At 43.2% G+C, this 48005-nt stretch carries 44 protein-coding genes and 5 pseudogenes; 28 read left to right on the forward strand and 21 right to left on the reverse strand.

Annotated elements, in window-relative coordinates:
- Positions 1-1476 (reverse strand): caspase family protein (locus tag ACYTXL_RS30570; protein ID WP_461927901.1); only part of this gene is annotated, 1476 nt, incomplete at its 3' end.
- A 283-nt stretch (positions 1477-1759) separates the two neighbouring features.
- Here ACYTXL_RS30570 and purN point away from each other — a divergent pair.
- Positions 1760-2419, forward strand: coding sequence for a phosphoribosylglycinamide formyltransferase (gene purN, locus ACYTXL_RS30575; protein WP_461927902.1), 660 nt, complete (start codon positions 1760-1762; stop codon positions 2417-2419).
- A gap of 130 nt (positions 2420-2549) precedes the next feature.
- Here the strand turns inward: purN and ACYTXL_RS30580 are convergent, their stop codons facing one another.
- The 4 genes from ACYTXL_RS30580 to ACYTXL_RS30595 all read right to left on the reverse strand — a co-directional run bounded on the left by ACYTXL_RS30580 (position 2550) and on the right by ACYTXL_RS30595 (position 5711).
- On the reverse strand, positions 2550-3146 hold the full coding sequence (locus tag ACYTXL_RS30580) for a CPBP family intramembrane glutamic endopeptidase (RefSeq protein WP_461927903.1): 597 nt from the start codon (positions 3144-3146) through the stop codon (positions 2550-2552).
- 292 nt (positions 3147-3438) lie between these two features.
- Positions 3439-4524: a DUF3326 domain-containing protein gene (locus tag ACYTXL_RS30585; protein ID WP_461927904.1), complete on the reverse strand. Its 1086-nt coding sequence runs from the start codon at positions 4522-4524 to the stop codon at positions 3439-3441.
- A 434-nt stretch (positions 4525-4958) separates the two neighbouring features.
- Entirely contained in the window at positions 4959-5138 is a 180-nt protein-coding gene (locus tag ACYTXL_RS30590; protein ID WP_461927905.1) for a hypothetical protein, read from the reverse strand.
- A 255-nt stretch (positions 5139-5393) separates the two neighbouring features.
- Positions 5394-5711 carry a 2Fe-2S iron-sulfur cluster-binding protein gene (locus ACYTXL_RS30595; RefSeq protein WP_461927906.1) on the reverse strand — a complete coding sequence of 106 codons (318 nt, stop codon included), beginning with the start codon at positions 5709-5711 and terminating at the stop codon, positions 5394-5396.
- A 274-nt stretch (positions 5712-5985) separates the two neighbouring features.
- Between ACYTXL_RS30595 and ACYTXL_RS30600 the strand changes: the two are divergent.
- A pseudogene (locus ACYTXL_RS30600) lies at positions 5986-6165 on the forward strand (hypothetical protein); the annotation flags it as partial.
- A gap of 32 nt (positions 6166-6197) precedes the next feature.
- On the opposite strand, the gene ACYTXL_RS30605 reads toward ACYTXL_RS30600, so the two are convergent.
- From ACYTXL_RS30605 to ACYTXL_RS30615, 3 genes are all read right to left on the reverse strand, one after another.
- Positions 6198-6542, reverse strand: coding sequence for a DUF5615 family PIN-like protein (locus ACYTXL_RS30605; protein ID WP_461927907.1), 345 nt, complete (start codon positions 6540-6542; stop codon positions 6198-6200).
- Positions 6539-6832, reverse strand: a complete 294-nt coding sequence (locus ACYTXL_RS30610) for a DUF433 domain-containing protein (RefSeq protein ID WP_461927908.1) — start codon at positions 6830-6832, stop codon at positions 6539-6541. Before ACYTXL_RS30610 ends, ACYTXL_RS30605 begins: the two co-directional genes overlap by 4 nt.
- 89 nt (positions 6833-6921) lie before the next feature.
- Positions 6922-7215: a helix-turn-helix domain-containing transcriptional regulator gene (locus tag ACYTXL_RS30615; RefSeq protein ID WP_461927937.1), complete on the reverse strand. Its 294-nt coding sequence runs from the start codon at positions 7213-7215 to the stop codon at positions 6922-6924.
- Between the two features lie 527 nt (positions 7216-7742).
- Between ACYTXL_RS30615 and ACYTXL_RS30620 the strand changes: the two are divergent.
- Positions 7743-8141 (forward strand): annotated as a pseudogene (locus ACYTXL_RS30620) (DUF4351 domain-containing protein); the annotation flags it as partial.
- A 409-nt stretch (positions 8142-8550) separates the two neighbouring features.
- The gene (gene acnB / locus ACYTXL_RS30625; RefSeq protein ID WP_461927938.1) at positions 8551-11181 is read left to right on the forward strand and encodes a bifunctional aconitate hydratase 2/2-methylisocitrate dehydratase; all 2631 of its coding nucleotides are present in this window, start codon (positions 8551-8553) and stop codon (positions 11179-11181) included.
- 39 nt (positions 11182-11220) lie between these two features.
- Here acnB and ACYTXL_RS30630 read toward each other — a convergent pair.
- Both ACYTXL_RS30630 and aat read right to left on the reverse strand, forming a co-directional pair.
- Positions 11221-11346, reverse strand: a pseudogene (locus ACYTXL_RS30630) (IS701 family transposase); the annotation flags it as partial.
- Positions 11347-11547: 201 nt separating this feature from the next.
- Entirely contained in the window at positions 11548-12123 is a 576-nt protein-coding gene (aat, locus tag ACYTXL_RS30635) for a leucyl/phenylalanyl-tRNA--protein transferase (protein WP_461927909.1), read from the reverse strand.
- Positions 12124-12226: 103 nt separating this feature from the next.
- Between aat and ACYTXL_RS30640 the strand changes: the two genes are divergently transcribed.
- Positions 12227-12556 (forward strand): hypothetical protein, encoded by a 330-nt coding sequence (locus ACYTXL_RS30640; protein WP_461927910.1) that lies wholly within the window; start codon positions 12227-12229, stop codon positions 12554-12556.
- 76 nt (positions 12557-12632) lie between these two features.
- Here ACYTXL_RS30640 and rpsN read toward each other — a convergent pair whose 3' ends face one another.
- From rpsN to ACYTXL_RS30670, 6 genes and pseudogenes are all read right to left on the reverse strand, one after another.
- A complete protein-coding gene (gene rpsN / locus ACYTXL_RS30645) occupies positions 12633-12935 on the reverse strand; it encodes a 30S ribosomal protein S14 (protein WP_334867077.1) in 303 nt (100 codons plus the stop codon).
- 76 nt (positions 12936-13011) lie between these two features.
- The gene (gene nth, locus ACYTXL_RS30650; protein ID WP_461927911.1) at positions 13012-13683 is read right to left on the reverse strand and encodes an endonuclease III; all 672 of its coding nucleotides are present in this window, start codon (positions 13681-13683) and stop codon (positions 13012-13014) included.
- A 46-nt stretch (positions 13684-13729) separates the two neighbouring features.
- Positions 13730-14830, reverse strand: coding sequence for an RIP metalloprotease RseP (gene rseP, locus ACYTXL_RS30655; RefSeq protein ID WP_461927912.1), 1101 nt, complete (start codon positions 14828-14830; stop codon positions 13730-13732).
- Between the two features lie 42 nt (positions 14831-14872).
- The gene (locus ACYTXL_RS30660; protein ID WP_461927913.1) at positions 14873-15070 is read right to left on the reverse strand and encodes a hypothetical protein; all 198 of its coding nucleotides are present in this window, start codon (positions 15068-15070) and stop codon (positions 14873-14875) included.
- 343 nt (positions 15071-15413) lie between these two features.
- Positions 15414-16673, reverse strand: a pseudogene (serS, locus tag ACYTXL_RS30665) (serine--tRNA ligase); the annotation flags it as partial.
- Positions 16674-16961: 288 nt separating this feature from the next.
- Positions 16962-17540, reverse strand: a complete 579-nt coding sequence (locus tag ACYTXL_RS30670) for a DUF3611 family protein (protein ID WP_461927914.1) — start codon at positions 17538-17540, stop codon at positions 16962-16964.
- A gap of 620 nt (positions 17541-18160) precedes the next feature.
- Here ACYTXL_RS30670 and ACYTXL_RS30675 point away from each other — a divergent pair.
- Together ACYTXL_RS30675 and ACYTXL_RS30680 are read left to right on the forward strand one after the other, a co-directional pair.
- A complete protein-coding gene (locus tag ACYTXL_RS30675) occupies positions 18161-18505 on the forward strand; it encodes a PadR family transcriptional regulator (protein WP_461927915.1) in 345 nt (114 codons plus the stop codon).
- 281 nt (positions 18506-18786) lie between these two features.
- A complete protein-coding gene (locus ACYTXL_RS30680) occupies positions 18787-19317 on the forward strand; it encodes a cofactor assembly of complex C subunit B (RefSeq protein WP_461927916.1) in 531 nt (176 codons plus the stop codon).
- A gap of 450 nt (positions 19318-19767) precedes the next feature.
- On the opposite strand, the gene ACYTXL_RS30685 is transcribed toward ACYTXL_RS30680, so the two are convergent.
- Positions 19768-20085 carry a DUF3155 domain-containing protein gene (locus tag ACYTXL_RS30685; protein WP_292803289.1) on the reverse strand — a complete coding sequence of 106 codons (318 nt, stop codon included), beginning with the start codon at positions 20083-20085 and terminating at the stop codon, positions 19768-19770.
- A 284-nt stretch (positions 20086-20369) separates the two neighbouring features.
- Between ACYTXL_RS30685 and ACYTXL_RS30690 the strand changes: the two genes are divergently transcribed.
- The 4 genes from ACYTXL_RS30690 to ACYTXL_RS30705 all read left to right on the forward strand — a co-directional run bounded on the left by ACYTXL_RS30690 (position 20370) and on the right by ACYTXL_RS30705 (position 24097).
- Positions 20370-21725: a sensor histidine kinase gene (locus tag ACYTXL_RS30690; RefSeq protein ID WP_461927917.1), complete on the forward strand. Its 1356-nt coding sequence runs from the start codon at positions 20370-20372 to the stop codon at positions 21723-21725.
- A gap of 30 nt (positions 21726-21755) precedes the next feature.
- The gene (locus ACYTXL_RS30695; RefSeq protein WP_461927918.1) at positions 21756-21905 is read left to right on the forward strand and encodes a hypothetical protein; all 150 of its coding nucleotides are present in this window, start codon (positions 21756-21758) and stop codon (positions 21903-21905) included.
- A 292-nt stretch (positions 21906-22197) separates the two neighbouring features.
- A complete protein-coding gene (locus tag ACYTXL_RS30700) occupies positions 22198-23445 on the forward strand; it encodes an urease accessory protein UreH domain-containing protein (protein WP_461927919.1) in 1248 nt (415 codons plus the stop codon).
- On the forward strand, positions 23420-24097 hold the full coding sequence (locus ACYTXL_RS30705) for a hypothetical protein (protein WP_461927920.1): 678 nt from the start codon (positions 23420-23422) through the stop codon (positions 24095-24097). The genes ACYTXL_RS30700 and ACYTXL_RS30705 overlap by 26 nt, the downstream gene beginning before the upstream one ends.
- Positions 24098-24241: 144 nt before the next feature.
- Here the strand turns inward: ACYTXL_RS30705 and galE are convergent, their stop codons facing one another.
- Complete coding sequence (galE, locus tag ACYTXL_RS30710) at positions 24242-25240, reverse strand: UDP-glucose 4-epimerase GalE (protein WP_461927921.1); 999 nt, start codon at positions 25238-25240, stop codon at positions 24242-24244.
- 425 nt (positions 25241-25665) lie between these two features.
- Between galE and fraI the strand changes: the two genes are divergently transcribed.
- Positions 25666-26319, forward strand: a complete 654-nt coding sequence (gene fraI, locus ACYTXL_RS30715) for a septal nanopore formation protein FraI (protein WP_461927922.1) — start codon at positions 25666-25668, stop codon at positions 26317-26319.
- 92 nt (positions 26320-26411) lie between these two features.
- Here the strand turns inward: fraI and ACYTXL_RS30720 are convergent, their stop codons facing one another.
- Positions 26412-26618 carry a hypothetical protein gene (locus tag ACYTXL_RS30720; protein ID WP_461927923.1) on the reverse strand — a complete coding sequence of 69 codons (207 nt, stop codon included), beginning with the start codon at positions 26616-26618 and terminating at the stop codon, positions 26412-26414.
- Here ACYTXL_RS30720 and ACYTXL_RS30725 point away from each other — a divergent pair.
- The 13 genes and pseudogenes from ACYTXL_RS30725 to ACYTXL_RS30785 all read left to right on the forward strand — a co-directional run bounded on the left by ACYTXL_RS30725 (position 26587) and on the right by ACYTXL_RS30785 (position 41359).
- Positions 26587-28338 (forward strand): ABC transporter ATP-binding protein, encoded by a 1752-nt coding sequence (locus tag ACYTXL_RS30725; RefSeq protein ID WP_461927924.1) that lies wholly within the window; start codon positions 26587-26589, stop codon positions 28336-28338. The genes ACYTXL_RS30720 and ACYTXL_RS30725 overlap by 32 nt on opposite strands.
- A 668-nt stretch (positions 28339-29006) precedes the next feature.
- Positions 29007-29684 (forward strand): HupE/UreJ family protein, encoded by a 678-nt coding sequence (locus ACYTXL_RS30730; protein ID WP_461927925.1) that lies wholly within the window; start codon positions 29007-29009, stop codon positions 29682-29684.
- Positions 29685-30176: 492 nt separating this feature from the next.
- Positions 30177-30563, forward strand: coding sequence for a DUF2358 domain-containing protein (locus tag ACYTXL_RS30735; RefSeq protein WP_461927939.1), 387 nt, complete (start codon positions 30177-30179; stop codon positions 30561-30563).
- A gap of 751 nt (positions 30564-31314) precedes the next feature.
- Positions 31315-31635: pseudogene (locus tag ACYTXL_RS30740) on the forward strand (hypothetical protein).
- A 252-nt stretch (positions 31636-31887) separates the two neighbouring features.
- Positions 31888-32640 carry a hypothetical protein gene (locus ACYTXL_RS30745; RefSeq protein WP_461927926.1) on the forward strand — a complete coding sequence of 251 codons (753 nt, stop codon included), beginning with the start codon at positions 31888-31890 and terminating at the stop codon, positions 32638-32640.
- 389 nt (positions 32641-33029) lie between these two features.
- Positions 33030-33326 carry a hypothetical protein gene (locus tag ACYTXL_RS30750; protein WP_461927927.1) on the forward strand — a complete coding sequence of 99 codons (297 nt, stop codon included), beginning with the start codon at positions 33030-33032 and terminating at the stop codon, positions 33324-33326.
- 139 nt (positions 33327-33465) lie between these two features.
- Complete coding sequence (hpsJ-B, locus tag ACYTXL_RS30755) at positions 33466-34308, forward strand: hormogonium polysaccharide biosynthesis protein HpsJ (protein WP_461927928.1); 843 nt, start codon at positions 33466-33468, stop codon at positions 34306-34308.
- Positions 34309-34427: 119 nt separating this feature from the next.
- Entirely contained in the window at positions 34428-35336 is a 909-nt protein-coding gene (locus ACYTXL_RS30760) for a glycosyltransferase family 2 protein (protein WP_461927929.1), read from the forward strand.
- A gap of 250 nt (positions 35337-35586) precedes the next feature.
- Positions 35587-36351: a DUF502 domain-containing protein gene (locus ACYTXL_RS30765; RefSeq protein WP_461927940.1), complete on the forward strand. Its 765-nt coding sequence runs from the start codon at positions 35587-35589 to the stop codon at positions 36349-36351.
- A 125-nt stretch (positions 36352-36476) separates the two neighbouring features.
- Complete coding sequence (nusB, locus tag ACYTXL_RS30770; protein WP_461927930.1) at positions 36477-37118, forward strand: transcription antitermination factor NusB; 642 nt, start codon at positions 36477-36479, stop codon at positions 37116-37118.
- Positions 37119-37328: 210 nt separating this feature from the next.
- Positions 37329-38960 (forward strand): signal recognition particle-docking protein FtsY, encoded by a 1632-nt coding sequence (gene ftsY / locus ACYTXL_RS30775; protein WP_461927931.1) that lies wholly within the window; start codon positions 37329-37331, stop codon positions 38958-38960.
- 400 nt (positions 38961-39360) lie between these two features.
- Positions 39361-39600: a hypothetical protein gene (locus ACYTXL_RS30780; protein WP_461927932.1), complete on the forward strand. Its 240-nt coding sequence runs from the start codon at positions 39361-39363 to the stop codon at positions 39598-39600.
- Positions 39601-39967: 367 nt separating this feature from the next.
- Positions 39968-41359: a PP2C family protein-serine/threonine phosphatase gene (locus ACYTXL_RS30785; RefSeq protein WP_461927933.1), complete on the forward strand. Its 1392-nt coding sequence runs from the start codon at positions 39968-39970 to the stop codon at positions 41357-41359.
- 189 nt (positions 41360-41548) lie between these two features.
- Here ACYTXL_RS30785 and ACYTXL_RS30790 read toward each other — a convergent pair whose 3' ends face one another.
- Entirely contained in the window at positions 41549-42835 is a 1287-nt protein-coding gene (locus ACYTXL_RS30790) for a homoserine dehydrogenase (RefSeq protein WP_461927941.1), read from the reverse strand.
- 45 nt (positions 42836-42880) lie between these two features.
- On the opposite strand from ACYTXL_RS30790, the gene ACYTXL_RS30795 reads away from it, so the two are divergent.
- Positions 42881-43042, forward strand: coding sequence for a hypothetical protein (locus ACYTXL_RS30795; protein WP_461927934.1), 162 nt, complete (start codon positions 42881-42883; stop codon positions 43040-43042).
- Positions 43043-43064: 22 nt separating this feature from the next.
- On the opposite strand, the gene petH is transcribed toward ACYTXL_RS30795, so the two are convergent.
- The gene (petH, locus tag ACYTXL_RS30800) at positions 43065-44399 is read right to left on the reverse strand and encodes a ferredoxin--NADP reductase (RefSeq protein WP_461927935.1); all 1335 of its coding nucleotides are present in this window, start codon (positions 44397-44399) and stop codon (positions 43065-43067) included.
- 870 nt (positions 44400-45269) lie between these two features.
- Between petH and ACYTXL_RS30805 the strand changes: the two genes are divergently transcribed.
- Together ACYTXL_RS30805 and metK are read left to right on the forward strand one after the other, a co-directional pair.
- Positions 45270-46274 carry a phosphoribulokinase gene (locus ACYTXL_RS30805; protein ID WP_292790158.1) on the forward strand — a complete coding sequence of 335 codons (1005 nt, stop codon included), beginning with the start codon at positions 45270-45272 and terminating at the stop codon, positions 46272-46274.
- A gap of 244 nt (positions 46275-46518) precedes the next feature.
- Positions 46519-47793 carry a methionine adenosyltransferase gene (gene metK, locus ACYTXL_RS30810; protein WP_461927936.1) on the forward strand — a complete coding sequence of 425 codons (1275 nt, stop codon included), beginning with the start codon at positions 46519-46521 and terminating at the stop codon, positions 47791-47793.
- The last annotated feature ends 212 nt before the right edge of the window (positions 47794-48005 follow it).

The raw sequence follows: 48005 nt of genomic DNA on the forward strand, positions 1-48005 counted from the left end.
CTGCGTCGCCTTCACAAACGCCTGTTCGTACTGCTGGAGTTTTTGATGATAGCTTTCAATCTGTGTTGTGATTTGCGCTTCCATTGGTGCAACATCTACATCCGTCAGTCCCAAGCGCTGCTGCTGTTGGCGTAAATCATTCCGGGTTGCCTCACTCAGGGGATATTCCTGCTGCGTCGCAGTCAAAAACAGCCGTTGGTAGTCCTGGAGTTTTTGGTGATATGCCTCTACCTCAGCCGTAATCTGAGATTCTATCGCGGCAATATCTGCATTCACAAGCTCTAATTGCTGCTGGGTTTGCCGTAAGCGATCGCGGCTTGCTGCACTCAAGGGAAACTCCTGTCGCAGTGCTGTTGTAAACGCTTGCTGATATGTTTGCAAGTTTTGCTGATGTGTCTTAAACCGTGCAGTCAGTAGTGCCTCAATCGGCATCGTGTCCTCATTCCGCAGTCCCAAAATTTGCTGGAGATTTTGCAGATCGTGGCGATCGCTATCGGTAATCGTCTCGTCTCGTTCCAGTAACTCGGTAAACACCTGCTGATACTGCTGGAGTTTTTCGCGGAACTGGTTGCGGTACGGTTCCAACACCTGATCTTCGATCGCCTTCGCCTCAGTTGTCTCCAATCCTAAGCGAGTCCTCTGATAATCCAATGTGCGACGACCAACAAGGGAAATTTCACCTCGATGAATAAATCGCGCTACCTCTTTACGGTATTGCTGTCTGGGATCACCCGGAGCCACCTTTGTCAGTCGGATTTTAAAGCCTTCTCGAATTGCATAGATTTCCGGCTTCATCGCAGGTTGAAGTTCTCGCACCTTCTGACTGGCATATTCATGGAGTTCATCGACGGAGATAAACTCATCCTGATCGCGATCGGCTTCTCCCGACTTGATACCTTCAAGCAAAAAACGAGTGTAAATCGATAAATCTTCCCCTTCCTCCTCAAAGGAATATTGAGTCGAACTAGAAGAAGTTAATACGGCTCGTCCTTCACTGCCTAACTGCTGCCGGATGTCAACTGTGCCGTCATCTTTGGCATACATCCCCTCAGCAAAGGCGCCACTAAAGCAGCTATCCAGGATTACCACCTGCCGCCGGGAGCGGCTTTCGCTCATGCGATCCTGGATAAAATTGGCAGACACCGACGTTGAGCGAATCAATTCACCCTGCGGCGTTTTACTGGTGTTGCGAGTCGCCAGATACAGCCTACCGCGATCGTCTTTAATGCCGTGTCCCGAAAAGTACAGTAGCAGCAAATCATCCTTGTGCCGACCGGAGAACAGCATTTCGATCGCCATTTCCACAGCTTGTCGTTCAGGATTTTTTAGCAGGAGAATATCTGAGGCAGCAAACTCGCCCATCTCTGGATGCAGCAGCACCTCACACACTGCTTCCACATCTCTAACTGCACTGGGCAACGGATTCAGCCCTGGCTCATACTCGCTGACCCCAATCAGCAATGCGACCTTTGCCATTTAACTCACCTATGCTGCAATCAAATCCAATGCGGCTTTAATCTCTATCTTGTCCCCTTTATACCAAGTTTTAGAATATCACGTATATCAATTGGATGAGTTTTGTTTAAATTTTTACAGCAAAACTTAATCAGGGGTAAGCGTAGCCCATCGTAGACATCGCAAAATGGAAGGATGAAACTTTACCTATTTATGTGAGAAAAATCCAGGAAGTTAGTATATCATTATCCAACCACGACTTACTATATATTTTTCGCATCGATAATTTTCCCTCTTAGCTGTTATGACTCTTTGCCCTGATTCTACCCTTAGCTTGGTTTCTCCCAGCATTAGCAATTGCCGACAAGTCGCCCCTTTAAAATTGGGAATTATGGCTTCTGGGAATGGCAGCAATTTTGATGTAGTTGCCCAAGCTATCCAAGATGGACAGCTAAATGCCCAAATTAAAGTTTTAATTTATAATAACCCCTCGGCGAAAGCAGCCGTCAAAGCAGCCAATAGGGGCGTAGAATCTGTTTTATTGAATCACCGCAACTATAAAAGCCGAGAAGAGTTTGATGAGAAAATTGTGCAGACATTGCGGCACTACGATGTAGATTGGGTGATTATGGCAGGCTGGATGCGACTGGTAACATCAGTTTTAATTGATGCCTTTCCTGAGACGATTATTAATATCCATCCTAGTTTGTTACCTAGTTTCAAAGGAATCCATGCTGTAGAACAAGCCTTGGCATCTGGGGTAAAAATCACTGGTTGTACAGCCCATATCGCTTGTTTAGAAATGGACAGTGGCCCAATATTGATCCAAGCCGCAGTACCAGTACTGCCGGATGATACAGCAGAAACACTCCACGCCCGGATTCAAATTCAGGAACATCGAATTTTACCACTAGCGATCGCTCTAGCAGCTTGTCGTTGTGAAGTACCCCAACTTGCTACTTAAACCAAAACTCTTTTAAAACCTCGTTTCTAGCCTGTGGTTGGAAATGCACCTCATTACGGCTCTGCCGCGAGTCAGGGAGGCGGCAGCCCTCCTATAGGCATTAAGAGTCAGAGACTCTTAACCAGACAATTTATTTTTTAATTGCCGACAATTGGGACATTTTCCAGAAATAGCTAGAAATCCAATTGGTAATAATGTGAGCGACAATCGGCACTAATAAGTTGCCCGTGATCAGGGCACTATATGCGAATATCATGCCGACAATTGTTGCCCAAATCACATAAGGCCATTGTTGGGAACCGCTAAAATGCAAGATGCCAAAGCAAAGACTGGATACAATTACAGCTGTATAATCAGAGCCTAAAGCTGGCAGCATCACACCTCTAAATAATAATTCTTCACTCAACCCCGGTAGCAACCCTAGCCAAATTAAATCTGGTAAAGCTAAAGGTTTCACTACCACTTCTAGGTAATAATCTGCACTTTTTCGATAGCCAGTCCAAAGGCGATAAGTTAAACCACTTAAGGTAGTGATGACAAATCCCAACCCTATACCCAACAGCAACTCTCTTTGGTTCAAGTTCCAAGAAAATAGGGAAAAGTTGCCAAAGTGCAATGACACTTTGGCGACTATCAACAAAATGATTGCAGTTACTCCCATCGCCCCAAGTACTTGGATGCGCGTCATTGATGGAATTTCTGGCTCTTGCTTGTATTGTTCAACCACGGGTTTTTAAGGGGAGTGGGGAGTGGGGAGTGGGGGAGAATGATGTTTAGCTGTAATTCAGGGAATTATAGCGGTACTAGTTTGTATGCAATAGACTCTGAGGCTTTGAATCTTACTCTACTCCCCAACGCTAGTAGGGAAGGGGCTGTTCTTGTTAGGTCTGTATTGGACTCAACACAAAAGCACTATAATATGAATTCTAACTTTTAACTCCTGCCTCCTAACTCCAAAATCCAAACTCCTGTACAGACGCGATTAATCGCATCTCTCCAAACTCTTGTACAGACGCGATTCATCGCGTCTCTCCAAACTCCAAACTTCTAACTACTGACTGCAAAGGTAATAATTTGGAACCCAGAGCTCCGGGATTAATGCCTGCTTTGTGTGCTACTAATACACCCACTGCTTCTAAATATGAGTTTACCTGTATAGCTTTCATCCCTAACGGTTGGGGAGGAACTTTTATCAGAGTTTTATTTTCTTCTACTGTAATTATTTGGCATCGTCTTTGGCTTAAACTTAGTAAGGCGCTGCTACCACAAGCAGTTGCAGGTGCGATCGCAGCATCTACTTGATCTGCCCAAATATCTTGTTGCTCTGATGCAATCAGTCTTTTCTCTACTATAAATTGTGGAGCATAACTTAATCCGACAAGGACGCACGGCAAAAAGGTATAGCCCAATTCTTCGGCGGCGGAACGCGGAGATAAATCAGGTTGTGGAGGTTCGCTCAAAAGGGCAGGAGAATGGGCGCAAGGAATTTGAAAGTTTCGCACTAGCAAATGACTAATTACGGCTTCAGCACCCGCTAAAGGATCAACGCCTTCACCGTGGCGATATTTTTGTATTGCTTCTTCATCTATATCATCTGGGAAACGGGCAACAACTGCGATCGCTTCAGCCCCCGCTTTTTTAATTAATATCTCAGCTGCCCTTAACAAACTATCGGGATTACCAATTGTTCCCCAACTAGCTCCCGATGCTGTAGTCCGCAATTCTACATTTAATGGTGCATCTGTAATTATATAATCTGTTAGAGTCAATCCCAGCGTTGCTCTGACTGCATCTGCGGCTTGTATATGTCGTAGTCGCAACTCTGGCTCAATCGCCTGATCTAAAAGCAAACCTACTTTATTCGTGCGAACTGGACGTAAACCCCAGCATCCAGAGGCGAATTTGTCAAGCCCGTAACCTTCAACATAGAAAGCATTTGGGAGATTCCAATATAAAGAAGCGCCATTAAGGACATTGGGGTGAGTAATTAGGCGATCGCAAACCTGTGCTATAACTTTGGCAACAGGTAAAGCATCACCTGCATAACCCCCAATGGCAGCCCCAACGCCAGTTGGTACAATTAAAATAGCAGTGTATGGACGCATATTAAGTGCTGAGTTAGGAGTTAGGAGTTAGGAGTTATGAGTTATAAATCAGAAGCCATCAAATACTAACTCATCCTGTGTGCAACTTTATTTCTCTCGAACCTAACCCCCAACCCCTTCCCTACAAGGGAACGGGAGTAAAATCAAAACCTCTCTCCCCGTGGCCTACGGTGTAGACACAAGTCATCGAATTACCCAAAACAAAAACCTCAAAGAGTCCTGACAGCCATCCCTCCCCTCCCTCTCCTTACTAAGGAGAGGGACAGGTTTTGCGTAGCAGAACCAGGGTGAGGTTTCTTTGGGCTATTCGATAAACCGTAAATTGCGTCAAAAGAGACTTGTGTGTACACGGTAGCCCTGTGGGGGAGAGGTTTAGAAGCGGGGTGACAATAAGTCGCACATCGCCTTAACTCCCAACTCCCAACTCCCGACTCCTAACTCTTAGCTGTAGTTACCACAGCTTCAACTGTAGCTTTTTGTTGGTCAACGTCCACAGAAGTAATTGCCCAACGAAGGGGTTCCCCTTGTTTGTTCAACTCTGTTTCAATTGCTTTTAGTAATTCTGCGGGAGTTTCTTGTAAATCAATTTCTGCGGTAATAAAATGAGTCGTCATCTCTGTAAATCCTGTTGACTTGTAGTTTCTAGAATAACTGATATCAGTTGCTAGGAAATACTAATATTATTTATCAGGTTTGGAACTTTTCACCGAACAGTTATTCAGTTATGAATAATCATCCGATATACTGATATAGCGTTTCCTAATCATATTAGATACATCATAGTCCCCTCCTCGCTTGCGGGGAGGGGGTTGGGGGTGGGGTTCTTGTAGCTCACTCAACCGATAACCGCTATAACTGTTCGCTGATTATTAGTCTTTACCAAATTGTAGCTGATAAACTATGTCTTCCTTTTCTGTCTTAATTTTCAAATCAGAAAGGGGTTTAGCAATACAAAGCAATACGTAACCTTGCTTTTGCAAATCAGGACTAACGCCCATACCATCAGTTTGATCCACAGTTCCCTCGCTTATTTGACCGGCGCAAGTTGTGCAAACACCTGCATTACAAGAACTCGGCAGTTCCAAACCAGCAGCATCGGCAACTGATAAGATCGTTTCATCTTCAGGAACTTGCAAGGTATGAGTTTTGCCTTGGTGATCAATTTCTACGGTGTAAATTTTGGGCATATACAAAACAAGCGTGATGCAACGGACAAACTTATTAGTTTATCTGAATTAGTTAAAAATATCCAGATGTTACTATAAAATTTTAGGTTAAAGAGCGGTAACTATAGCAACTAATTCTGAATAAGTTATAAATTAGTAACATTGTTTACTATACAATGCACAACTAAATTAGTTAAATTTGCTTACTATAAATATGCGCGTAGGCGTAGCCCGCCGTAGGCATCGCGTTTCTTTAGAGACTGTATCTGTAAGTCTGCCTTTTGGCATTGGTTCGATGGCTTGGAAAGTTGACACCACACAAAAGAAGGCGGCTTGGTCGCTTTATGTGGAATTGGTGACGCGCATTGCTGTACAACCATTGGAAGTTGACCAGGGTTTGGTACGAGAAGCGATGAACTCTCTTTATAGTTTATTTGGTACAACCCGCGAAGTTCTCAAAGCCGCCAGGCCTGAGTACGAGACATGAAAACCTATAGCATTATTGCACTAAATATACAATAATTGATTAGCAATTTCGTCTGCGGTTAAAGTATCAATAAGAATAGCAACCCTTTCGGCAATTTCATAAGAACTTCTGCGTTTAGCAATCAAAATACCTGCATGAGGTTGACTATTAACTAGATAGTTTGTGTGTAATTCCTCAAAATCAAGTCGGTTATGGGTTAAAATACAATGCCCAATGGATACAGCAAAAGCTAGTTGTGTTTGATCTGCTTCTCCTAACATTTGCTGTTCTCGTACTGTCGTTGCATCAAAACCTCTTGCTAAGAGTAAAGTAGCTACAAGAACATCCACGTCTTCATCAATATAAACTTGAGCAAAAATCGTCATTTTTGATTTAATCTAGCTTTAATAGCTGGATGGACTAATTCATCAGAGACATGATTCCGCTCGATATATTCATTAATTTCTGCTTGATTATCTAAGTAAAAACTCAAAGCATCAAAGACTTGCGCTAAGGTTAAATGAGGTAAGTGTAGCGGGATTTCTTCTGGTCTAATACCTAAACGCCAATTTTCAACAATTGCTCTCACAGGGGTTCTAGTTCCCTTAATAATCGGTTCACCTGATAAAATATCAGGCTGTCGGTTAACATAGCGAGAGTTTGTAGTAGTTGTCATACTATTGATATTTTTGGCAGTATCTCTGTTAATGTATCACAGACTGGATTGAATGCGATCGCTATTATTCAATAATAAAAAAACTTGAATTATGGCTTTACTATTACTGCCAAATGTAACCCTAAAGTATCCAACAAAGAATTTAGACTATAAAACTCAATTTCGCCTTTATCTGATAACACCTGATCAAGTTTATTGTAGAGTTCCTTGACTTGTGCAGAAAGCCGATCAATTCCATCATGCGCTTCTATGACATTTTTCAGCGCCTTGCTCAACATTTTCGGATCGCCTTCTTCTAAAACAACTTCAATGTAAGCAGCTGCTTCTAGTGGATTTTTTAAGTCTTTAATCAGTTTTTCATGATAACTTGTATTTTTAGGCATCATCTCTACTCTTGTAGTCTTTCCAATCTTCTTTTGCTTTAGGAATATGCTTTTACTCGGTCAAGCCTAGCTCTAATTTTAGCTTTTGCTCTAATATCGCGCAAAGAGTCAAACCACTCAGAGAAAGGATTTACACCATTAACGCTTAAATAACTTCTGATCTCCTTTGGTGAAACTTCCATATTGCAATCTTTTCAAACCCTGCGATCGCCAACATATATCAGGATGTTGGGTTACGCAAAGCCTCCACCCAACTTACAATTTTTTTGCAACTTCTATATTGCAATCTTTTCCAACTCTGCGATCGCTGTAAATCAACAATATACACTATGTAGCGATGATTGCACTCACCAACAAACTTTGGTCATTAATGTTACAATATTGACTCTTAAGTAAGTGGGTCAAATTAAATATAAAACCTTACTCTGCCTCCGGCTTCCCTCTCCGAACTCACGGAGAGGGATTGAGGGTGAGGTTTTATCTTATATTTAATTGTGCCTTCCTACTTAAGGTTACAACATTAAGCCTTAATAGGAAGGGGAAATGTGCAGTCACAAGCGATTATCGAGTTGCAAGCGTTACCATTAGATTATCCATACCAGAAAGCAACTCTCGAATTAGTTTACAACTTGCGCGAAAACTTGAGAGTAAACCAAGAATTAGAAGCAGATGATAGGGAGTTAATTATGCGATTAGAACCACTTTATCAAAGAGACAGAGAACAAGCCAAAGAAGAGGGAAGGCAAGAAGGAAGGCAAGACTTAATAGTACGTCTACTCAATCGCCGTATTGGTGATACTGACGCATCATTAATTGAGCAAGTTCAAGTTTTATCAATTGAACAATTAGAGAATTTAGGAGAAGCATTGCTAGACTTTTCTAGCGTTGCTGATTTAGAAACTTGGTTAAACCAACAATCAATATAATTCATTATTACTAGACCTAGCGACTAGAAGTCGCGGCTATACAGACTTGTGTTGAGCATCTCGACTTACTTCGACTACGCTCAGTACAAGTCGCTCGATGGAGCCGGAGTCGAAATACAAAACCCACCTTTCCTGCGGAACGCTAAGGGCAAAGGTGGGTTAAGAATCCTTGATTTCCTCTTAGTCCAGGTCGGTGGACTTTGTATTTCGACTCCGCTCAACACAAGTTTGTGTAATAGCGAATTCTATTCGCCTCATACTTTTCAAACTTTCAGTATAAAAAAAACTTGCTAATAACCGATTACCAGTAAGGCTTTCAGTAATAAAAGTAAGTTAAACTTTTATAGCCAAGTATTGCCTAAAAATATTTCATAATTAAAGGGAGAAAATCCCAATGGAGAACATAAAAATGCTGGAATCATATCGTAAACACGTTGCCCAAAGAGCAGCACTCGGTATTCCCCCTTTACCATTGGATGCGAAGCAAACCTCAGAATTATGTGAATTACTGAAACATCCGCCAAAGGGTCAAGAAGAGATATTATTACATCTATTGAGCGATCGCGTTTCTCCTGGTGTTGATCCAGCAGCTTATGTCAAAGCTGGATTTCTCACTGCCATTGCTAAAAAGGAAATCATCAGTCCCTTGGTTTCGCGCATAGAAGCGGTGCAATTGTTAGGGACGATGATAGGCGGTTACAACGTACAATCTTTAATCGATTTGCTGCAATGGCCTACGGTATCCCTCTCAGACTCATCGGAAACACCTCTAGTAATGGGCGGACAAGGAAAGGAACCTATCGCCGCCTACGCCGCCAACGCCTTAAGCAAAATCCTCTTGGTATACGACGCTTTCCACGATGTTTTAGAGTTGTCTAAAACCAATCCTTTCGCCAAGCGGGTGATTGACTCTTGGGCGGAAGCTGAATGGTTTACCCTTCGTCCCACAGTAAGAGAAGCGATTACTGTCACCGTTTTTAAAGTTCCTGGCGAAACCAATACCGACGATTTATCCCCCGCCCAAAGCGCCACAACTCGCCCAGATATTCCCTTACACGCCTTAGTGATGTTAGAGTCACGGCAACCGGAAAGCTTGGCAACCATTGCCGAACTGAAGAAAAAAGGGCATCCTGTAGCTTACGTGGGGGATGTAGTTGGTACAGGTTCCTCGCGTAAATCTGCCATAAACTCAGTATTGTGGCATACAGGAAATAATATACCTTTTGTGCCAAACAAACGCGCTGGGGGTTATGTTTTAGGTGGTGCGATCGCGCCTATCTTCTTTAACACAGCAGAAGATGCCGGTGCTTTGCCTATCCAGTGCGATGTCAGCAAACTCGAAACTGGTATGGTAATTACCATCCATCCCTACAAAGGCGAAATCACAAACGAAGCAGGCGAAGTCATTTCCACCTTTGCCCTCAAACCTGACACCATCTTCGATGAAGTTCGCGCCGGTGGACGCATCTCCCTACTTATCGGACGTACCCTCACCGACAAAACTCGTCTTGCACTAGGTTTAGAACCCAGCACAGTTTTTACCCGTCCCCAGCAAGCCTTTGATACAGGCAAAGGCTACACCCTGGCACAGAAAATGGTAGGTAAAGCTTGCGGATTACCTGGTGTGCGTCCCAACACATCCTGCGAACCCATCATCACAACCGTTGGTTCCCAGGATACCACAGGCCCCATGACCCGCGACGAATTGAAAGAACTCGCCTGTCTTGGTTTCAGTGCAGACTTAGTGATACAAAGTTTCTGCCACACAGCAGCTTATCCCAAACCAGTTGACATCAAAACCCATCACGATCTCCCCGACTTCTTTGCTTCTCGTGGCGGTGTCGCCCTCCGTCCCGGTGATGGTATCATCCACTCTTGGTTAAACCGGATGCTGTTACCCGACACCGTGGGAACTGGCGGCGACTCTCACACCCGCTTCCCCTTAGGTATTTCCTTCCCCGCTGGTTCGGGATTAGTGGCATTTGCAGCCGCTTTGGGTGTCATGCCTTTAGATATGCCAGAGTCAGTATTAGTAAGATTTAAAGGTGAATTGCAACCAGGTATTACGCTGCGGGATGTCGTGAATGCCATTCCCTACGTGGCAATTCAAAAAGGTTTGCTGACAGCAGAGAAGCAGAACAAGAAAAATGTCTTCTCCGGGCGAATTCTGGAAATAGAAGGTTTACCAGATTTAAAAGTGGAACAAGCCTTTGAACTCACCGATGCTAGCGCGGAACGTTCTTGTGCTGGATGCACAATTAAGCTGAGTGTAGAGACAATTTCCGAATATCTGCGTTCTAACGTCGCGCTGCTGAAAAATATGATAGCACGAGGCTATCATGATCCGCGTACCATGTTGCGCCGTGTGGGAAAGATGGAAGAATGGTTAGCAAATCCCGTGTTATTAGAAGGCGATGCTGATGCAGAGTATGCCGAAATAATTGAAATTGATTTGAACGAAATCAAAGAACCAATTGTTGCTGCTCCCAACGACCCAGATAATGTTAAATTATTATCGCAAGTTGCTAATGATCCAGTGCAAGAAGTATTCGTCGGTTCTTGTATGACAAATATCGGTCATTATCGGGCAACAGCGAAAGTTTTGGAAGGCGCGGGTGAAGTGAAAACTCGCCTGTGGATTTCACCACCAACCCGGATGGATGAACACCAACTTAAAGAAGAAGGTGTATACAGTATTTTTGGGGCTGCGGGTGCTAGAACAGAAATACCAGGATGTAGTTTGTGCATGGGTAATCAGGCGCGAGTTGCTGATGGCACAACAGTGTTTTCTACCTCTACCCGCAACTTCAATAATCGCATGGGTAAAGATGCGCGAGTGTATCTTGGTTCAGCAGAATTAGCCGCAGTTTGTGCGCTGCTGGGACGGCTTCCCACAGTTCAGGAATATTTGGATATTGTGGCGAGTAGAATTCATCCTTTTGCAGAAGATTTGTATCAGTATTTGAACTTTGATCAAATCCTCGGTTTTGAGGATGAAGGGCGCATGATTTCTAAGGAGGAGCAAGCTTTGTTAGTATAGTTTAATTAGGTGGGTGTTATGCCCACCTAATATTTAGCGTTTTTTTAAATAATAATTAATTTTATCATGACTAACATTTTCTAAGTCCTCTGCTAGATTAGTCATTGTATAGTTAATTTGACTGCTAAGTAAATATTGACAATAATTAAGTTTAGTAAATCTCATTGCTAACTGATTTTTTCATGCACACATGACTTATTGTCTCATAAAATTAATATCCTGAATTTACACAATTTCTTACTGTTAATAATAGAGTAGGAGCTAATGAAAGATATCTTCTGCGAAACAATACATGTGTATGACAATGAGTGCGATCGCCCTGTGCTAGTTGCGTAAGTCCTGAATTTAACGAAATTATAGCACCCTTTATACTAAGTTACAGCGACGTTGCAACGCTTGCTTGAGTAAAACTTGATATTCTTTGTCCCCAACCCGATAAGCACCAAATCTTTCCAAATGGGGATTCATCATTTGGCCATCAAAAAACACAAATTCCCTCTGGCGCAATCTTTCCACCAACTTTACCATCGCCACCTTCGAGCCTTCAGGGATGCGGTAAAACATTGACTCGCCAATAAAAGCGCCACCAATGACAATCCCTAAAATTCCCCCAGCTAATTCGTCACCCTGCCAAGTTTCAAAACTATAGGCATAACCCTTCTGATAAAGTAGCGAATAAATCTCTCGTAATTCCGGTGAAATCCAGGTTGTCTCTCTGTTAGCACACCCAGCCACCACAGCTTGAAAGTCCCGATTAATCGCCACAGTAAACCGCTCTTGATTGATAACACGCTGCAAAGACCTGGGGTAGTGAAACCGTTCATCCAAAGGAATGAAAGTCCGATCGCGACTTCCGTACCAACTCAGGCGATCGCGCTCATCAGCCATGAGAAAATAGCCTTGTGCATAGCCCTCAACAATAGCGGCGATATTATATTGCATAAATAAATATAAAAAAACAACTAGAGAAACGCAATTTGATGCTATCAATCATTCTCTGCGTTCCTCTACGCTTCCCTCGGTGTCCCTCTGCGTTTAAAAAAAAATGACTCAACCAATTCCACCCATCACCCTACCACCCCCTGAAAATCCGCAACTCGAAGGTGAATGGTTACGAGAACGTTTACAACATTGGCTAGATACCGAATTTATCCCCGAAGCAGTCAATCAAAATATTGCCCAACGAGCCGCACAGATTTTTGTGCGTCAACGCATGGAAGGAGAAAACGACCTTGGCTGTCTGGTAATTGCGATTGTCACAGAGATGCAGTCGTATGATTTTTCCAATAGCTTCTATGGAGAGTTTGCGATCGCCAACGCCGTCAGCGATCTACTCTTAGAAAGTCTGGGAATTGATCAGTGTTGTGGTCAATAATTTTTGTCATTTGTCATTTGTCCTTTGTCATTTGTTCTTTACCAATGACTAATGACTAATGACTAATGACTCTTGTTTACCAACTAGACTTAACAACTCCAGGCAAAAGACCTTCATGCGCCCATTCTCGTAGCACGTTCCGAGACAGTCCAAAATCGCGGTAAACACCTCTAGAACGACCAGTCAACCAGCAACGGTTGCGGTGGCGGGTGGGCGCACTATTCCGGGGTAGCTGTTGAATCTTCCGGTGGATTTCCAGCTTATCCAGAGGAGATGGTGCACTTCTGAACTCTTCTAAGAGAGCTTCCCGCTTGTCAGCATACTTTTCTATCAATCTGGTGCGCTTTTTCTCGCGCTCAATCAAGCTCTTTTTTGCCATACATTTTTTAACTTATTTAAAGACAGCATTCTCTATTCTACAGCCTCCCCACCAATTCTAGGGTTACTCGTGTCGCTTACCCTACAACCACTGGCTGATTCGCCGCCGGGCATAAATCAGCAAGCTCACAAGCGATACACACCGGAGAGCGGGCTCTACAAATAGCACGACCGTGATAAATCAGCCGAATTGACCAATTTTCCCAATCAGGCTGCGGCAATAAACCCATTAAATCTTGCTCAATCCGAACGGGGTCTTTTGCTTCAGTTAAACCCAAACGTAGGCACAGGCGCTTGACGTGAGTATCTACCGTCACTCCCACATGAATGCCATAAGCATGAGCCAGGACTACATTTGCTGTTTTCCGCGCCACACCTGGAAGTTTTAACAACTGTTCCATTTCGTTGGGGACAACAGAGTTAAACTCAGTGACAATCATCCTACAGGCGGCTTGAATGTTCTTGGCTTTGTTGCGATAAAACCCAGTTGAATGTACCAAGTTTTCTAATTCTACCAAGTCAGCGATCGCTAAACTCGCAGCATCAGGAAACCTACCAAATAATTCTGGTGTCACCTTATTTACCCGCTCATCAGTACACTGAGCCGAGAGAATAGTTGCCACCAACAATTGTACTGGTGTTGAGTAATTCAAAGAGCAAGTAGCATCTGGATAAAGACGCTTCAGACGAGCTAAAATTTCTAGCGATCGCTTCTTTAAAGGTAAAACTTTCTTTTCCCGACTCCCCATTCCTTAGTACAGACGCGATTAATCGCGTCTCTCCCACTCCCTATCTTCACTGAAACAATCTTTGCACCCATTCCAATTGGCTAGTTAATTGGGTGGTTTCTTTGACTATCAGAAAAATTCCTAACCCTAAGAGTAACACCAAACCGGTTTGCATTACACCTTCTTGAATACGGGCAGGCACAGGCTTACCGCGCAAACCTTCAATCAGCAGAAAAGCGAGTTGTCCGCCATCCAAAGCCGGTAAAGGCAAAATGTTGATAATCGCCAAGTTAATGCTGATAATTGCGGCAAAAGACAACAGGTTTACGATATTATCAGCAGCTAATTTTGCCCCGATTTTGACAATATTAACTGGCCCAGAAACTTGTCCAACAGTTTGTTGAAAATTGGTAATCAACTGCCCAAAACCAGCGAGTGTCCCAACAAATAATTGTTGAAACCTATTAGCAGCAATGCCGAAAATTTCCAAAGGACTATTAGGACGGCGATAAACTGCTATCGCATTTGGACTGAGTGCCACACCAACTACACCTTTGCCATCGGCTCCCAGCTTTGGTGTTAATTTCAGGGTTTTTTGTTGGTTTTCACGCTGAATTTTCACTTCGATTTGCTGATTAGGATGAGTTTGAATCTCTTTTGTCAGCAAAGGAGTTGACTTATCAGAAGCCGGGAGTTCCTGACCGTTCACAGCCAGAATAATATCTCCTTCCCGAATTCCGGCTTGGTAGGCGACAGATTCTTGATTAACAGGCTGTACAACGACACCAGCTTGATAGTTTAATTCCTTGGGAATGCCGACAATACCCAATTGCAGAGCCAACACCAAGTAAGCAAATATTAAATTTGCGAGCACTCCGGCACTGATGACGATCGCCCGGTCTAAAATTGGACGGTTACGTAGCAGATTCGGGTCATTGGGTGGAATATCGCTATCGGGGTCATCATCGGGAAAGCCCACGAAGCCGCCCAAGGGAAAAGCGCGGACAGCATATTCGGTTTGTGAACCTTGGTACTTAAAAAGAACTGGGCCAAAACCCAAAGAAAAACGGTTAACCAGAATGCCTTGAGAACGGGCTGCAACAAAATGTCCCAACTCGTGTACCAAAATCAAAACAGCCAAGACTGCGATCGCTGCTAAAACTGACATAGAGTAAATTAGTGAAGATATTAAGCTATAGTTATCTCCATTCTAATTGGGCATGGGGCATTGGGCATTGGGCATGGGGCATTGGGCATAGTTCGATTTTTCGTATCTGGTTCTAACATCTAAAGCTAGTAGTGGCGTGACAAGGCTAAATTGTTGCAAAAAAATTGTAGGTTGGGTGGAGGCTTTGCGTAACCCAACATCCTGATATGTATGTGTTGGGTTGCGCTCCGCTCCACCCAACCTACCTACTACCTATATCTATCTAATGCACTATTAGCTTGCCAGGCCAGTAGAGTGCGTTAGCGACAGCGTAACGCACCATTTTGTCCACATACTCCAAATGTAAGTTTTGGTCAGATTGGTTTTTCTGCTAAAACAACAATGATAGTATTACCCACACAACATAAGAGGCGATTGGGAGCCAAAACAGCAAATCAACAATATAACGGTATTGGAATTGTATCGTTGGCTTTAAAATACGTTCTGGTAAGACTGGTTGCGAAATTTGCGGTACAACTGGTGACTTTTGAACTCTTTGTAAATTTTGCAGCGATGAAAAACCTAACGTTTCTCCCTGTTCAAAATAAGGTTGCAGCGCTTCTGGTATCCTCACCGTCCCATCAGGTTGTTGATAATTCTCCAAAATTGCTGCCATTGTCCGTCCCACCGCCAAACCCGAACCATTTAGAGTATGTACAAACTGGGTACCTTTCTTCCCCGCCTCTTTGAAGCGAATATCAGCCCGTCGCGCCTGGAAATCTATAGTATTAGAACAGCTAGAAATTTCGCGGTATTTGCCAGAAGAGGGCAACCAAACCTCTAAATCATAAGTTTTGGTAGAAGCAAATCCCAAATCTCCACTACTTAAATTTACGACTCGGTAAGGCAACTGCAACGCCTGTAAAATTGCTTCTGCATTCCCCACCAATTTTTCCAGTTCATCAAAAGACGTACTGGGTTCGACAAACTTCACCATTTCCACCTTGTTAAATTGATGCAGGCGAATTAATCCCCGCATATCGCGCCCATAGCTACCAGCTTCGCGGCGAAAACAGGGAGTAAAAGCACAGTGGTAAATAGGCAAATCTTCTGCAGCGAGAATTTCACCCCGGTAGAGATTTGTAACTGGAACTTCCGCCGTAGGAATCAGCCACAAGTCATCATCAGCGCATTTAAAGCTTTCTTCAGCAAACTTGGGTAACTGACCGGTCGCCGTCAAAGACTCGGTATTAACTAACAACGGCGGACTAATTTCCACATACCCAGCTTGAGTATGGAGAGCCAGCATAAATTGAATTAATGCCCTCTCCAGTGCTGCACCAGCGCCTATCAATGCCACAAAGCGACTTTGGGCAACTTTTACAGCTCGCTCAACATTCAAAATACCTAGCTTTTCGCCAATTTCCCAGTGAGGGAGGATATTCTGATTTTGGGGAATATACTCATCACCCCAACGCCGCACTTCTACATTATCTTCCTCATTCTTACCAAGGGGTGTAGAGTCGCTTGGTAAATTGGGAAGTGCCAACACAAGTTGGGCAATTTCAGCTTTCAGGTCTTTTTCCTGCGGTTCCAGTTGGCTTAACGTCGCTTTGAGAGAATTACCTTCATCCCGCAAAGCTTGAATTTCCGAGTCTTGAGGATTTATCCCAGATTTAATCTTTTGCCCGACAATTTTACCGATTTCGTTGCTACGAGCTTGGAGTTGACTACGCCTCCCCTCAAGTTCCCGTTGTTGCCGATCTAACTGTAATATCGGTTCGATGTCGTATTTACCACTACGACTGTCCAAGCGTTGTTGAACTAATTGCGGATTTTCCCGTATTTGCTTGATATCCAGCACAGATTTTTCTCAGTTTTTAGCCTACTATCTTCTTGTTAATACAGTTACTACACAAGCATCCAGCATATAGTAATTTTGGTTTGCTGTGACTGGAAAAACAAAGTTTTTTAGAAAAATCAGTCTTAACCTGTGATCAGAATCTTACCCTAGCATCACTGCCAGGGCTAGGAAAGCAGATAATGGGTATAAATAATTCGGGGTTGGTTGGGGAGCCACTGCGTTGGGCGGCTCTGCGGACTTAAAGCAAGTGGCGTTTGAGGGACGTAGCTTTCCTCCCGCAGGGTAACGTTAAGCTCGGTTAATGCGATTGAGTAGCCAAAGTGACGCCACAAGCCCGGCAAAGTGGGCTGAAACAGTGTTGGTGTTTGCCTGTACCACAAGCATATCTAGACCGCTAATAATCCGGGTTGGGTCAAACAATTGGGTCGTTATAGCTTGGGGAGATATGGATCTTGCTACCAGTGTCCCAACGATCGCTTGCGCCCCCAAAAGAGTCACCAGCGTTCCTCCTAAATTCACCCACAGCCCTAAGCGTAATACTTGCACACTCTCGCTTTTCCGAGGGCGATTGCTGGGATTCGAGGATTCCAGTTGCTTGCCAATTCTAGTGTAACGGTAAGCTAAATAAATCCCCCCACCCAAAATGACCAGTCCACAAATTGCTAAAAATACGCCAAAACCAGTCCCAGGATTATTACTAGGACTGCCAGTTCTTTGATTAAAGACGGCGAACAGCAGCACAATTATGCTAGAAACAACGCCTAGTACTAGCTGAATCCAGAAGCTAATCCAACCTGTAAGGCGAAAAGTTTGGGCAATCGCCCTAAGAGTTGAGGAAGATGGTCGGGCATCGGGAGTTTTTGACATACTGTGAACCAATGTGCTGGGCGCTTGATTAAGGGACGCGAGGACACGGAGACACGGAGAGTTGTTTCCCCTCGTCCCAGCGTCTTCTTTGATAAATTTACTATCACACTTGCCAAATCGGACAAGAGATTCTCAAGTCGAAAAAATCAGAAATGATTACTGCTTAGATGTGTCCACAGGCGTAGCAGCTTTAACCCAGACATATCCCTTACCTTAAACTTTTAGAATCTGCATTCGGAAAATTACTGTAAAACAAAGTGTTTATTAAGTTTTACAGACAAAATTCGATTTTACCTGTAAAATTTCTTCGATGGCATTTTATTGCTTAAGCAGTTCTAACCAGAACGACATCACTTAACACCAAGGTAGTGACTTCGCCACTGTCTGTTCGCTTCTCACCACACCGTATCGAGCTTGAGTAGAGGTACACTATTTTGTGCCCCTACAACTTGCAAACTCGTCCCACAACTTCACAGGCGTGGGTAATTATTTGGTGTTTACGCTTGGGAAATTTAGTCTAAGTAGCTTTATCTATATTACTGACTTAGCAGTAGCACTGTATACTGACTACAAAGATTGTCTAGCTTACCCTAAGGCATTTTTTTAGCCATTCACTAACTATGAAACTTGAGGATATATATCAATTCTTTGAGAATCCTCCGCCAACTTACCTTTGTCAGGAAGTTGCAGTTTGTTACATACTGTCTGTTTTGTTACAAAATGAATCCTACGGAACCGAGTTGATTGAGCAATTAGAAACTGAATATCCCACCTATAGGCTTTCGGATACCGTACTTTATAGTGCAATCAAATTTCTGGAAGACGAAAGGGCAATCAGTGGATATTGGAAGAAACTCGAAGGACGGGGACGCCCCAGGCGAATGTACCAAGTTTCTCCCGAATGGCAAGTTCAAGCGCAGGATTTAGTTTTTCTTTGGCAAAACTACATTAATGCGAGAAAGTAATACCATTTGAGATTTTAGACTTTCTTGCAGAACGCTACGCATAGCTTGCTTCTCCGTTCGCAGAGCGTCTCGTAGAGAAGGAGTACGGCGTGAGCGCTACTTCTCTACGAGAGGCTGCGCCAACGACGTCGCTCAGTACAAGTCAGTCGAAGGATTTTGGATTGTGCAAGAGTCGCTGATCATCCCACTGGCGCTGCATTTGTCACAATCATTGTTCAAATTGGTATAACGAATAATTGATAATGAATAAGTCTCCTCCAATCAAACACTAACAATTAGTTATGGATACTGCTATTCTGCCATCTACGTTCCTGCTAACCTTGTTGTTATCGGTTGGACTGTTTTTCTTTATTCGTGCCTCGACTAAAGACCGCACAGAAACAGCACAACTGGTATCTGAGCGAGACGAAGCTGCTTTAATGTCTCAATTAAAAGAGTATTTTCGATCGCGGTCTTACCGAGTGGCAGGGGTAGACCGAAAACAAAACCAGGTGACTTTTGAAGGTAATGTTCGCCCCAGCTGGTTCTTAGCTATATTTCTAACTCTACTAGCAGCTACTGGTATTGTTTGTCTATCATTAGTCGTGTCCCTGCTTTTTCCTAGCCTCAGTACCCTTGTTCTGGCTATGGTACTGCTGTCGCCTTTAAGCGGTCTATTTTATTGGCAAAAATCTGGAAGACTTGAGAAGGTGTCGCTGAAAGTAGAAACAACTCAGAGCGACCAAACCTCCTCAAGTAAGATCACTGTAGTTGGCCATCGAGATGAAGTCAGTGAGTTACAGAGGACTCTACAGCTAAAGGCTGGTGAATAATTGTTGATTTTTGTAACCATCTCTTGACTATGATATGCAGACTTCTGACCTGACCTACTCTTTAGGCAATGCAAAGTAGGAAGGAGGAAATCAAGGCTGCTGCTTTGTCAATTTTCCCCACAACTTATGTCGTGGGGAAAAATTTAAATTCATTAACTTAAATTTGTTGACAGAGCTTGCTTAACAATCCACGGCATAAGAGCGCAACTTCACTAGCGCTTTTAAACACGCTTGGCTCTATACTCACTCCTTTTTGCATCATCAAAATAGCATCAACCCATGCTATTTAGCGTGGTTTGAGACAAGTTGACTTTCTAACTACCTGGACTAGCTTGACTGGCAAATCAGCTAGAAACTAAAAAAAAATTAAATTTTGCATAAACTTAGCAATTTTGCCAGTTAATGATAGTCAGAAGCCATCATTCAATGCCAAAGATGACCATCTATGGTTCACCGAGTAGCTAAAGTAAGAGGTTCTTGACCTGGTGAAGGTTCTAACACCCTCAAGCTAGGAAACAAGAAATGGTTTTCCTCTACGTATTGAGCACCAAACAGTCCCTTTTCTGCCCAGAAATAACGATCTGTGGTGTGTTCATTTCGTTTTACCAGTAGCAACGCAGGTGGCAAGATACCTTCAGCTTGAATGAATCTTCTCGCTGCTGTCACAGGTTTTTCTTCGCCACTTTCGATGCTATATTGAGGCACATGTTCCAGAATCCGCCGTCCTTCCTGACGACGACGACTCTTCCTTTTGCGTCTCCTTGCCAATATCTTGTCCTCCTCTTTCAAGCTAGAGATTGTAGTAATAGCTACAAAATTTGTCGTCATTATATAGGTTCTAGTTCAAAATATCAATAGTTTTTAACCTTTTCATATAAGAAAATTAATATCTTTGAAGATAGAGAAAATAAAATCACATAAGGATATAATCCCCAGGTAGAAACCATCACGAAGAAGATTTTAGTTAAGCTTTATGAAATGAGTGAGGTAAAAACTAAGTATCCTCTCTTAATCATGCCTCAAAATCTGTAATCTTGAGCAAGAGCTAAAAAATGTTAATGTCTGCCAGTTCCGATTTTCTTGCTCTGTGTCGAGAGCAAATAGCGCTGCTAACCCAAGGGCTGGGAGCAACTTTAAGTATTGTGTACCTAACACAAGAATTGGTAGAGACTCCTTCAGGTGAGGCCAAACTGATTCCTGTGGTGATTTACCCGGAAACAGCATTATTACCGCCGGGGGAGGAGACTGCGGAAGCGACCGTACACAAGCAACTTCAAGTTGGAAATGTGTTTGTATTACCCCATACTCAGAGAAGGTTATTAACACCAAGGTCAGAATCTCCAACTTCGTCACGGGAGTCGGAGATACCAGATGCCTCTGGGCCCCATCTAAAAGAGGAATACTTATTTAGTGGCAACCAAATTGTTTTACCTCTGGTCTATGAGGGTGTGATGATGGGGTTACTGGTGACAGGTAGGGAAGACCGCGTATGGAATGAACACGAGGAAAGTCAGATTCAACAGATAGCCCAAACGTTAGCGATCGCTTGTATTTTAGATCAGCGACGGGCATGGTTTGAGCAGCAATTGCGTGAGCAACAAATTCTCCAAGAAAAACAGCGCGATTTGCTAGATAACCTGTTGCATCAGTTTCGTAACCCATTAACGGCATTGCGGACTTTTGGCAAACTGCTATTGAAACGACTGCAACCAGCGGACGCGAACCGGAATGTGGCAAATAGTATTGTGCGGGAAAGCGATCGCCTCGAAGAACTGCTGCAACAATTTGATCAAGTAATTGACTTGACAGAGGCAGATTTAGCACCACTACATCTGGGGGAAAATGAAGTTTTTGTAGAAGCAACTATCCAAAAATCTGCTAAACCGCCGTTATTATTGCCAGGAACGGGAGATAAAGCAGTTGACTGCTCGCTAGCAAATATATTAGAACCATTATTGATATCAGCCCAAGCGATCGCCCAAGAGCGAAAGCTAAAACTAATAACTGAAATTCAACAGAATTCCCCCCTAGTACGTGCCAACGTCAAAGCATTACGAGAGGTATTAAATAACATCATCGATAATGCCTTGAAATACACTCCCACTGGGGGTAAAATTTTAATTCAGGCGGGGGAAGAAAAAGCTAATTTTCAGGGAATTGTCATCAGTGACAACGGTCCTGGCATTCCACCCCAAGATTTCGAGCATCTTGGAGAACGACATTATCGGGGTGTACAAGCGCAAACAGATATCCCAGGTACAGGTTTGGGGTTAGCGATCGCCAAACAATTAATAGAGCAAATGCAGGGCGAAATCGAGGTTTTCAGCCCTGCAATCAACTCTCAGCTAACTTCACCCAATGCGCCGGGGACTACGTTTATTATTTGGTTGCCGGAAGTTCAAAATTAGTCATTTGTCATTTGTCATTTGTAAATACCAATGCCCAATACTTCTCTACAAGAGGCTGCGCCAACGGCTTCTCTACGAGACGCTACGCGAACGCTCAGTACAAGCAATAGAAGTAGTCTAATCATTTCAAATTTTGCTAATCCAAGTCGTTTTTTCTCACTCGTGAGAAATCCGGGTTAAGTATTCTCATTAATATGGATACCGAGTGAAGCCACTCCCGCGCCAGAAGGTAAGCAGCAGTGGCTCTCAGAAGTTTGTGTGTAGGGAGTTTTACACTCAGGCTTTCTTTCCTAGAATAAACATCAAGTTTGACAGTTCGTCTTTTGACAGCGATCGCAACTTAACTTACACTGCCGCACTAGAGGAGTGCTGAGTACTGAGCAAAGAAGAAGAGAAAAGAATTTCTTCTTAATTCTTCAAAATCTTTATTCTGACACTCAGGATTCATGACTCAGAACTCAGGACTTTTTTTATGGTAGATTTGTTGCTGATCGCAATCCTGGGTTTCCTGGGGAGTTTTGGCCATTGCTTTGGGATGTGTGGCCCCCTAACGGTGGCGTTTTCTCTGTCTCATCAGCCGAAACAGACATCACCTTTAGAAAAGTCCGACACTTGGCAACAGCAATTAAAATTTCATATCCTGTTAAATCTGGGGCGGATGTTGAGCTATGGTCTAGTCGGTGCTGGCATTGGGGCGCTAGGTTCGGTATTGCTGCAAGGTGGACAGCTAGCGGGTGTTGGCAGCGACTTACGGCGTTGGATGGCAATTTTGACTGGTGTAATGCTGATTTGGTTTGGCTTAGGACAAGTAAAACCCGATTTGCTGCCGCACATTCCCGTATTACATCCCCTATTGCAAGGTAGTTTACACGATCGCCTCAGCACAGGAATGGTTAAGCTTTCCTTAAAAGCCAAATGGTGGACGCCAATGCTTTTAGGGATGACTTGGGGTTTAATGCCCTGTGGTTTCCTCTATGCTGCCCAAATTAAAGCTGCTGAAACTGGCAATTTATGGATGGGTGGGGCAATTATGCTGGCTTTTGGCTTGGGAACCCTGCCCACGATGCTAGGCGTAGGCGTTTCTACATCATTGGTAAGTAAAGATAGGCGCAGTCAGTTATTTCGATTAGGCGGTTGGGTGACACTGATTATTGGCGTGATCACCTTGTTGCGGACTGGTGACACAATGGTAGATTACACCGGACACGCCGCCTTAATCTGCTTAATCTTGGCGTTAATTGCGCGTCCCATTAGTGGCTTGTGGGCATCACCACTGCGTTACCGACGGGGCTTGGGAGTGGGAGCTTTTGTGCTTTCTGTAGTTCACACCGCCCACATGATCGAACACTCATTGCAATGGAATTTTACCGCCTTTGATTTTATGCCGCCAGAATTTCAGTGGGGTATGGCTGCGGGTGCTGTAGCATTGTTATTAATGTCCCCCGCCGCTTTTACAAGTTGGGAATCATTGCAGAAATCTTTGGGCAAGCGTTGGCGACAGATTCATCTATTGGGTGTGCCAGCTTTGCTCTTGAGTGCCATTCATACTGTGTTGATTGGTTCCCATTACCTGGGTTCCTTGGAATCAACTTGGGGAAATAAATTAGCGGCAGTACTAATGGTAATTGTTACCCTCTGTGTCTTGCTAGTACGTTCGCGCTTTTTTTGGTCAAAGTTAGCCGTAGAAAAGTTTTATGTCCCCCCAACCAAATCGCGGTAAATCATCCTTGTTTTTTGGCTCAATCCCAACGAGTCAAAAACAAAGAGATTACCTAAACAAAGGAACAATCAAGTATTTATTATTCCTGGGTTCCTTAGTTATATCGATAACTAATCTTTACCCTGTTGCTGCTCATCAGGTGGAGGTAGCCGCAGATGTAGGTGCCACCCTCCACATTGAACCAAATGATAATCCCAGTGCTGGAGAACCTAGCCAAACCTGGTTTGCACTTACCCGCAGAGGTGGAAAGGTGATTCCCTTGGCACAGTGTAATTGTCGGTTAGCTGTTTATGCCAAACCCTATGCAGCCGGAGAGCCACCACTCCTAGAACCAGCGTTAGAACCTGTGGCGGCTGAACGCTATAAAGGCATCCCAGGTGCGGAAGTTGTTTTTCCCAAGCCAGGGATTTATGAGTTGCAACTAAATGGTAAACCAGTTTCTGGGGCAAGATTTAAACCGTTTAAGTTGAAATTTGAAGTGACTGTGGCAGATGGCTCTACAGATGATTCACGGAATCGGCAAGATGTCAATGGTGATTTAGGAGAAGGTGAATCTCAAAAATTACCACTTTGGGCGATCGCACTTCCAATCCTCGGATTTATTGGCATCTTATTTGTTGTACTGCAAAACATGAGAGGGAGTGGGGAGTAGTTAAGAGTGAGGAGTTGAGAGTTATGAATTCAAGATTTAACTATTTTAGATTTTGAATTTTTGATTGAAGGAAAAATCTAAAATTTACTAACTCCAAACTCCTGTACAGACGCGATTAATCGCGTCTCTCCAAACTCCAAACTTTTATTTATGTCGCTTTTGATGCCACTGCCACGCATGAGCAACAATATCTTGGATAGATGGATACTGAGGTTGCCAGCCTAAAATTGTTCTGGCTTGATCGCTGGTGCCAATGAGAATTGGAGGATCGCCAGGACGGCGATCGCGTTCTTCTACTGGTATCGAAACTCCTGTTACCTGTTCGGCGGCGGCAATTACTTCTCTGACAGAAAAGCCACTGCCATTACCTAAATTAAAAACTTCGCTATCCCCACCTTTTAATAAATATTCCAATCCCAAAATATGGGCATCTGCTAAGTCATTAACATGAATATAATCACGAACACAAGTACCATCGGGTGTAGGGTAATCTGTGCCGAAAATTGAGATAGATTCTCGTTTGCCTAAAGCTGTCATCAGCACCAAGGGAATCAAATGGGTTTCTGGGTTGTGATCTTCGCCCAGTAAGCCACTGGGATTAGCACCAGCAGCATTAAAATAACGGAAACGCACTGATTGCAAACCGTAAGCAACATCAAAATCAGAGAGAATCCGCTCTACCATCAGTTTTGTAGCGCCATAGGGATTAATCGGATTTTGGGGATGGGTTTCTGGAATGGGTACAAATTCAGGTACACCGTAGGTAGCACAGGTAGAAGAAAAGACAAATTTCTTCACAGATGCCGTCAGCATTGCTTCTAACAGCGTCAAAGTGCCAACGACGTTATTTCGGTAATATTTGGCAGGATCAGTCACCGATTCTCCCACGTAGGCATAGGCAGAAAAGTGCATCACAGCTGCAATATCGCGGGTTTTAAAGAGGTGATCGAGCAAGGCGCGATCGCCTGTATCCCCTACTATCAGTTCTACCTGTAAAACCTTTTCTACCAGGTCACGATGCCCATAGACTAGATTATCAAGGATGACAACCTTATAACCCGCCTGCTTCAAAGCAAGCACCGTATGAGAACCAATATATCCAGCTCCCCCCGTTACCAAAATGGTAGGCTTTCCAGGCGACATAGTTTTTCCTTTTGAGTGGATTACTCAATTAATTTAGTTTACCGGTGCCACATTACTCTTGTGGAAAATTATAAATAATAGACGCAGTGTCAAAAAATTGCACTAGAATCACTACGACGGTAGTCTTTGGGTGTGAGGGTTGAGATATTTTAAGTCAAACAGTGCGATTACAATTTGACAATAAAATAAATCCATTTTCCGAAACCTCTAGGTTGACCCTTACGGGTGACGCTCCTAGCGTCGCTAACGCTAAGAAGTCGCTAGTTGTTTTATCCAGGGAAACCATGCACGGCTGTTTTTCCTGGGGAGCCACTGCGTTGCGAGGGTTCCCAAAGTTGAAGCAGGTGGCGTGGAAACCCTTATATAAGGTGGACTGCCTCACCACCACACTGGCTCACTGCACCAGAAAATTTGAGAGTTAATCTATGTTTCTATTATTAAGCCGGGTACTGCTGTGGCTGCTGATTGGCACTATCGTATATTCTCTGTTCCAGCGATTTTATCCCTCTGGAACTTTTGTCGGACGATTAATCTTAGTCGTTATCCTGGTAATCATCGCCCTATCATTTGTTAACCCGAATGAACCGGCTGTGGCGTCGTTGTCGAGGTTGCTGTCTTTTCCACTCAAGCCTTTAGGAGCCTCTATTTTAATGATGATTTTTGCAGCTCAGAGAATCAAAGGAGGTGGGATAGAGAAACCAGGAGGATACTTAATCGGTTGGGCACTGACAATTTTGCTGTTGGCAAGTACACCAGCAGTCGCCTATTTTCTTTATCGGGCACCTCTAGCAATGGCAAGTGAAACTTATGTTGCAACTGCTGCACCAACATCGGGGACACTGGTGGCATTAGGGCAACCAAGCACTACAGCGAACATCTCCGATGTGACAGGCGATCGCATTCTTTCTTATAATTTGAGAGTGCCTCCCTACCTATTACAAGGAAATCTTCGAGATATTCGCACACGCGGTTTACGACTTGAAGACTTTGTACCGAATGCGGAAACGTTGCAATTGACAACAAGAACTTGGGAAAGTTATCTCTTTGAAATTTACAGGTTCTTGCGTGTTCAACGGTAATAAAAACAAACAAGAAGGGTAAAGGGTTGAATTAAGCACCCACCACACCTTTATAGCTTTTTACTTTCCCCATAACACAGCGAAAAGTCTGATCATGGGGGTTTCCCCAGGAACAACTTTTCAAGATAAGGATTATTTCGCCGATTAGAGGCGTTAGCATAGCGGGACAAAGATATAGTTTTTACCATTCCCCATTCCCCTTCTTTCGATATTCCCTCTACATAGCTGCCTTCTAGGACTACCAGATAAAGTTGCAAAATTGCTTTAATGGCAAAATCTCGACGAATCGCTAAACTCATTGCTTACCTACAACCCCATTGGCGGGAGGCTTCCTTAGGGATTCTCGCTTTGTTGTCTGTCAATGCACTGGGCGTTTATATCCCTTTGTTGATTCGTGATGGTGTTGATAAACTCTCGACAACCTTCACCTGGAGCCAAATACTACCTTACGTAGTCAGGATTGTCTTGCTTAGTTCCGCGATGTGGCTCATGCGGATGGCGTCCCGCATTTGGCTATTTGGGGTGGGACGTCAGGTAGAATTTGACCTGAAACAACGGATTTTTGAACACTTACTCCAACTCGAACCGGCTTATTTTGCCAGTAATACTGCTGGCGATTTAATTAGTCGAGCTACCAGTGATGTGGACAATATTAAGCGGTTGTTGGGTTTTGCGGTTTTGAGTTTGGCAAATACGGTGTTTGCTTACGCCCTGACACTGCCTGTAATGCTGGCGATTAGCGTGGATCTCACTCTAGCCGCCCTGGCAGTGTACCCTTTTATACTCTTGTTGGTGAGTTTATTTAGCGATCGCTTACGCAGACAACAAGTAAAAGTCCAAGAGCAACTCTCGGACATCAGCGAACTCATCCAAGAGGATATCAGTGGCATTGCCTTGATTAAAATCTATGCCCAAGAAGCAAACGAGCGTCGAGCTTTTGCCAAGAAAAATCAGCAGCTATTAGTGGCTAACTTAGAACTGGCAAAAAGCCGAAATACACTGTTTCCGCTAATTGTTGGGCTAGCTAATATCAGTTCATTGATAATCATTTGGTTAGGGACGGCGCGGATATCTTCTGGTACTCTTAAGGTTGCCGACTTTTTAGTACTGTTAATTTATGTAGAGCGTCTAGTTTTTCCCACAGCCATTTTAGGATTCACAATTACAGCCTACCAACGGGGTGAAGTTAGTATTGATCGGCTTGAATCTATTCTCTCTGTCACACCGAAAATTCAAGACACAGCCAATGCGATATATCTACCAGTGGCTGAACTCAAAGGAGAACTGACAGCTAAAAATCTCACCTACAATTACCCTGGTTCCACTACTCCAGCTTTAGCAAATGTTAACTTCACTATTGCTCCGGGAGAAACCGTGGCGATTGTTGGGGCAATTGGTTCGGGGAAATCCACTTTGGCAAATGCTTTACCGCGCTTGTTAGATATTGAATCAGGACAATTGTTTTTAGATGGGTTGGATATTACTAAGATAGCTTTGGCTGATTTACGAGGTGCGATCGCTTATGTTCCTCAAGATAGCTTTCTATTTAGCACTACAATCAAAAATAATATTCGCTACGGTGATCCAATTACCGAACAAAAACAGGTAGAAGCTGTTGCTCAACTTGCCCAAATTGAATCAGAAATTAACAATTTTCCCCAGCAATACGAAACTATTGTTGGTGAACGTGGTATTACTCTTTCTGGCGGTCAACGACAACGTACTGCCTTAGCTAGGGCAATGCTGGTCAATGCTCCAGTGTTAATTTTGGATGATGCCCTATCTAGTGTGGATAATCAAACAGCTACGCAAATCCTTAAAAATCTTTCTGGTGGTACTGAACGTAAAACAGTAATTTTTATTACCCATCAATTATCGGCGGCAGCAGTTGCTAACCGAATTTTTGTGATGGAAAAAGGAAGAATTGTTCAGATAGGCAATCACTTACAACTAGTGCAACAACAGGGTTTATATAGAACTTTGTGGAGCCAGCATCAAGTTGAAGAATTACTGCACTAAAATAATTCGTAATTCGTAATACTTCTCTACGAGAGGCTGCGCCAACGGCTGCGCTCAGTACAAGTTCGTAATTTGTAATTCGTAATGACGCTCTCTACGAGACGCTAAAAGCGTAGCTTGCTTCTCTGTAAGAGTACGCGGACTGCTAACGCTGCGCTAACGTAATTAAGTTTTTTCTTTGGTTCGCAGTCTCCGACTGGAAATGCTTATGTTAAGGCTGCCGCCTCTTGACTTGCGGCAGAGCCGCAATGAGCAGCATTTCCAGCCTCTGGCTGGAAACGAGGTTTTAATAGGGTTTTGGCTTAAGTTGACACCAATGACAGCTATGTTACCCTGCTGTTTAAGAATTCCAGTATGCCCGTTCTCCTAATGTGACATCTAGCACGAATGAATTGTCATTAGCTTGAAATTGCGTGATCGCATGACTGCGTTCTATTTCAGTAAGATCAGGTAAGTCTTGCTGATTCCATTTACACAAAGGTTTTTCTCGGCGTATACTCCTTAGCTAGTTCTTTAACTAGAGCGACTTTTGATAATTGAGGCAATATAATCGCCGAATCACTTGTGGGAGTCGGTTGGACAACAGGAGAAATGGCGAATTACCACGTTAGTTTGTTTTGGTATGTGGGTAGTATAAATTACCGAAAAAACTAATTTGGCAGATGGTGATGTTCAAAACTAAATTATCAGAATCCCGTGCTTGGGGAGAATTTTACACCTTGAAGCTAAGGCATCGGCATATTGGAGCGATCGCAGTTCTAATTTTAATTAGCTTACTGAGTTCATTGAATGGAACACCAGATCGTCATACCATCTCTAACTGCTGGGAAGGGTTTCTCTGGGGACTGGCAGATCCAGTAATTAGCTTGGATTGTTTAATTGGTATTCTTGCTATTGGCTTACTCTCATCTGTGTTTGTTCGTGGCGCTGCAACGATCACTGGAGGTTTTGTCTTTGCAGCAGTCTTGGGCATTATAATTCATTTATTCCAGCTAAATTTCCCAGGGACAGAAATAGCCATTGCCGTTTCTACCATCGTTTTTGGTATCATGCTGATGATCCCAAATCAACCAAACTTTATAGTACTTGTTCTGATGGGCATCAGTGCTGGTTTATTTCAGGGTTACGCTGATGCTGAATCGATCATTGGGGCAGGAATCATCCCAATAATTGCTTACATATTAGGCATTACCTTAACTCTGTTTGTGGTTGCCATGAGTGCCAGAGAAATTGGTACTGCAATGGGTATGGGAGAAATCAACCGAATTTTACCTTGGAAAATTAGCATTGCTGGTTTCGCTTTCTGTGCGATCGGCATCGTGTTTTTGAGCAATTCGATAATTTAAATCAGATATTTCAATTCAGTGGAATACATTCATTTGTGGGGGCGTACACTTAGCTGTGCGCCCCCACTGCGTGTTCGTTGTTAGATTTACTGCTGGAAATTGTCCAGTAAGCCACCACCTTAGCTCAAGCTATTCAACAGAATGAAGCATCGCCCGCAGCATGCTAGAAGGAATAGTAGAAGCGGGTTTACTTGATAGCTCACGGTGTCAAAAAAGGGCGTACCGACATAATCGCGCCGAAACACGCATCGCGTGTTTTTTAAGCGTGCAGGCGTGTTTAATCACGCTTTCCTGGACAATCAATCCTAACTGATATGGTTCTTGTCACTAATCACCTCTGCAAACTAATTTCAAAGCAAGCAGTATGGCAAGAATTGTAGCTACAGACTGCAAAGTTGCACTCTCTGCAAGCTATGATTGACTTTTAGTTCTGACTACTTTTGAACAACTCTTTTACATATTAAACCAATTTACAGATATAGCTATATGATCATAGATATTATTGAAATCCTCAAAGAAGACTATCATAGATTCCCAGTAAATCAAACTTACAGCATTTACGCCTCAGACGTTTATTTTCAAGATCCACTGAATAAATTTCGTGGTGTTAAACGTTACAAACAAATGATTAATCTTATCCAAACTTGGTTTTTAGATTCCAAGATGGACTTACATAACATTCAACATTTAGGAGACACAATAAAAACTGAGTGGACACTCAGTTGGAATACCCCTCTCCCCTGGAAGCCACGGATTTCTATTCCTGGTTGGAGTGAATTAAGTCTTAACTCTGATGGTTTGATTGTCTCCCATGTTGATTATTGGAATTGTTCACGCTTAGACGTGGTGAAGCAGCATTTATTTGCTACAAAAATATAAACAATTAAAGCTTAGGAACGTGGATTAAATAAAATGTAAAACTTCATCCTATCTCTAGCTTCCCTCTCCTTTATAAGGAGAGGGATTGAGGGTGAGGTGGGCCAGGGATATAAATTGTATGTTATTTAATTCTTATTCCTTAGGGATTTCCCACAATAAGTAGTTGAGTATTTTTTATTTGCCAGTCCCTTACTCTAATTCCCTTCTTAAAAAAGAAAGTTAGGAAAGATTAAGCTTTAACCCAAGCATAGTTTCTTTAAGCAGAAATACTCACTATAACTCTAGCTTTTTTCCATCCTGAAAGTGCGCCTCGCACATAGACTGCTGATGAGAAGCTGCTAGGTATCTACGCACTTCTATGAGAAGCTATTTTAAAACATCGCGACATTCATCATCAACTAGGACTTACACAAAATTACACGCTGTAGGGGCAATTCATCTAGCTTTAGCTTCCCGCAGGGTATTGCCCCTACCTAAAAAATATTTTGAATTAAGAGAAATTACTCAGATTTATCTATTACTTTTTAATAAATAAAATTTATTCACGAATTTTACTGAAGCAGAAAACATCTTTAATAAGTCAAACTAACTCTATAACATTGATTCAGTAATCAAAAACCTAATTCCTCAACCTTATAAGGATTGGGGGAGACTCTTCCAGGCTTGCTGAATTGGTATTCTATAACCCTCTCTAACGAATATATTTATGTCTCGTCAAAAATGTACATCCCGTATTTTATAAAAAGCTGAATTGAGATCCGCCGGACTGAAAGCAATTGATTCAAATATGGATTTTAGTGATAATTGCGGTTTGCAAAATCTAACTTAATCAATTGAGCAGTTACGCACTATGCTTGATGCTTATAACATCGATTTAGCTATGATTGACTCTGCCAAAACTAAAATTGATGAGATGGAAAAAGCCTTGGGCAATCTTACAGATAAGATAGTCAGGGGCGTTGCTTTTAAGTATGGCAAAAACAGCAGTGAATATGAGCTAGCTGGTGGTATTCGTGAAAGCGAACGTGTCCGCAAAAGCAGGTTAAGCCGCCTGAAAGCTAGTGCAGAATAAGTATCAGAGGACAATGCTAAAACCGTCTAAGCTGAGACGTATTTAATTTTTCAAGCCGAAAGCCTCACAGCTAGGCTTTCAGGCTCCAAAAAGTACAATTTAGATGCGCGACAGCTTACAGCACGGCATGAAGCAGAAAGAAAGCAGAGACTACGAAAGCTTTTAGCAAGGGATATACAGAATGAGCAAAATTCTAAGAGTAATTTATAGCAATACAAAGTTTTCCTAACCCTTTCTCGGCAAATTTATATCATGATTTATTCTCAAAAATTGCAGAAGTATTTAACAAGTTTATCGCTATCGGTAGTATTAATAGCTGATTTAGTAATCACACAAAAAGCTCATCCAGTTTTTGCTCAAACCGTAAATTTATCTATCGGTAATGCTGTGACATTCAGTTGCAATGATAGTGAAGCGACAATCAAAACTAAAAACGGGCCAAAAGTAAAGAATGGAAATACAACCATTTACATTGGTTATCAGCAAGTATCATCTAATAACAAAAACCCTGTGACAATCCGTTTTAATAATGGGATCAAAACATGGTGTCGTAGTGATTACGAAACAACAAATGACGATGGTACAGGTTATGGATTATATTGGGATGGCAACAATGTTTTATATGGCATTTACTCTTCTACTGGCAGTCAAACTGGTAATGATTTTCGCCGCTTTGCCACTGGGCGTTGGTTGTCTAGCTATGGTAGCGGAGGCGGGCCAAAAGTCGCAGTTATAGCGCGGATTAATCCAGCCAATGGCGAGGTTAACTATGCGACATTTTTATCTGCCAAAAAGCCCACTGATGGAAAAACTAACTCTTTAGTTGTCAACAATCTGTCATGGAATGGCACAAATTTAACTGTGCAAGCAACCTCATGGTGGACTCCCCGTCGTGCTAATACAAATTCTATGACTTGTTCTGGTGCATCACCTTATCAATACACAGCAGTATTCACTAGCGATTTAACAAAGGTTAATTCGGCTTCAGCAAACACTTGTAGTTAATGCGAGTTTGATAAACCTCTCACTCTCCTTCCTCGTTCCCATACTTCGTATGGGAATGCATTCATTGAGCCTCTGACTCAATTCTGACTAACGGGACTTAAACATTTTTGAGGGATAAACAAGCCTCAAACCATGCAGGGTAAGGGAAATACACCAAATGCTCAAAAACGGCTCAAACCCAGATATATCAATCAACTAAGCAAAACGATGTCAAGGTCTCTCTGTATATAAATTTGAGGCTTTTTTTATGGGTGTTTTTTGTCTAAGTCCCACTAAATATTTAACTAGAGGCAGCAGCCCCTAATCAGCCATTCCCATGCAGAGCATATTGGTGACAACTTAAGAAAAAGGTAATCTTGTCAAGAGGTGCATTTGTTGGGGAAGAAGTGATGGGGAACCCACGAGTAGGAAATCCAGATCACAAGCGTAACAGAAATATGCCAGCGCCAGAAAACGAAGTGATCGCAGCGCGGATGAAAGAATTGCTAACACCACTAGTGTACAACCAACTGAGTTATTACAAACAGTTGGGTGGGCGTGAGCGAATTTTGGGTTTACCGTTAATGATTGCAGGAGTATTAACATTACTGTGGCGACAAGTGCCATCAGTGCATGAGTTATGCCGATTACTCAACCCTAGAAATTTTCTGAAGACACTGCCCATAAGAAATGTTACTGTGGCCTAGTTGAAAACCAACAAGTAGATAGCCTTTACCAGTATTGAATCTGCTTTGTGTTTCTACACAACAGTCACGGTCATGGGCACAATATTCAAGTAGCTTTAAATATGAACATCACTTGTATTCACCGCCAGTTTGAAAAACTATGGTTAACCGTTTTACTTCCGTGAGTACTGCCCTCACACTTAAGGTAGTTGGAATAATCTGCATTTTGTCCTTTTTTGTGGACTTTTTCATTTTATTGTTACCCTTTCAACCTACTGATCGGGTATGGCAAATCAACTTGACAACAGCGCTAGTTGATCGGGGAATTGTTCCTTTAGTAGGTTTGGGGCTTCTGTTTGCTGCCTATTGGATTGATGGTGCTGATGCCGCAAGCGATCGCCCCCAAGGTATCGATTTAAGATTTCCCGCCCTGATCCTCTCAACTATTTTCGGGTTGATGTTCTTGCTGATTTTTCCCCTGCACCTCAATAACGTCAATCAAGCTAAAACTCAAACACTCAACCGCATCACTCAAGAAGCAGATCAGGCAGAAAATCAACTAAACACTCGGTTCTCGCAATTGCAAGCACAACTGACTACTGACCAAGGAAAAGCTCAACTAGAGCAGCTGCGAAACCAAACCAAAGCTCAGTTTAGTGAAATCCTCAAAGATGATCAAAAATATAAGCAAGCACTTGAAAGCTCTCAAATTCCTGCAAATATCAAAGAGTTACTCAAGAAGGCTAAAACAGATCCCCAAGCACTTGACAAAGCTATTGAACAACAAACAGATATTCAGACGCTGAAAAATCAACAACTGAGCCAACTTCGCCAGCGCAGAGACGAAGCCGAGCAACAAGCTAAAGATACTGCGTGGAAGTCTGGACTGCGAATTGGCATTAGCAGTTTGCTGTTGTCGATTGGTTACATTATCATTGGCTGGACAGGCTTAAGAGGTAGGGGTACTGTACAAGGTGGTAAACCTAGAGCTACCGCGCGCTAATCTACTATTGGCATGGCAGTAGGACGTATCCAAAAATTGTTCACGGCTCACACTGCCATGTGCCCAATAAGCATAAAAAGGCAATTATCACTGAGTAAAATAACTATAAAACTTGGCTAATGTTCTCAATTTACATACTCACATATAATGAAGAGCTAGATATTGCTGCTTGTATCGAATCGGCGATGCTATCTGATGACATCATTGTTGTGGATTCATGCAGTAGCGATCGCACTGTGGAAATCGCCAGTCGCTATCCCATCCGCGTCATCCAACACGCTTTTGAAAGCCACGGACGACAACGCACCTGGATGTTAGAGTCTATCCCCCCGCAGCACGAATGGGTTTACATTCTCGAAGCTGACGAGCGCATGACACCAGAACTGTTCGCGGAATCGGAAAAGGCAAGTCAGAATCCAGATTACATCGGTTACTACGTGGCTGAACGTGTGATGTTCATGAATCATTGGATTCGCTACAGCACACAGTATCCCCGTTACCAAATGCGCCTCTTCCGCCACGGTAAAGTCTGGTTTACAGACTACGGCCATACTGAGCGGGAAGTTTGTGAGGGTGCAACTAGCTTTTTACAAGAAACATACCCACACTACACTTCTAGCAAAGGCTTGAGCCGTTGGATTGAAAAACACAACCGTTATTCTACAGATGAAGCTCAAGAAACATTGTATCAATTAGAGCAGGGAAATGTTAACTGGCGAGATTTATTCTTTGGCAAATCGGAAATCGAAAAACGCCGCGCCCTGAAAGATTTGTCTTTGCGTTTACCCGCCAGACCGTTGCTACGGTTTATATATATGTATTTTATCCTAGGCGGCTGTCTAGATGGACGCGCTGGACTTGCTTGGTGTACATTGCAGGCATTCTACGAATATCTGATTTTACTCAAAGTTTGGGAAATGAAGTATCTACCAAAACCTAATTTAGATGCAACAGCAATTTTGGCACAGGATAGTATACAACAGTTGCAGTGCGCGGATTCTGAAACTACACAGGCTGATGTGGTGTAAAGCGGACTGGAGATTAGAAGGATTACGTATTACAGTTTGAAACAGTTAAAAGGGCTTTACAAAACGAAATGGTACTCCAAGTCAGTGTGGGTAGTTCACTGTCTATGTGTATGCTTATAGGAAAATAGCTGATTTCCAGCAACAAGTACGTGTTTTTGGGGCAGCAGCCAACTTGCTAGCCTTTTGGACAGTTACTTGCAGCAGAAACTGCCTAAAGTTAAAATCTTCGGAATTTGACGAATCTGCTGGGATGGATCGCAATAACAAAAGTTCCTCTAGCTTAAAACAGGAGAATCGGGGCTTGGTAATCGATCGCCTAAAACAGGACTTAAAAAACGACCTGATTGCTGGTTTATTAGTAGTAATTCCCCTAGCAACCACTATCTGGCTGACAATTACCATTGCTACTTGGGTAATCAACTTCCTCACCCAAATTCCCAAACAATTGAATCCCTTTGATGGGTTAAACCCTATTTTAGTAAATATACTGAATTTGCTAGTAGGCTTGGCTGTACCACTACTAAGTATTCTCTTAATGGGCTTGATGGCTCGGAATATTGCTGGGCGGTGGTTGTTAGATTTTGGGGAGCGATTATTACAGGCGATTCCTTTAGCTGGACAGGTATACAAAACCCTTAAACAGCTTTTGGAAACAATATTAAAAGATTCAAATGGCAAGTTTCGCCGTGTAATTTTGGTAGAGTATCCCCGCCGCGGAATTTGGGCGATTGGTTTTGTGACTGGTGCAATCAGCAATGATATCCAAGCCCAGATGTCTCGCCCCGTGCTAAGTGTTTTTATCCCCACCACCCCGAATCCCACTACCGGATGGTACGCAGTTGTTCCTGAAGATGAGGTAGTGAACCTCTCCATGTCGATTGAAGATGCCTTTAAAATAGTTGTATCAGGCGGCATTGTCGCCCCCAATCCGTCCTTGGTTTTCCCCAGACAGCTCACACTGGATGCAAAACACGACGAAATCAAGCAGCAAGTTATTCCCGTTGAAGAAATTTAAAATCAATCTAGCAAAGTCATAAGCAAATACATTATATATATTGTTGTTTTACTGTGCCAGAATTGATATAATTATAGGTTTGCCTCCCAAGTTAATCAGTTCTCGCACAATCACCCCTCAGTTTTATGCAACCTCGTAAACCCCAGCAAATTGCTCGTGAATTGGCGCTTTTAAGCATTAGCCAATTGCCAGTCAACCCCAAGAAATTAGATAAATTGGAAGACGATCAATTAGTATCGAAGTTGTTGCTAGGAGCAGTACGCACCCTGACCTCAGAAGTGCAAGATACCCTCAATAATGCCGCAGGTGAACTGCAACGCAGTAACGATCGCCTCTTAAGTAGCCAAACTCGGGCCTCGGACCTCAATAGTGCCAGAACAATGCTTCAAGAAGCGATCGCCTGCACCCAGATAGCAATCAATCAGTTGGGTACAGCAGTTGATTTCCCAGTATTGATTCAGCTAGCTAATCAGGATAAGGGAGTGCGTAATTACGCTAAAGAGCTTGTGATTAGCGTCAACGAAAATCGACATATCATAGATGAACTCCTTTCTACTGCCTTAGTAGATTGGCAAATAACTCGCCTCGCCCAAATTGACCGCGATATCCTGCAAATCGCTGTGGCAGAAATGAAGTTCTTAGGAGTTCCAGACAGTATTGCCATCAACGAAGCTGTGGAGCTAGCCAAACGCTACAGTGGAGACGATGGTCATCGGTTTATTAACGGTGTTTTGCGACGAGTCAGTGAGCAGAAGAAAACTGCGTAGCTTTTTATACTTATTATTCAAATGAGGAGGATTAGGGAGACAAGGGGATGAAAAAAGTGTTTTCACAATGCCCAATGCCCAATACTTCTCTACGAGAGCCTGCGCCAACGGCGTCTCTACGAGACGCTACGCGAACGCTCAGTACAAGTGCCCAATGTCCAAGTTAAATTAAACTTATAACTCATAATTCATATAACCAATACTGCTGCAATGGTTTTTAATTGGTTCCGTCGTAAATATAACGATTCCTCTGATCAGAAACAGGAAGAAACTCCTCCTGCACAAGAACCCCAACCAGAGCCAGCCGAAACGTCAACACCAACTGCTGAAACTGCACCAGACACAACGGCAGACTTGTTGGCGTTTGCTAAAGCTGCCTACAAAAATATTCAGCAAAAACAACAAGTTGAGGTGGTAGAAACCCCACTTGATTCAGCACAATCTGAAACCGCAGAAACAGCAATTGCCCAAATCACCGAACCCGAAGCAACTGAGGAACCTGTTAGTACAACCGTAGAAACAGCACAGCCAGAAGTTATCCAAGGGGCTACTGAGTCAGAAATTACAGAAGATTCCTCAGTAGCAGGAATTGCTGATCAGCCAGATGTCAAAAGCCCAGAACTAACGGCAACTGAAGTTGAACCAACACCCACCGAATCACTAGCTACGCCAGAGGCAACAGCACCAGTTACATTATCCTTCTTAGAACGGGCGGCAGCAGAACGGCAAGCCAAACTGGAACAACTAATAGCCACCGCGATTGAAGTCCCAGAACCGGAGGTAGTACAGCCGATAGCTGCAACCTCAGAGACAGAAGAGGGAATTCCAGGGCTGGTATTTGATGATGGGTTTGTCTGGTCGGCGAAAGTCCTAGCAGCTCAAGGTAGAAGTCCAGAAGACGTTTCTATTGAAGAAATTACCTGGCTGAAAAAGCTCCGGCAAGGGTTAGACAAAACTCGCCGTAGTATTCTTAACCAACTGAAGGCGATCGTTGGTCAAGGACCACTTAACCAAGCTGCTGTGACGGAAATTGAGGCATTGCTCCTACAAGCTGATGTGGGTGTAGAGGCGACAGACTTTATTATCAATGCCCTACAGAAAAAACTTCGAGAAGAAGTCACTGCACCTGAAGAAGCGATCGCTTACCTGAAAAAAATTCTCCGGGATATGCTGGATGCGCCAAGCATTACATCCCACAAAACTAGCTTTACCCTAGAAAAAGAAACCTTGAATATTTGGTTAATTACTGGGGTGAATGGTGCCGGTAAAACTACCACCATCGGCAAAATTGCCCACTTGGGACAAAAATCTGGCTATAAATGCTTGATTGGGGCAGCAGACACCTTCCGCGCCGCTGCCGTGGAACAGGTGAAGGTTTGGGGTAGTAGAAGTGGTGTAGAAGTAATTGCCAATCCTGGAAAGAATACAGATCCGGCAGCAGTTGTATTTGATGCGATCGCCGCCGCTCAAGCACGTCAAAGCGAATTACTTCTGATAGATACAGCTGGGCGACTGCAAAACAAGAAAAATTTAATGGATGAACTCGGCAAAATCCGGCGAATTATCGACAAAAAAGCCCCAAATGCCAAAGTAGAATCACTGTTGGTTCTAGATGCCACTTTAGGTCAAAATGGACTGCGGCAAGCCGAAGTTTTCTCCCAAGCTGCCCAACTGAGTGGCGTTGTCTTAACCAAACTAGATGGTACTGCCAAAGGCGGCGTTGCCCTTGCTGTTGTGCAGCAGCTAGGTTTACCCATTCGCTTTATTGGTGCTGGCGAGGGAATTGAAGACCTACGCCCCTTTTCGAGCTATGAGTTTGTCGAAGCTCTTTTAAGTGGCTAGTTGAAAAATTTAGAATTAAAAATTTTTCTTGACAAACTGATAAATTTAGGTGTAACTGATCTGGTATTATCACTTGAACTAATTAGAAACAAAATACTGGAAACAGATAAATTCCTAAAATCATGAATTTGTCATAATCAATCGGTGGCTTTTGCTAAAATCTCCAGCTAATGCCCTTTTTGACACCCTGAATAGGCTTTTTAAATGTAGCAGCACGGGCATTTAGTTGCGACATCCAAAAGGCCGTAAACTCGCATCTTGCAGCAATTTAAAGGGCAGGCGAGATGCTCACCCCCACAAATACAAGTATTGTGGGATGGATTTCAGATGTATTCTCAAATATTCCTTGCGAAAGTATCCATAAATATTTTTTGGAGGAAATCGAGAGGTTTGAACTCTGATGGTTAAACTTTCAATGGGTTTAAGTTTTGCATCTTCAGCAACTCAAAATTCGCAAAACGAGAAATTCCGAATGGAAAAGCTAAATCTTGGCGATTATCCCGGCAATTATGGTATACAAATTAAGTATTTGAAGACTTATTTAGATATTCTCAGGTTTCCGAATGAGTCTAAGTCTGTTTTTTACCAAACCAAGCCTGATTTGAGCGCTTCTAGAGGTTTTCACTCAAAAAACTTCTAGTCTTCTAGTTGCCTCTACTCAAACAGTCACTCTGAAAGCATTAGAAATTATTCTTTGAATAGAGTATTTTTATGACTTTAGAGATATGCTTTGAGAATTAAGTTATGAAAAAATGAAAAGCTTTCTGAATTATCACCAAAACTAGTAATTTTTACGGGTTGAGTTTTGACTAAAAATACATGATTTGAAATTACTAAATATTCCATCAGAAATACAAGAAGCAAATAAAATACCGATAAAATTTGCCTGTTACGTCTTTATACTCTTGCTAAAATGACAACTCTTGCCTAAATATGGTTTAGCAATGCCAAAGCTAAAAGATTTATAAGTAATCTAAAATCTGCCAATATAAAGTGCAATAATACTTGTGCCTGTGTCTCAACTGCCCTCTCAACCCACTGAAAACAATAATAGTGCCGCGACGGATGTCACACCAGTCGTAGCACTAAAAGAACTTGTGGCAAGGTTGCACCGGGAACAAAACAAAATTCAAGATTTGCTAAGTTCTTTAGGATTTGCCCTGAGAAGTTTCAATAATTTGAATCAGTTTTTGGAACTAATCCCCCTGATGGCAACAAGAGTTACAGATGCAGACGGTAGCGCCCTGTTTCTCTACAAACCTAATGGTCAAGTCAGGTTAGAACAGTTACATTGGCAAGATAGTCGCCAGCGAAAAAATATCCGCAAAGCGCTAGAAATAGCCAGCAGTCAAATCACGCTTATGCCCAATACTGCCCCTCTAACGAATGCCACGGGGACTTTAGATGACCAGATGCATCGCTATTTGGGGCCAGATGTGCAAATCTTTGGTACGGCGATTCTGGTGAAGCATACAGAACGGGGATGGCTTTATGTCTTGAGTCGCGATCCAGAATATAGTTGGACAGAAACTAGGCAAAAGTTAGTTAGGTTAGTAGCAGACCAAACAGCAGTAGCGATCGAAAACGATGAACTAGCTGTAGAACTAAGAAAAAAAGAACGCCTAGATCAAGAACTAGAAATTGGCGCAGAAATTCAACGGCGACTTTTGCCACGTCAATGCCCCACAATCCCTGGTGCAGTGGTAGCGGCACGCTGTAAACCTGCCAATCGTGTTGGCGGAGACTACTACGACTTTTTTGCTACCACTGACAATAAGATTCAACCGAAGACCAAAGGCGGGATGGAAACTAGTCGTTGGGGTTTGGTTATTGGAGATGTCATGGGCAAAGGTGTCCCCGCTGCGCTAATTATGACGATGATGCGGGGAATGCTACGGGGAGAAGTGCTACATGGTAATTCCCCAGCAAGAATTTTGCAAAACTTAAATAGAGTTATGTATGCGGATTTAGAAAATTCCCACCGCTTTGTAACGGTATTTTACTCAGAATATAATCCCCATAAGCGAATTTTGTCTTATAGCAATGCGGCACACAATCCTCCCTTGTGGTGGCACGCAGCAACAAAAACTGTCAGCCGTTTAGATACTTTGGGAATGTTAATCGGTTTGGATGCTAACAGCCAATATGAAGATGCCCAGGTACAATTAGAGCCTGGGGATACAATTATTTACTATACAGATGGTTTGACCGATGCTGCTGCCGCAGGTGGCGATCGCTTCGATGAAGACAATTTTGTGGCTGGCTTCAACACGGCTTGTAAGTACTGCAATGGACCACAAGAAATTGTGGATTACCTATTTGACCAAGTTCAGGAATTCATCGGTGCTGATAAACAAAACACCGATGATATGACATTAGTTGTTCTGCAAATTTTATAGTTATTAACCATTGTTGCTTGGTCAAGTCATGAGTCAATACTTAAAGTTATGCTTACTCTAGCTTTTCATGTTATGTGGAAAATATAACGTGAAACCTAACCCCCACCTAGGGTGTTGACTTTCTGGGAAAATTGTCCCAAAACATTAGGCTTCTGGTTCAATGCCGAGCGATCGCACTTTGGATTAATCTCAAAGTACACGCAGTAAACTAGGAATACTTTCGATCGCTGACAAATTCCGAATTTCTGCCAAAGCTTGCCGAAAGTTGCCTTCCCGCACATCATGGGTAACAACCACAATTTCTGCTAGTTCCCCTTGAAAACCAGTTTGGACAATTGACTCTAAGCTAACGCCATAATTCCCAAAGCAAGTACCCAATTTACCAATAACTCCGGGTTGGTCATTTGTGAGGAAACGGGCATAAAACCGAGTTGTCAGTTCTGCCATTGGTGCAATTTGGCAATATTCCTGATGTCCACAAGCTAATAATGGATTTACAACTGCTGTATTGGTTTTGAGGACAGCAACTAAATTCAAAATATCCGATGTGACAGCACTGGCGGTTGCACCGGCACCAGCACCGGGGCCGAAAAACATTACTTGCCCGATTGGTTCTCCTTCAACAAGAATGGCATTGTAAACGCCATTGATGCTAGCCAAAGGGTGAGCTTGAGGCACTAAAGTAGGATGAACTCTGATCGAGAGAGGCGATGAGGGAGTATTACGTTTAGCGATCGCTAACAATTTAATTACAAATCCTAATTTTTCGGCGTAGGCAATATCTGTTTTGCTCACTTGCCGAATTCCCTCAGTATATACATCTTGCAGGTTGATCCGTCCGCCAAAGCCTAATGATGCCAGGATGGCAATTTTATCGGCTGCGTCTAAGCCCTCGACATCGGCTGTGGGGTCAGCCTCAGCATAACCCAAACGCTGGGCATCAGCTAAAACATCGCTGAAGTTGCTACCTTCTGTTTGCATCCGCGTCAGGATGTAGTTAGTTGTACCGTTAACGATGCCAGTTATAGTGTGAATACGGTTAACACTTAAAGACTGTTTTAGGGGTTGAATCACCGGAATCCCACCACCCACAGAGGCTTCTATCATCACGTATACGCCAGCTTGATTGGCAGTTGTGAAAATTTCTGCCCCAAAGCGGGCGATCGCTGCTTTATTGGCGGTGACTACGTGTTTACCATTACTTAAAGCTTTCAGGATGAGCGATCGCGCCGGCTCCAGTCCGCCCATCACCTCGACAACTATATCCACCGCCGGATCGTTGACAATGGCTTTTAAATCTGTGGTTAAGACTTCCGTAGACAATTCTACTGCACGGGGTTTATCGAGCGATCGGACTCCCACCCGATAGATTTCTATCTCTTGCAACAACGGATGACGCCCAGCCCAATCTTGCAATAACTTCACTGTTCCCGTTCCTACAGTGCCTAACCCCAGTATTCCTAGTTTCACACCCACAAATTTTGCACCCAATTTCAGCAACAACAATTGTAGGTAGAGCATTTGCCCTACCTACTGATTATCCCGCTTCCTTTGTCATTTGTCTTTCGTCCTTGGTCTAAAACTAATACTTCTCTACGAGAGGCTTCTCTTTCAGAGACGCTAACGCGAACGCCAACGACTTCTCTACGAGACGCTACGCGAACGCTCAGGACAAGTGACTAATGACCAATGACTAATGACTAACTTAGTATGTTTCTACGTGCCAGCGATGGGCTTTCTTGAGTTCCTTCTGATAAGCACTCCAGGTTACGCCTTCCTTAGCAGCAGCAGTTGTTAAGGCTGCATCGATACCTTCTTCCATACCCCGCAAACCGCAGATGTAGGTGTGGGTTTTTTCATTTTTAATCAACTGCCACAATTCATCAGCATGTTCCGCTACGCGGTCTTGGATGTACATCCTACCGCCTTGGGGATTTTTCTGTTCACGGCTGATGGCAGCAGTCAGGCGGAAGTTATCAGGATATTTTTGTTGAATTTCTTCCAGTTCTTCCTTATATAAGAGGTTTGGAGTTGTCGGAACGCCAAATATTAGCCAAGAGAATCCTTTAAATTCATATTCTGGGTTAGCTGCTTTTTCTGCATCTTTAAACTGACGCCACAGATAAGCCCGCATCGGCGCAATACCTGTTCCAGTTGCCAACATGATCACATTAGCATCAGGATCTTGGGGTAACAACATTTCCTTACCCACTGGCCCTGTAATTTTTACATCTGCCCCTGGTTCTAAGAAACACAGGTGGGTAGAGCAAACACCGTACACTGTTTCGCCAGTTTCCGGGTGCTTGTACTCCAACTGGCGGATGCACAGTGATACTGTCTTATCATCCACATCATCGCCATGACGAGTTGAGGCAATGGAATATAGTCTGAGTTTTTCTGGCTTGCCGTTCTTGTCTAATCCTGGTGGAATAATCCCAATACTTTGACCTTCTATATACTTCAAATCGCCGGCAGAAATGTCAAACTTGAGGTGTTGAACAATACCAATACCACCTTCTTTGACTAGCGGTTCATTAGATATTACCTTGCCAATAAATGGAGCATTGGGACGGTAAGTGTTCACAGGAACGTCACCGTGGTCTTTTTTGGCTTTCGCTTGAGTCATGGTGTTGCCTTTCTTGAGCTGTTCTTCAGCTAGTGGTTTAGCGAAGTCTTGGACTTCACTATTAGTATTCACAGGTGTGGCTTTACCATTTCCTTCACTGCTAGCAGTTTCCCCAGATGTAGCTAACTCGCTGACTTCGCTGTTAGCATTCCCAAATGAGGCTTCACCATTAACTGGCTCTAGAGCAGTTATAGGCTGGATGCTAACAATTGTGCCGCCTAGACGAGTGATACGTCGCATTTCTTGATTCATCCGGTTGTAAGGCACTCTGATGAACACACTGCCACTTTTACGAATTGGGTAGTTAGTTTGATCGGTTTCTTCGCTCTGACGCAAACCTACCACTTCATAGACGAAGAGGCGGCTACCTGATTCTGTGTTGGCAGCACCCTCAACAGCACCTTGATTGTACATTCCTTCTAGCACTCCGATAATTTACTTAACCGTTTTTCAAAAAAAAGAACTATTCCCCTACCTTGCCAGCTTTAGTTTACCGGATTTTCGTTTCATAAAACTGGCCTTGAAGGAAAAACGGCATCATTAAATTAATGCCTTGCTAAGTACACTCACCAAAGACATGCAGGCATAGCAAAAAACACACCTGTTCATCTTTTAAAGTAAAGGATAAGTCTCGTGGAGAATGTTAATAATGAGTCAATTTAATCTTTTTTTCGTTAACTAGCAAGTGCAGTAAAAAATCTCTGATGTCACAGACAATTCCCGATCAATTGGCAATCTCACACTCACTGCAAGCGCCGAGTGTGAGTAGTTCACAGCCAATAATTTGACTAATGCAAGTTGTTGGCTCATTCGTTAGATAGATTTTGGCTTTGAATATCTTAAACATTGTCGAGCCGGAATTACAATTTAGCAAGGTCAAAGAATTGGCTGCCAGAATAAATTATACCTTATAGACTTGATTATCTAGAGTCACAACTAGGAGAATGACAGCGCTGCAACACTTATGGGCGATACTGATCCCCATTTTTAAATTAACAACTAAATCATTGATAAACCACGCTAATTCTTCTTGAGGGCAAATCTTGTATGGGATACCCCCTTCTGTTAAAATCAAATATACCACTAGGATTAAATACTTACCGGCACCAACATTCAGGCTAGTCCGATGGGTAGCAGCTTATTACTTTGTTGTCTACCCGTTTGGTGTCTTATAGCAGTGCTGGGTAGCAAGAACGCAGGATAAACCAAAGGGGTAAACTCCTGGCTTCAAAATCTGCTGTGTGAAAAATTATTGAGACAACTTTAGTATTGTAGAGGAGATTTATGACAAATAAGCCGGAACGCGTGGTACTGATTGGAGTAGCCGGAGACTCTGGGTGCGGTAAATCTACGTTTTTGCGTCGTTTGATCGATTTGTTTGGTGAAGATTTGATGACAGTCATCTGCTTGGATGACTATCACTCGCTCGATCGCAAACAGCGCAAAGAAACCGGGATAACAGCACTAGACCCCAGGGCGAACAATTTTGACCTGATGTATGAGCAAATTAAAGCGCTCAAAAGTGGTAAAGGGATTGATAAGCCGATTTACAACCACGAAACCGGCTTGCTTGATCCGCCAGAACGGGTGGAGCCGAATCGGATTATAGTTGTGGAAGGGCTGCATCCTTTATATGATGAGCGGGTGCGATCGCTAATCGACTTCAGTGTTTATTTTGACATTAGCGATGAAGTCAAAATTGCCTGGAAAATTCAGCGAGATATGGCTGAACGCGGTCATCGCTACGAAGATGTCTTAGCGCAAATCAATTCCCGCAAACCTGACTTTGAAAAGTTTATCGAACCACAAAGAGAATTTGCCGATGTGGTTCTCCAGGTATTACCCACAAACTTGATCAAAAACGACACAGAGCGCCGAGTCTTAAGGGTACGTATGCTCCAACGGGAAGATAAAGAAGGCTTTGAGCCAACCTACCTGTTTGATGAAGGCTCAACAATTAATTGGACTCCCTGTGGACGTAAGCTGACCTGTTCTTACCCTGGTATGCAACTGTACTACGGTTCAGATGTGTACTACGGTCGTTACGTCTCAGTATTAGAGGTGGATGGTCAATTTGACAACTTGGAAGAAGTCATTTATATCGAAACCCATCTCAGCAATACATCTACTAAATATCAGGGTGAATTGACTCACTTGCTACTCCAGCACCGCGAGTATCCAGGTTCCAATAATGGTACTGGTTTCTTCCAAGTGCTTACAGGTTTGAAAATGCGTGCTGCCTATGAGCGGTTGACAGCTACAGAAGCAAAGTTAGCGGTTCAGGTTTAAAAGCTTGTGGGGGCGCTTCTGGGTGTCCCCTTTTTTTGTGTTATTAAATACATTCTATTTACAAAATAATCAGCATACATTTATCTTTTTTACAGATGCTTACCTTATAACTAGTGGTTTTTATCAATATCAAGAAGATACTAACTACTGAAGTATAAATATTGTTATGATTTCAGAAATTAGTAGTTGAACTAAATACCGACATTTAGTCAGCGAAAAAAATTCAAGTCAGGAGGAATTACCTTTGTCTCGTCGATATCTATTTACCTCCGAGTCAGTCACCGAAGGTCATCCAGATAAAATCTGCGATCAGATTTCTGATACCATTCTGGATGCCTTACTGACACAAGACCCCAGCAGCCGTGTTGCTGCTGAAGTAGTAGTTAACACTGGTTTGGTGCTAATCACTGGTGAAATAACCACCAAAGCCAATGTAAATTTCGTCAATCTCGCTCGTAAAAAAATTGCCGAAATTGGCTATACCAATGCTGATAATGGCTTTTCTGCTAACAGCACCAGCGTTCTGCTGGCTATAGACGAACAATCACCCGATATTGCCCAAGGCGTTAACACTGCCCACGAAACCCGCGAGCAAGATAGTGATGAACTATTCGACAAAATTGGTGCGGGCGACCAAGGTATAATGTTTGGCTTTGCCAGCAACGAAACACCAGAACTGATGCCCTTACCCATCAGTCTCGCTCATCGCATTGCCCGCCGATTGGCAGCAGTCCGCAAAACGGGTGAATTGTCATACCTGCGTCCTGACGGCAAAACCCAAGTAACTGTAGTCTACGAAGACGGACGCCCCGTAGGCATTGATACTATCCTGATTTCCACTCAGCATACAGCCACTATTGGGGAAATCAAAGATGAGGCGGCAGTACAAGCCAAAATTAAACAAGACCTCTGGTCAGCAGTGGTCGAACCTGTTTTTGGCGACATTGACATTAAGCCTAATGAGGAAACACGTTTTTTAGTCAACCCCACTGGCAAATTTGTCGTTGGTGGTCCTCAGGGAGACTCTGGTTTGACCGGACGGAAAATAATCGTTGACACCTACGGTGGTTATTCACGGCATGGTGGCGGCGCTTTTTCCGGGAAAGACCCCACGAAGGTAGACCGCTCTGCTGCTTATGCAGCTCGCTATGTGGCGAAAAATATTGTCGCCGCCGGGTTAGCAGAAAAAGTTGAAATCCAGCTATCCTATGCTATTGGCGTAGCGCGACCAACAAGCATTCTGGTGGATACCTTTGGCACCGGCAAAGTGGATGAAGAAACCTTGCTGGAATTAATCAACCAGCACTTTGAATTGCGTCCAGCGGGGATTATCCATACCTTCAACTTACGTAACTTACCAAGTGAACGAGGCGGACGTTTTTATCAGGACGTCGCGGCTTACGGTCACTTTGGGCGGAGTGATTTAGACTTGCCTTGGGAACAGACCGATAAAGCCGAGTTGTTGAAGCAAGCGGTAAAGGAATCACTTTCGGGAGTAGTTGCTCAGGCAGTAACTTAGACTTATACGCTACTGCAAAAACTTAGTTTAGCTATGTGAGGGTATTGGTAACTTTACAAGTTAGCTGTGCCCTCATTTTTTGCTAGCCACCTGAATAATCGAAAAGTAAAACTACTAACCAATGACCAATGACCAATGACCAATGACCAATGACCAATGACCAATGACCAATGACCAATGACCAATGACCAATGACCAATGACCAATGACCA

This window comes from Nostoc sp. (assembly GCF_054880495.1).

Coding starts and splice junctions, on each gene's coding strand:
- purN (WP_461927902.1), top strand. CDS start 1,760: ATGACTCTTTGCCCTGATTCTACCCTTAGCTTGGTTTCTCCCAGCATT.
- ACYTXL_RS30585 (WP_461927904.1), bottom strand. CDS start 4,524: ATGCGTCCATACACTGCTATTTTAATTGTACCAACTGGCGTTGGGGCT.
- ACYTXL_RS30590 (WP_461927905.1), bottom strand. CDS start 5,138: ATGACGACTCATTTTATTACCGCAGAAATTGATTTACAAGAAACTCCC.
- ACYTXL_RS30595 (WP_461927906.1), bottom strand. CDS start 5,711: ATGCCCAAAATTTACACCGTAGAAATTGATCACCAAGGCAAAACTCAT.
- ACYTXL_RS30605 (WP_461927907.1), bottom strand. CDS start 6,542: ATGACGATTTTTGCTCAAGTTTATATTGATGAAGACGTGGATGTTCTT.
- ACYTXL_RS30610 (WP_461927908.1), bottom strand. CDS start 6,832: ATGACAACTACTACAAACTCTCGCTATGTTAACCGACAGCCTGATATT.
- ACYTXL_RS30615 (WP_461927937.1), bottom strand. CDS start 7,215: ATGCCTAAAAATACAAGTTATCATGAAAAACTGATTAAAGACTTAAAA.
- acnB (WP_461927938.1), top strand. CDS start 8,551: ATGCTGGAATCATATCGTAAACACGTTGCCCAAAGAGCAGCACTCGGT.
- aat (WP_461927909.1), bottom strand. CDS start 12,123: ATGCAATATAATATCGCCGCTATTGTTGAGGGCTATGCACAAGGCTAT.
- ACYTXL_RS30640 (WP_461927910.1), top strand. CDS start 12,227: ATGACTCAACCAATTCCACCCATCACCCTACCACCCCCTGAAAATCCG.
- rpsN (WP_334867077.1), bottom strand. CDS start 12,935: ATGGCAAAAAAGAGCTTGATTGAGCGCGAGAAAAAGCGCACCAGATTG.
- nth (WP_461927911.1), bottom strand. CDS start 13,683: ATGGGGAGTCGGGAAAAGAAAGTTTTACCTTTAAAGAAGCGATCGCTA.
- rseP (WP_461927912.1), bottom strand. CDS start 14,830: ATGTCAGTTTTAGCAGCGATCGCAGTCTTGGCTGTTTTGATTTTGGTA.
- ACYTXL_RS30670 (WP_461927914.1), bottom strand. CDS start 17,540: ATGTCAAAAACTCCCGATGCCCGACCATCTTCCTCAACTCTTAGGGCG.
- ACYTXL_RS30675 (WP_461927915.1), top strand. CDS start 18,161: ATGAAACTTGAGGATATATATCAATTCTTTGAGAATCCTCCGCCAACT.
- ACYTXL_RS30680 (WP_461927916.1), top strand. CDS start 18,787: ATGGATACTGCTATTCTGCCATCTACGTTCCTGCTAACCTTGTTGTTA.
- ACYTXL_RS30690 (WP_461927917.1), top strand. CDS start 20,370: ATGTTAATGTCTGCCAGTTCCGATTTTCTTGCTCTGTGTCGAGAGCAA.
- ACYTXL_RS30695 (WP_461927918.1), top strand. CDS start 21,756: ATGCCCAATACTTCTCTACAAGAGGCTGCGCCAACGGCTTCTCTACGA.
- ACYTXL_RS30700 (WP_461927919.1), top strand. CDS start 22,198: ATGGTAGATTTGTTGCTGATCGCAATCCTGGGTTTCCTGGGGAGTTTT.
- ACYTXL_RS30705 (WP_461927920.1), top strand. CDS start 23,420: ATGTCCCCCCAACCAAATCGCGGTAAATCATCCTTGTTTTTTGGCTCA.
- galE (WP_461927921.1), bottom strand. CDS start 25,240: ATGTCGCCTGGAAAGCCTACCATTTTGGTAACGGGGGGAGCTGGATAT.
- fraI (WP_461927922.1), top strand. CDS start 25,666: ATGTTTCTATTATTAAGCCGGGTACTGCTGTGGCTGCTGATTGGCACT.
- ACYTXL_RS30725 (WP_461927924.1), top strand. CDS start 26,587: ATGGCAAAATCTCGACGAATCGCTAAACTCATTGCTTACCTACAACCC.
- ACYTXL_RS30720 (WP_461927923.1), bottom strand. CDS start 26,618: ATGAGTTTAGCGATTCGTCGAGATTTTGCCATTAAAGCAATTTTGCAA.
- ACYTXL_RS30730 (WP_461927925.1), top strand. CDS start 29,007: ATGTTCAAAACTAAATTATCAGAATCCCGTGCTTGGGGAGAATTTTAC.
- ACYTXL_RS30745 (WP_461927926.1), top strand. CDS start 31,888: ATGATTTATTCTCAAAAATTGCAGAAGTATTTAACAAGTTTATCGCTA.
- ACYTXL_RS30750 (WP_461927927.1), top strand. CDS start 33,030: ATGGGGAACCCACGAGTAGGAAATCCAGATCACAAGCGTAACAGAAAT.
- hpsJ-B (WP_461927928.1), top strand. CDS start 33,466: ATGGTTAACCGTTTTACTTCCGTGAGTACTGCCCTCACACTTAAGGTA.
- ACYTXL_RS30760 (WP_461927929.1), top strand. CDS start 34,428: ATGTTCTCAATTTACATACTCACATATAATGAAGAGCTAGATATTGCT.
- ACYTXL_RS30765 (WP_461927940.1), top strand. CDS start 35,587: ATGGATCGCAATAACAAAAGTTCCTCTAGCTTAAAACAGGAGAATCGG.
- nusB (WP_461927930.1), top strand. CDS start 36,477: ATGCAACCTCGTAAACCCCAGCAAATTGCTCGTGAATTGGCGCTTTTA.
- ftsY (WP_461927931.1), top strand. CDS start 37,329: ATGGTTTTTAATTGGTTCCGTCGTAAATATAACGATTCCTCTGATCAG.
- ACYTXL_RS30780 (WP_461927932.1), top strand. CDS start 39,361: ATGGTTAAACTTTCAATGGGTTTAAGTTTTGCATCTTCAGCAACTCAA.
- petH (WP_461927935.1), bottom strand. CDS start 44,399: ATGTACAATCAAGGTGCTGTTGAGGGTGCTGCCAACACAGAATCAGGT.
- ACYTXL_RS30805 (WP_292790158.1), top strand. CDS start 45,270: ATGACAAATAAGCCGGAACGCGTGGTACTGATTGGAGTAGCCGGAGAC.